50 protein-coding genes, 1 tRNA gene and 1 pseudogene are annotated in these 52815 nt (G+C 67.6%); 23 read left to right on the top strand and 29 right to left on the bottom strand.

All coding sequences use genetic code 11. The features are described 5' to 3' along the window. Together CV103_RS10435 and CV103_RS10430 are read left to right on the top strand one after the other, a co-directional pair. A pseudogene (locus CV103_RS10435) lies at positions 1–184 on the top strand (phosphogluconate dehydratase); the annotation flags it as partial. Between the two features lie 2 nt (positions 185–186). After that, positions 187–1155: a glucokinase gene (locus CV103_RS10430; RefSeq protein ID WP_070933538.1), complete on the top strand. Its 969-nt coding sequence runs from the start codon at positions 187–189 to the stop codon at positions 1153–1155. A gap of 33 nt (positions 1156–1188) precedes the next feature. On the opposite strand, the gene CV103_RS10425 is transcribed toward CV103_RS10430, so the two are convergent. The 10 genes from CV103_RS10425 to CV103_RS10380 all read right to left on the bottom strand — a co-directional run bounded on the left by CV103_RS10425 (position 1189) and on the right by CV103_RS10380 (position 11837). Continuing rightward, positions 1189–3384 carry a TonB-dependent receptor gene (locus CV103_RS10425; protein WP_107394871.1) on the bottom strand — a complete coding sequence of 732 codons (2196 nt, stop codon included), beginning with the start codon at positions 3382–3384 and terminating at the stop codon, positions 1189–1191. 38 nt (positions 3385–3422) lie between these two features. Then, positions 3423–4022, bottom strand: a complete 600-nt coding sequence (locus tag CV103_RS10420) for a TetR/AcrR family transcriptional regulator (protein WP_107394870.1) — start codon at positions 4020–4022, stop codon at positions 3423–3425. Between the two features lie 145 nt (positions 4023–4167). After that, positions 4168–4917, bottom strand: coding sequence for a tyrosine-protein phosphatase (locus CV103_RS10415; RefSeq protein ID WP_170112609.1), 750 nt, complete (start codon positions 4915–4917; stop codon positions 4168–4170). Beyond that, positions 4914–6218 (bottom strand): phosphotransferase family protein, encoded by a 1305-nt coding sequence (locus CV103_RS10410; RefSeq protein ID WP_107394869.1) that lies wholly within the window; start codon positions 6216–6218, stop codon positions 4914–4916. The genes CV103_RS10415 and CV103_RS10410 overlap by 4 nt, the downstream gene beginning before the upstream one ends. After that, the gene (locus CV103_RS10405) at positions 6215–7162 is read right to left on the bottom strand and encodes a DUF7065 domain-containing protein (protein WP_107394868.1); all 948 of its coding nucleotides are present in this window, start codon (positions 7160–7162) and stop codon (positions 6215–6217) included. The genes CV103_RS10410 and CV103_RS10405 overlap by 4 nt, the downstream gene beginning before the upstream one ends. Positions 7163–7429: 267 nt before the next feature. After that, complete coding sequence (locus CV103_RS10400; RefSeq protein ID WP_107394867.1) at positions 7430–8212, bottom strand: hypothetical protein; 783 nt, start codon at positions 8210–8212, stop codon at positions 7430–7432. 64 nt (positions 8213–8276) lie between these two features. Then, complete coding sequence (locus tag CV103_RS10395) at positions 8277–9287, bottom strand: aldo/keto reductase (protein ID WP_107394866.1); 1011 nt, start codon at positions 9285–9287, stop codon at positions 8277–8279. A 16-nt stretch (positions 9288–9303) separates the two neighbouring features. Continuing rightward, positions 9304–10347: a DUF481 domain-containing protein gene (locus CV103_RS10390; protein ID WP_107394865.1), complete on the bottom strand. Its 1044-nt coding sequence runs from the start codon at positions 10345–10347 to the stop codon at positions 9304–9306. A 39-nt stretch (positions 10348–10386) separates the two neighbouring features. Beyond that, positions 10387–10860, bottom strand: a complete 474-nt coding sequence (locus CV103_RS10385) for an RNA pyrophosphohydrolase (RefSeq protein ID WP_107394864.1) — start codon at positions 10858–10860, stop codon at positions 10387–10389. Next, positions 10857–11837 carry an alpha/beta hydrolase gene (locus tag CV103_RS10380; RefSeq protein WP_107394863.1) on the bottom strand — a complete coding sequence of 327 codons (981 nt, stop codon included), beginning with the start codon at positions 11835–11837 and terminating at the stop codon, positions 10857–10859. Before CV103_RS10380 ends, CV103_RS10385 begins: the two co-directional genes overlap by 4 nt. Positions 11838–12305: 468 nt before the next feature. On the opposite strand from CV103_RS10380, the gene CV103_RS10375 reads away from it, so the two are divergent. From CV103_RS10375 to CV103_RS10340, 8 genes are all read left to right on the top strand, one after another. Then, a complete protein-coding gene (locus tag CV103_RS10375; RefSeq protein ID WP_107394879.1) occupies positions 12306–14180 on the top strand; it encodes a 2-oxoacid:acceptor oxidoreductase subunit alpha in 1875 nt (624 codons plus the stop codon). Continuing rightward, positions 14177–15211 carry a 2-oxoacid:ferredoxin oxidoreductase subunit beta gene (locus tag CV103_RS10370; protein ID WP_107394862.1) on the top strand — a complete coding sequence of 345 codons (1035 nt, stop codon included), beginning with the start codon at positions 14177–14179 and terminating at the stop codon, positions 15209–15211. The genes CV103_RS10375 and CV103_RS10370 overlap by 4 nt, the downstream gene beginning before the upstream one ends. A 144-nt stretch (positions 15212–15355) precedes the next feature. Next, positions 15356–16015, top strand: coding sequence for a hydrolase (locus tag CV103_RS10365; RefSeq protein ID WP_015460029.1), 660 nt, complete (start codon positions 15356–15358; stop codon positions 16013–16015). A 64-nt stretch (positions 16016–16079) separates the two neighbouring features. Beyond that, positions 16080–16364, top strand: coding sequence for a XapX domain-containing protein (locus CV103_RS10360; protein ID WP_107394861.1), 285 nt, complete (start codon positions 16080–16082; stop codon positions 16362–16364). Positions 16365–16391: 27 nt separating this feature from the next. Then, positions 16392–16907 carry a hypothetical protein gene (locus CV103_RS10355; protein WP_107394860.1) on the top strand — a complete coding sequence of 172 codons (516 nt, stop codon included), beginning with the start codon at positions 16392–16394 and terminating at the stop codon, positions 16905–16907. Between the two features lie 110 nt (positions 16908–17017). After that, positions 17018–18865 carry an amidohydrolase gene (locus CV103_RS10350; protein ID WP_107394878.1) on the top strand — a complete coding sequence of 616 codons (1848 nt, stop codon included), beginning with the start codon at positions 17018–17020 and terminating at the stop codon, positions 18863–18865. Next, a complete protein-coding gene (locus CV103_RS10345; RefSeq protein ID WP_107394877.1) occupies positions 18865–19284 on the top strand; it encodes a DoxX family protein in 420 nt (139 codons plus the stop codon). The genes CV103_RS10350 and CV103_RS10345 overlap by 1 nt, the downstream gene beginning before the upstream one ends. Beyond that, positions 19281–20858, top strand: coding sequence for an MFS transporter (locus CV103_RS10340; RefSeq protein WP_107394859.1), 1578 nt, complete (start codon positions 19281–19283; stop codon positions 20856–20858). The genes CV103_RS10345 and CV103_RS10340 overlap by 4 nt, the downstream gene beginning before the upstream one ends. Before the next feature lie 151 nt (positions 20859–21009). Here the strand turns inward: CV103_RS10340 and CV103_RS10335 are convergent, their stop codons facing one another. The 3 genes from CV103_RS10335 to CV103_RS10325 form a co-directional block, all read right to left on the bottom strand. Further along, entirely contained in the window at positions 21010–22932 is a 1923-nt protein-coding gene (locus CV103_RS10335) for a M61 family metallopeptidase (RefSeq protein WP_211314377.1), read from the bottom strand. Between the two features lie 31 nt (positions 22933–22963). After that, entirely contained in the window at positions 22964–25024 is a 2061-nt protein-coding gene (locus CV103_RS10330) for an amidohydrolase family protein (RefSeq protein ID WP_245896762.1), read from the bottom strand. 78 nt (positions 25025–25102) lie between these two features. Next, on the bottom strand, positions 25103–25735 hold the full coding sequence (locus tag CV103_RS10325; RefSeq protein WP_070933549.1) for a murein L,D-transpeptidase catalytic domain family protein: 633 nt from the start codon (positions 25733–25735) through the stop codon (positions 25103–25105). A gap of 80 nt (positions 25736–25815) precedes the next feature. On the opposite strand from CV103_RS10325, the gene CV103_RS10320 reads away from it, so the two are divergent. The 3 genes from CV103_RS10320 (at position 25816) to CV103_RS10310 (ending at position 27823) form a co-directional block, all read left to right on the top strand. Next, positions 25816–26136 (top strand): YnfA family protein, encoded by a 321-nt coding sequence (locus CV103_RS10320; protein WP_107394874.1) that lies wholly within the window; start codon positions 25816–25818, stop codon positions 26134–26136. Positions 26137–26224: 88 nt separating this feature from the next. Further along, a complete protein-coding gene (locus tag CV103_RS10315) occupies positions 26225–27238 on the top strand; it encodes a L,D-transpeptidase (RefSeq protein ID WP_015460039.1) in 1014 nt (337 codons plus the stop codon). Positions 27239–27328: 90 nt separating this feature from the next. Then, a complete protein-coding gene (locus CV103_RS10310) occupies positions 27329–27823 on the top strand; it encodes a hypothetical protein (RefSeq protein WP_107394858.1) in 495 nt (164 codons plus the stop codon). A gap of 39 nt (positions 27824–27862) precedes the next feature. On the opposite strand, the gene CV103_RS10305 is transcribed toward CV103_RS10310, so the two are convergent. The 8 genes from CV103_RS10305 to dinB form a co-directional block, all read right to left on the bottom strand. Next, the gene (locus tag CV103_RS10305) at positions 27863–28984 is read right to left on the bottom strand and encodes an NADH:flavin oxidoreductase/NADH oxidase (protein WP_015460041.1); all 1122 of its coding nucleotides are present in this window, start codon (positions 28982–28984) and stop codon (positions 27863–27865) included. 190 nt (positions 28985–29174) lie between these two features. Continuing rightward, a complete protein-coding gene (gene rnk, locus CV103_RS10300) occupies positions 29175–29588 on the bottom strand; it encodes a nucleoside diphosphate kinase regulator (protein WP_107394857.1) in 414 nt (137 codons plus the stop codon). 252 nt (positions 29589–29840) lie between these two features. Then, entirely contained in the window at positions 29841–30560 is a 720-nt protein-coding gene (locus CV103_RS10295) for an ABC transporter ATP-binding protein (RefSeq protein WP_245896760.1), read from the bottom strand. Then, positions 30553–31221, bottom strand: coding sequence for a molybdate ABC transporter permease subunit (gene modB, locus CV103_RS10290; protein WP_015460044.1), 669 nt, complete (start codon positions 31219–31221; stop codon positions 30553–30555). The genes CV103_RS10295 and modB overlap by 8 nt, the downstream gene beginning before the upstream one ends. Beyond that, on the bottom strand, positions 31222–32037 hold the full coding sequence (gene modA, locus CV103_RS10285) for a molybdate ABC transporter substrate-binding protein (RefSeq protein WP_107394855.1): 816 nt from the start codon (positions 32035–32037) through the stop codon (positions 31222–31224). It lies immediately after the preceding gene. 84 nt (positions 32038–32121) lie between these two features. Further along, a complete protein-coding gene (gene alkB / locus CV103_RS10280; protein WP_211314376.1) occupies positions 32122–32787 on the bottom strand; it encodes a DNA oxidative demethylase AlkB in 666 nt (221 codons plus the stop codon). Further along, positions 32774–33478 carry a 2OG-Fe(II) oxygenase gene (locus CV103_RS10275; protein ID WP_015460047.1) on the bottom strand — a complete coding sequence of 235 codons (705 nt, stop codon included), beginning with the start codon at positions 33476–33478 and terminating at the stop codon, positions 32774–32776. Before CV103_RS10275 ends, alkB begins: the two co-directional genes overlap by 14 nt. 64 nt (positions 33479–33542) lie before the next feature. Beyond that, positions 33543–34634 carry a DNA polymerase IV gene (gene dinB, locus CV103_RS10270; protein ID WP_015460048.1) on the bottom strand — a complete coding sequence of 364 codons (1092 nt, stop codon included), beginning with the start codon at positions 34632–34634 and terminating at the stop codon, positions 33543–33545. A 217-nt stretch (positions 34635–34851) separates the two neighbouring features. On the opposite strand from dinB, the gene CV103_RS10265 reads away from it, so the two are divergent. The 3 genes from CV103_RS10265 to CV103_RS10255 all read left to right on the top strand — a co-directional run bounded on the left by CV103_RS10265 (position 34852) and on the right by CV103_RS10255 (position 36979). After that, positions 34852–35256: a DUF805 domain-containing protein gene (locus CV103_RS10265; protein ID WP_015460049.1), complete on the top strand. Its 405-nt coding sequence runs from the start codon at positions 34852–34854 to the stop codon at positions 35254–35256. 301 nt (positions 35257–35557) lie between these two features. Continuing rightward, the gene (locus CV103_RS10260; protein ID WP_015460050.1) at positions 35558–35821 is read left to right on the top strand and encodes a hypothetical protein; all 264 of its coding nucleotides are present in this window, start codon (positions 35558–35560) and stop codon (positions 35819–35821) included. A gap of 105 nt (positions 35822–35926) precedes the next feature. Beyond that, on the top strand, positions 35927–36979 hold the full coding sequence (locus CV103_RS10255; RefSeq protein ID WP_015460051.1) for a ribonucleotide-diphosphate reductase subunit beta: 1053 nt from the start codon (positions 35927–35929) through the stop codon (positions 36977–36979). A 44-nt stretch (positions 36980–37023) separates the two neighbouring features. Here CV103_RS10255 and phhA read toward each other — a convergent pair whose 3' ends face one another. Then, a complete protein-coding gene (gene phhA, locus CV103_RS10250) occupies positions 37024–37887 on the bottom strand; it encodes a phenylalanine 4-monooxygenase (protein WP_107394854.1) in 864 nt (287 codons plus the stop codon). A gap of 129 nt (positions 37888–38016) precedes the next feature. On the opposite strand from phhA, the gene CV103_RS10245 reads away from it, so the two are divergent. Beyond that, positions 38017–38667 carry a glutathione S-transferase family protein gene (locus CV103_RS10245; protein ID WP_051128854.1) on the top strand — a complete coding sequence of 217 codons (651 nt, stop codon included), beginning with the start codon at positions 38017–38019 and terminating at the stop codon, positions 38665–38667. Positions 38668–38689: 22 nt separating this feature from the next. Here the strand turns inward: CV103_RS10245 and CV103_RS10240 are convergent, their stop codons facing one another. The 4 genes from CV103_RS10240 to CV103_RS10220 form a co-directional block, all read right to left on the bottom strand. Beyond that, complete coding sequence (locus CV103_RS10240; protein ID WP_015460054.1) at positions 38690–39130, bottom strand: DUF2834 domain-containing protein; 441 nt, start codon at positions 39128–39130, stop codon at positions 38690–38692. 310 nt (positions 39131–39440) lie between these two features. Beyond that, positions 39441–41576 carry an NAD-dependent DNA ligase LigA gene (gene ligA, locus CV103_RS10235; RefSeq protein ID WP_107394852.1) on the bottom strand — a complete coding sequence of 712 codons (2136 nt, stop codon included), beginning with the start codon at positions 41574–41576 and terminating at the stop codon, positions 39441–39443. A gap of 490 nt (positions 41577–42066) precedes the next feature. Beyond that, a complete protein-coding gene (locus CV103_RS10225) occupies positions 42067–42831 on the bottom strand; it encodes a LytR/AlgR family response regulator transcription factor (RefSeq protein ID WP_015460057.1) in 765 nt (254 codons plus the stop codon). A 72-nt stretch (positions 42832–42903) separates the two neighbouring features. After that, positions 42904–44100 (bottom strand): sensor histidine kinase, encoded by a 1197-nt coding sequence (locus tag CV103_RS10220; protein WP_015460058.1) that lies wholly within the window; start codon positions 44098–44100, stop codon positions 42904–42906. Between the two features lie 231 nt (positions 44101–44331). Between CV103_RS10220 and CV103_RS10215 the strand changes: the two genes are divergently transcribed. Beyond that, the gene (locus tag CV103_RS10215) at positions 44332–45633 is read left to right on the top strand and encodes a L,D-transpeptidase family protein (protein WP_107394850.1); all 1302 of its coding nucleotides are present in this window, start codon (positions 44332–44334) and stop codon (positions 45631–45633) included. Between the two features lie 110 nt (positions 45634–45743). Here CV103_RS10215 and CV103_RS10210 read toward each other — a convergent pair whose 3' ends face one another. After that, complete coding sequence (locus CV103_RS10210; RefSeq protein ID WP_107394849.1) at positions 45744–47192, bottom strand: DEAD/DEAH box helicase; 1449 nt, start codon at positions 47190–47192, stop codon at positions 45744–45746. Positions 47193–47303: 111 nt separating this feature from the next. Further along, positions 47304–47750, bottom strand: coding sequence for a hypothetical protein (locus tag CV103_RS10205; protein ID WP_015460061.1), 447 nt, complete (start codon positions 47748–47750; stop codon positions 47304–47306). Positions 47751–47855: 105 nt separating this feature from the next. On the opposite strand from CV103_RS10205, the gene CV103_RS10200 reads away from it, so the two are divergent. Further along, the gene (locus CV103_RS10200) at positions 47856–49304 is read left to right on the top strand and encodes an FAD-binding oxidoreductase (RefSeq protein WP_107394848.1); all 1449 of its coding nucleotides are present in this window, start codon (positions 47856–47858) and stop codon (positions 49302–49304) included. Between the two features lie 118 nt (positions 49305–49422). Further along, entirely contained in the window at positions 49423–50199 is a 777-nt protein-coding gene (locus tag CV103_RS10195; RefSeq protein ID WP_107394847.1) for a SapC family protein, read from the top strand. A gap of 272 nt (positions 50200–50471) precedes the next feature. On the opposite strand, the gene CV103_RS10190 is transcribed toward CV103_RS10195, so the two are convergent. After that, a complete protein-coding gene (locus tag CV103_RS10190) occupies positions 50472–51353 on the bottom strand; it encodes an N-formylglutamate amidohydrolase (RefSeq protein ID WP_107394846.1) in 882 nt (293 codons plus the stop codon). A gap of 139 nt (positions 51354–51492) precedes the next feature. On the opposite strand from CV103_RS10190, the gene cpdR reads away from it, so the two are divergent. The 3 genes from cpdR to CV103_RS10175 all read left to right on the top strand — a co-directional run bounded on the left by cpdR (position 51493) and on the right by CV103_RS10175 (position 52769). Further along, complete coding sequence (cpdR, locus tag CV103_RS10185; protein ID WP_015460065.1) at positions 51493–51867, top strand: cell cycle two-component system response regulator CpdR; 375 nt, start codon at positions 51493–51495, stop codon at positions 51865–51867. A gap of 73 nt (positions 51868–51940) precedes the next feature. Further along, positions 51941–52015: transfer RNA gene (locus CV103_RS10180), tRNA-Val, on the top strand. 109 nt (positions 52016–52124) lie between these two features. After that, positions 52125–52769 carry a site-specific integrase gene (locus tag CV103_RS10175; protein ID WP_146163410.1) on the top strand — a complete coding sequence of 215 codons (645 nt, stop codon included), beginning with the start codon at positions 52125–52127 and terminating at the stop codon, positions 52767–52769. The last annotated feature ends 46 nt before the right edge of the window (positions 52770–52815 follow it).

The following is a 52815-nucleotide window of genomic DNA, read 5'->3' as shown; positions in this document are numbered from 1 at the left end:
CGTCTGCGCCGCCACCGGCACGCTGCAGGCGCTGGTCGACGAGGCCGAATGGGCATCCCGCCCCGAAGCCGCCCCGCCCCGTGCCCAGCCAGGCACCGGCCGCGAACTCTTCGCCTTCATGCGCCACTCCGCCGACGGCGCCGAACAAGGCGCCTCCGCCATGCTTCACGAGGCCGGACTTTAAACATGCGTATCGTTGCTGTTGACGTTGGGGGCACCCACGCGCGTTTCGCCATCGCGCACCTTCGGGATGACGGGCGCCCCGTGCTGGAGGAAGTGCGCAAATATAAGACGGCCAACCATGCCAGCCTGGCCGATGCCTGGGCCGCCTTCGGCCGCGACAGCGGCGGCGATCTGCCTCGGGCCGCCTGCATCGCCATCGCCGGGCCGGTGGATGGGGAGCTGATCCGCTTCACCAACAATGGCTGGACGCTCCAGCCCGCCACGCTGGGCCGCGATCTCGGGCTGGCCGGCGATCCGCTGCTGATCAACGATTTCGCCGCCATGGCCGCCGCCGTCGCCGTGCTGGAGGATGAGGAGCTCGTCCATATCGGCGGGCCGGAAGGGCCGATGCCGGAAAATGGCGTCACCACCGTGATCGGGCCGGGCACGGGGCTGGGCGTGGCGCAGCTTCTGCGCTGGCAGGGCCGGCGGATCGTGCTGGCGACGGAGGGCGGCCATCTCGATTTCGCGGCGCTCGACGATTTCGAGGAGAAGTTGCTCCGTCGCCTCCGCCAGCGCCATCGCCGCGTTTCCACCGAGCGTGTCGTCTCCGGCCCCGGCCTGGGCGAGATCCACGAGACCCTGGCCTTCGTCGGCGCCCATTCGATCGTGCCGGGCGACGATGCGACACTATGGGCGGCCGCCATCGAAGGCACGGACAAGCTGGCCGCGCAGGCGCTCGATCATTTCATCATGGCCTTCGGATCGGTCGCGGGCGATCTGGCGCTCGCCCATGGCGCCAATGCCGTGGTCGTCACCGGCGGCCTCGCCAACCGCATCCGCGATCGGCTGGCCGGGCCGCTGTTCAACGATCGCTTCCGGGCGAAGGGGCGGTTCGCGCAGCGCATGGCCGAATTCCCCATCCGCCTTGCCGTCCACCCCGATCCCGGCCTGCTGGGCGCCGCCGCCGCCTATCAGGAGGCGAACCGGTAGATATCGCCGGCGGCGGGCGCCGCAGCGCCCGGCTCAGAAATGCAGCCGGGCTTCCACGCCCGCCGTCAGCGGCTCGCCATAGGCCTTCATGTTGGTGGACCAGGGGAAGCTGCCGACGGCATCGATCACATAGGCCTTGTCGGTCAGGTTCCGGCCCCACAGCGCCAGATCGACATTGGCGGAGCCGAGCGGCAGCCGCTTCACCTCCAGCCGCGCGTTCAGCAGGCCATAGGCGCCGATGCGCGCGCCCGGCCGCTCGATATAGGGCGCGGTGGTGACGACCTTGTCCTGCCAGGCATAGTTCAGGATCAGGTGCAGCGGCGCATCGCCGCCGACATAGGCCAGCCGCTGGTCCGCCGTGATGCTGAAGCTGTTCTTCGGCGCGTTGGGGAATTTGAACAGGTCGGTCACGTCCGCGCCGGTCTGCGGATCGATCACCTCGGTATATTTTGCGTTGAGATAGGCATAGCTCAGGTCCAGCCGCAGGCTTTCCATGGGCAGCAGGCTGATATCGGCTTCCATGCCGTAGATGCGCGCGCGGCCGGCATTGAAGCTGGCGACAAACTGCGGCGCGCCCAGCACCGCCAGATCGATCAATATGTCCTTGTAGCGGGAATAGAAGAAGGCGCTGTTGAACTGCAGGCGCCTGTCCCAGCCCTGCCATTTGATCCCGGCTTCGTAGGAGGTGAGGTTTTCCTCGTCGAACCCGCGCTCGAAATCCGCCTTCGTCGCGGCCCCTGTGCCGAAGCCGCCGGCGCGATAGCCGGTGACGATCTTGGCATAGAGGTTGAGGTCGTCGATCGGCTGCCAGGAGATGTTGGCCGAAGGGTTGAACTTGGAGAAATGCCGGTCGCCCTGGCCGATGAAGGCGAAGGGCGGCAACCCCGTATCGGGATCGGGGAGCGTGAAATCCACATTGTCCTTGGTCGCGCGGCGCTGATCCCAGGAATATCGGCCGCCCACCGTCAGCTTCAGCCGGTCGTCGAACGCCCAGGTCGCATTGGCGAACAGCGCCTGCGCCCTGTTCCTGGCGTAGATGTAGCGGTTGCTGATGACGAAGGCGCCGGCGTCATAATCCTCGGTCTGGTCCGCCTGCTCGGAGAAGACGTAGCCGCCGAGGATATATTCCAGCCGGTCGCCGAACGCCGTGCCCAGCAGCTGCAGCTCCTGGCTGAATTGGTGGTGGTCGGTATCCTGCCGGTTGGTGCGGAACAGGGTCGCCACCGGATTGCCGGAGAAATCGGCATAGACGCTGGCGTTGAAATCGCGATAGCCGGTGATCGATTTCACCGTCAGCCCATCCGATGGCTTCCATGTCAGCGTGAAGGCAAGGCCGTCGGTGCGCAGCCGGCTCTGTTCCACCGGTGCCGCGAGCGTCGCCCGCTTCACCCGCTTGGTCGCCACCGGGATGAAGCTGTCATAATAAAAGGGCGGGCCTGCCGCCACGTCCTCGGCCTGATAGTAAAAGGGCGTGTTATGCTCCAGCGAATGGTCGTAGGCGAAGAAGGCGTCCACATTGTCCGACAGGTCGGCCGCCGCCACGAAGCGCACGCCCCAGCGATCATTCTCGCCGAAATCGCGGCCCGCGCCCACATTCTTCACCAGCCCGTCCCGTTCCGCGTAGAGCGCGGTTATGCTGGTGGCGATGCCGCCGAATTCGGGCAGGTCGATCCGCCCCAGCGCCCGGATATAATCCTTGGTGCCGTAACCGAATTCGGCCGTGGCCTTCAGCTCGCCGCTCGGCCGGCGGGTGACGATGTTGATCGCGCCGCCGGTGGTGTTGCGGCCGTATAGCGTGCCCTGCGGCCCGCGCAGCACCTCGACCCGCTCGGCATCGCCGAAGTCGAAGGCGAGGCCGGTGGAGCGCGCGATATAGACGCCGTCGACATAGACGCCCACCGCCGGGTCCTGCGTCACCTGCGCATCGTTGTTGCCGATGCCGCGGATGAACAGGCGGGTGGAAAAGGGCGTCGTCGGATGCTGGCTCAGGCGCAGCGCCGGCACGGTGAAGCCGATATCGGTGAAGCGATCGACATTGAGGTCGGTCAGCCGTTCCGATCCCATCGATACGATGGAGATCGGCACCTCCTGCAGATTCTCCTCCCGCTTCTGCGCGGTGACGACGATATCGGCGAGGCCGCCCGGCGGCGGCGCTTCTTCCTGCGCCTGGGCGATGGCGCAGAATGAGGATGAACAGCCCAGCAAAGCCGCGATAACCCGGATCTTCATTTTTCCCCTCCCTTTTGCCCGGAGGGTCTGGCGCCCCCTCAGGCTGCGATCGATTTCAATATTTCGGCCAGCATCGCTTTCTGGTCGTCCGGCCCCAGCTCGCCGCCATTGGCCAGCGCCGCCACGGCGATGCCGGATACGGCGGCCGAGAGCCGCTGATAGGTGAGCGCAGGGTCCAGATCGGCACGGATCTCCCCCTTTTCCTGACAGGCGCGGACATCGGTGACGCCGCGCTCGGCAAGCTCGCGGCCATGCTCGGCCAGATAGGCCTGCATGTCGGGATCGTTGTGCGCATAGACGTAGAGCGACAGGCGCACGCGCCATTCGTCCGCGCGCTGCTCGTCCGTGGGCAGCACGGCATAGAGGCGGCGGCTGAGCGTGGCGAAGGGATCGTCCGCCTGCGGATCGCCCGGCCGGGGCCGCTCGCGTTCCGCCCGCTCGCCGGAGATCCAGCGCAGCGCGCCGAACATGAGCGAGGCCTTGTCCGGGAAATAATGCTGCACATTGCCCTTGGATCGCCCGCTGAGCGCCGCGACGTTGCGCTGGGACAGGGTTTCCAGCCCGTGGCTGGCGATCCAGCGGACGGCGGCCGCCGCGATGATCCGGCGCTGTTCGTCATGGTCGACAATCTTGGGCATCCGGCACCTCCCCGATTCGACGGGCGGGCTGCGCCGTCGATCCGCTCCTAAACGGCTGATCGGGGGTGATGAAAGACGCCATGTGATTTTTATCATCCATTCGGACGATAAAGTCAATATTTCAATCCAGATGGACGAAAAAGATTCAGGCGGGCGGTAACAGGCGGTTCTGCAGCCGATCGATCGCGGCGCCGTCCAGGCCGCTGCGTTCGAAAAAGACGGGCAGGGGGGCGATGGCGTCGAACGCGGCCTCAAGATAGGCGGGGTCCGCCGCCAGCATGGCATCGACGATCGGGCCGGCCGGCATGTCGAAGGTCGCAAGCCGGGTGCTCATGTCCCACACGCGCTGGCGGGCCGGCCCGCTCAGCATCGCATTGGTGATGGCATAGTCCGCATGGATGGCGGCGCTGTCCGCCCCGATCGCCGCCAGCAGCAGCGCGGAGACGATTCCCGTCCGGTCCTTGCCGGCGGTGCAGAACAGCACGGCCGGCAGCGCATCCTCCCCCGCCAGCAAATGGAGGATGCCGGCGATATCCCGCCCATATGCCTGGACCAGATGGCGATAGGCATTGCCGATCCGTTGCGCGGCGGCGGTATTGTCGATGGCGCCGGCGCCGGTCCCGGCGCCCTGGCCGGGATGAAGCGGGACGGAGACGAGCCGCATCGCGGCCGGGGGCCGGACCGGCATCGCCTCGATTTCCATGGGGCCGCGCAGATCGATGAGGGTGCGGATGCCGATCCGCTCCATCGCTGTCCAGGCATGGCCGTCCAGGCTGGCCAGCTCGCCCGATCGATAGAGCAGGCCGGGCGCGATCAACCCTTCGCCCAGCGGCCGGAAATTGGGGGCGTGGGCCCGGATGGCGGCGAGAAGCGCGTCGGCCTCCGGCTGCGTCACAGTTTCACGCGCCCGCCATGGAGCGGCCCCAGCATGTCCTTCATCAGCGTCTCGCGCCACAGCGCCTCGGCGAGGAATTCCTGCAGCGTCGTGGCGATGTCGCCCTCGGCGATCCGGTCGGCATAGAGCGCGCGCAGCTCATCGCGGTCGCCGCGCGGGCCGGCCGTATCGTCGGCGAGCGCCGCGCGCAGATAGCCGATCAGGCCGATCGCCCCGTCCAGCCGATATTGCACATAGGGATCGTCGATCGCCGGCCGCACGATCGTGCCCAGCACGTCGCGCAGATAATCGAATTCGAAGCCGATCGCGGGACGCGGCCCGGATGCGGGTGGCGTCTCGTCCAGCGTCAGCCCCTCGGCGCGGGCGATCAGCCGGATCAGCGATATCTGGGACAGGCGAAAATATCCATTGGTCAGGCCGAAATCCATGCCGGTATGGCGGCTTTCCAGCGCCAGCGCGATCGGCACGCTGAACCGCGCCATCACCAGGATGGTGGGATAGAGCAGCTCGTCCATCGTCCAGTCTCGGCCCGATGCCGCGCGATAGAGCGACAGCAGCCGCTCCGCGCTCGCCATCGGCTGCACCAGCGATCGGGCCAGCACGCAGCCCAGATCCTCCAGCGGATGGCCGAGATGCGTCATCTCCCAGTCGACCAGCCCGGTCACGCGCTCAGCATCGAACAGGAAGTTGCCGGGGCCGGCATCGCCCTGCACCAGCACGGCGGGACGGTCGTCCGCCGGCAGGCGGTGGCGCAGCCAGCGGAAGGCGAACAGGGTCAGCGGATCGGGATCGGCGACATTGGCGTCGAGCAGCTCCTCCCACATGTCCAGTTCCCGGCGGATCGCCTCGCCGATCGTCAGGCCCGGCGGCAGGTGATTCAGCGCGAGGGAGGCGATGTCCACCGCATGGCATTCCACCAGTGCCTCGGCGAAGGATCGTTCGATGCGGTCGCGATGGGCCTCGTCGGCGATCTCCGCCCAGCGCGCCTCGCCCGGCAGGCAGTGCATCGCCATCGCGGTCGCGCCTTCGTGCCAGCCGATCGTGCGCGGCGCACGGGCGCGCCCGTCCAGCCGGGTCAGCAGCTCATGCTCGCGGCGCAGGTCGAAGGGGGTGCGCGGGGCCGATCCCAGGTCGATCTTCAGGAAGGCGGCGCCGGGCGCGCCATCCAGGTCCACCCGGCAGCTCGTGCGGAAGGCGCCGCCGCTCACCCGCTGGATCGCGGTAATGCCGCTGCCGGTCGTCGCCTCGATCCACGCGCGCAGGCTGGCGTCGAGGGCCTCTTCATCGACGACGCCGGTCACGCCGCGGCTCCCCGTTCGCGGGCGAAGGCGCGATATCCGTCCGGGTGCCAGGTATCCTGCAGCTCGCCATAGGCCGTGGCCTCGCCGAAATTCCATTCGGCGAAGCTGGACCAGTTGAACATGCCCCGCTGCACCTGCACCGCCATGCGGGTGATCGCGCGGCCGCGCGCCTCCAGCCGGCGGCCCCGCCGGTCCGTGGCTTCGATGACGCAGCTTTCAGGTGAAAGATCGTCGCCGCGCGTGATCCGGGCGCTGCCTTCGGCCAGCAGCGAATGCGCGCCGTCGCGGATCAGATAGCCCGAAAGCAGGGAGAAGCTCTCAGGATCGGCGCCGGCATGCGTCACCATCAGGAAGGCGTCGTCCGCGGATGCGGTGGCGTGGAAATAGCCGATATGCATGCCGGTCACGTCGTCGCGGCGCGGCCCCCAGCTCCGGTCGCGCACGCAATGGCAATCCACCGCCAGCGTCTCGCCGCCGGTGCGCACCCAGCCCGTATAGCGGCCCGGCTGATCGATATGGCCCTTGAAGATGCTCTCTTCGGTGGTCGATGCGCTGGTGGCCTCCACGGCCGCCGTGGCTTCGAAGCGGACGTCGAAGGCCAGGCCCGGATGATCGTATCGGATGCGATAGGCGCGGCCGCCCTCGATCACGTCGATGGTCACGCCCTGCGGCATGGCGATCCGGCCGCCCTCGGCCATCGCATCCCAGCCGTCGAAGCGCCGGCTCCAGAGATAGTCGTGGTGCAGCATCGTCCAGGGCAGGGAGCCGCGATCGTCCCAGGCGAACACGCCGCCGCCGCATATCCCAAGGTTCGGGCGGAACCAGGGATAGATGTAAACCGATAGCCGTCGCTCGGGCACGTAGAAGGCGAACCACCAGGATTCGAACCAGCTATCGTCCGTGCCCGACGGGTGGAGCCTGTCCTCTTCGCCCAGAATCGCCACCGCACCCTCCTTTTATCGTCCGTATGGACTAAAAAACATGAGGCGCGAAGGCAAGGGCCAACTTGGCGCGGGCCCGCCCGGCCCGGCGGGATCGCCCACGGCCACGCATTATGCGGCTTCGGAGGGGATTTAACGGTAATTAACTGTCAATCCGTCCTGATCATATTATTATGTGGACTCAAGCAAGAATACCCTCAGGCAAGAATACCCGCAGGGTCGCATCGGGAGGTCGTCGGGTCGGCGGCCTCCCTTTCCCTTTCCGGCCGATCAGTTCGCGCCGCGCTCGGTAAAATCGATCCTGATCCGCACCCAGGCGCCCACCATCGGCCGCCCGCCGATCCGTGGCGGCAGCACGCGGAATTGCCAGGCCGCCTGGCGGATCGCGCGGGCCAGGCCCGAGCCCGGCGGCGCATCCGCGATCTCGCGGCAATCCTCTACGCGATAATTGGGCGCCGTCCGGCAGGCGATCAGGCCCGTGCCCACGCGCGGCGCATTGGCGGGCAGATAATAATTGAGCTCCGCATTGGTCGGCGGGCGATACCATTCGGCATTGTAGAGCCGCTCGCCATTGGGGCCGGAACCCGGCCCGTCGGAGCTGCTGTCCTGCCCGGCACCGCTGCCGGCCGTGCTGGCATCGGCGGTGGCGCGGCCCTCGGTGTGCGACGGCAGCTTGGATATGTCAGACGCCGCGAACTCCTCGGGCGTCAGGATCAGCATCTTGAGCGGGCCGAGCGCCTGGGCCGGCGGCGGCTGGGTGGGCGTCGGCACGGGCACCGCCCTGGGCGCCCGCGATCGTTGCGATGCCGCCTCGGCCGATCTCTTCTTCTCGGCCGCCTTCGACGGCGTGGAGGAGGTGGATGTATCCGGCAGCAATTCCACCGTCAGCGGCTTCGTGGGCTCGGTCGGCTCCGACGGCGGCATGGCCGCGATGCGGATCAGCATCACAACCAGCAGCACGTTGGCCGCGATCGCCACGAAAAGGGCGCCGGCCCGGCGGTGGAGCGGCGCCTCGTTTCGATAGGATGAAGGCTGATAGGACGCCGGGGGCATTGGCCGTTCGCCTACAGGAGCCGGATGCCAGCCGCAATCGGGCCTGTCGCCGTGACCGCGCGCCTCAGGCGTCCTCGAATTCCTCGGGCAGCAGCTCGGTATCCACCTGCGCCTGCATCGCCGGCGGATAGCGGCGGCCGGCGACCGCGCCGGGGGTGAAGATGGCATCCACCGCCGCCAGCGCGGCGGGATCGATGGCGATGCCCGCTGCGGCCACATCCTCCTCCAGATGGGCGATGCTGCGGGTGCCGGGTATGGGCACGATATTCTCGCCGCGCGCCAGCACCCAGCCGATCGCAAGCTGGGCGGGCGTGCGTCCGGCCGCTTGCGCCACGGCGCGGAACCGATCGAACAGCGCCAGATTGTGCGAAAGCTGCGGTTCCAGGAACCGGGGCATCACCGCCCGGATGTCGCTGCCCGAATAGCGATCGTCGCGGACCGCCCCTGCCAGGAAGCCGCGCGCGACCGGCGAGAAGGCGACGAAGCCGATCCCCAGTTCGCGGCACGCATCCAGCACCGCCACTTCGGGGTTGCGCACCCAGGGCGAATATTCGGTCTGGATCGCGGCGATCGGATGGACGGCATGCGCCCGGCGGATGGTGGCGGCGGACATTTCCGAAAGGCCGATCGCACCGATCTTGCCGGCTTCCTTCGCGCGGACCAGGGCGCCGACCGAATCCTCGATCGGCACGTTCCGGTCCAGCCGGTGGAGATAATAAAGGTCGATATGGTCGGTGCCGAGCCGGGCCAGCGCCCCATCCAGCGTGGATGCGACCGCTTCCGGCCGCCCGTCCAGCCCGCGCTTGCCGTCATGGACGCCCAGCCCGCACTTGCTGGCCAGCGTGAATTCGTGTCGGCGATGCATCACCGCCTTGCCGATCAGCCGTTCGTTCGCGCCGTCGCCATAGATGGCGGCGGTGTCGAGGAAGGTCACGCCCAGGTCCAGCGCCCGGTTCAGCAGCCGCGCCGCATCCTCCTCCGCCGGAAAAGGTTCGTAGCCGTGGCTCAGGTTCATGCAGCCCAGGCCGATGGCGGAAACGGTGAAGGGGCCGATGCGGCGTGTGGGAAGCGTCATGGGCGGGGGTCCATCCTCAGAAGCTGTAGACCAATGTGGCGCGGGTCAGCGTGTCCACGGGATCGCGGCCCGCCGGCGCATCGCGTTCATATTGCACGTTATAGGATATCCGCGTCTTCAGCGGGCCGAACAGCTTGGTGTCCAGAGCCAACGTGGTGCTGGCGTTGGTGTTGCCCGCTTCCATGAACAGGGCCGCATCCTGCGTCAGGCTGGCGGTCGGCGCGATCTGCCAGCGCAGCGCCACGGATGCGCGGCCCGCCACGGTCGTCTTGTCAGGCTCCTCGATATAGTTGCTGTATCGCACCGCCGGGCCGCCTTCCAGGTCCACCTTCAGCTTGGGGCCGGTGAACAGCGTGTAGCCGATCCCGCCGCCCAGCGTGTAGCGGCTGTCATAGCCGAGGAACCGGTCATGCTCATATTGGGCAAGGCCATAGGCGTAGAGCCTGTCATCGAACTTGAAATTCGGCTGGTAGGCGGCGATCACGCGTTCGGTGGTGGTGACGTTGTTGGTTTCCTGCACGTCGGCGCGCGCGTTGAAGCGATGGCGCACCTGCAGCCCCTCGCGCTCGCCCTTGGCGGCGAGGTAGAGGCCCAGCGATCGGGTGTTGCCGGTGGACCGGGCGGCGCCGATCTCCACTTCGCCCCCCCAATTATCGAAGAAGCTGGCGGATTTGATCCGTTCCTGCCGCTGCCGTTCGGCCAGCGCCTTCTTGTCGGCCTGATCCTTGTCGAAACCGTCCTTCAGCCCTTCGGCCTGGCGCGCCCCCCACGGGGTGGCCTGCTTGGCGAGCTTCGTCACCGTCGTCACCGCCTGGGCGTCGCCGCTGGCGATCGCCGCGTCCAGCATGGCGCGCACCGCTGGCGGAAGCTCGGTCGGGCGGGCGACGTCGATCCGGGGCAGGGGCAGGGGCCGCTGGGGCGCCGGCGGGATATCCAGGATCGGCGCCAGCGGCTCGGGCGCCGGCTCCATGGGATCGGCGGCCATCACGGGCGGGTGGGGCGCGATCAGCGGTGGCTGGCCGGCCTGGGCAAGCAATACAAAAGCGAGAACAGGGGTCATCGCGGTCCTTCCATCGGGCCGTGAAGCGTCACGATAATGTCAAAGGTGGTCGGCGAATTCTTCTAGCACATCTTCATAGAGACGGCGCTTGAACGGCACGATGATGCGCGGCAGCTCGGCCGGTTCCGCCCACCGCCAGCCGCGAAATTCGGGTTCGGCGGTTTCCAGGTTCACGTCGGCGTCGGTGCCGAGGAAACGCGCGAGGAACCAGTGCTGGCGCTGGCCACGATATTTGCCCTTCCACACCTTGCCCACCAGATCCTCCGGCAGGTCGTAGAACAGGGTGCGCCGGGCGCGGGCGATCACCCGCACCAGATCGGGGCGGATGCCGGTTTCCTCCTCCAACTCGCGCAGCATGCCGGCCTCGGGGTCCTCGCCCTCCTCCAGCCCGCCCTGCGGCATCTGCCAGGCCTCGGCGGCATTATCGATCCTGAGCGCCACGAACACCTTATTGTCCCCGTTCAGCAGCATCACCGCCGCCGCATCGCGATAGGGGAGGTCGTTTTCCTTCACGCCGCTTTCTCCAGCATCGCGCGCCCTGCTTCCGCCTCGGCGACGATCGCCGCCAGCGCCGCGAGGCAGCCGGCGAGGTCGTCTTGCGAGGAAGGGATGGCCCTGCGCATGTTCATGAACCCGTGGATATTGCCCCTGGCCTCGCGATAGACGGTCGGCACACCCGCCTGCACCAGCGCCGCCGCATAGGCCCGGCCGGAATCGCGCAGCGGATCGAGCCCCGCCGTCACCACCAGCGTCGGTGGCGTGCCGGCATGGTCGGCCTTGATCGGGGAGGCGCGCCAGTGCGCCAGATCGGCGCCATAGCTTTCGTGGAACCAGGTCAGCAGCGCGGAATCCAGATAATAGCCGTCGCTGAAGTCGCGGTAGGAATAATATCGGCCGCCGGGGTCCGCCGCCGGATAGATCGGCCACTGCGCCAGCACCGGCACGGCGGCGGGCGCGTCGCGCAGCGCCAGCGTGGTCACGATCGTCAGCGTGCCGCCGGCGCTGTCGCCGGCTAGCACCAGCCCGGTGGCGATCCGGCCGGTTTCGGGCGGGTTGGCGGCGATCCACCGGGCGGCCGCCTCGGCATCGTCGGGGGCGGCGGGCCAGGGATGCTCGGGCGCCAGCCGGTAATCCACCGCGATCACCGGCATGTCGAGCGCGCGGGCGATCTCCGCGCACAGCGGATCATGGCTGTCCAGGCTTCCCAGCACGAAGCCGCCGCCGTGGAAGAAGATCATCAGCGGTCCCGGCGCGCGCGTCGCCCGCGCGTCATACAGGCGGGCGGGGATATCCGCGCCATGCGGGCCGGGGATGGCGAAATCCCGCTTCACCGCCAGTTCGCCCACGGGCAGGTCGATCAGGTCGCGCCCCGTCTTCATCAGCTCGCGCGCGTCGGCCGGCGCCATCTCGTGCAGCCTGGGGATGGGGGCGGTGGCGATATAGTCCAGCATCGCCCGCACGTCGGGCCGCACCGGCGGCCGCTCGGGCACGCGGTCCGCTTTCGCCGGGCGACGGGCGGGGGGAACGGATGGCCCTGTCATGCGCGCGCTATCTCCTTCGGCTGGCTGGTTTCGCCCGGTTTAGCGGCGGCGGCGGCCCCGGTCGAGCCGGTCGGCGCCTTTGCCGCGCCCGCCCTGGACTGCCCCGCCTGAACCCCGGATGAGCCATGTTGATGGCTTTATCGCAGGATTCCGTCTTCTTTTGCTACTTTACCGGCTCCGTTCCCGCGTTCAGCGTGCGTCTTAAGAGCATAAGGGGCCATGGCAACCGGCGCTGGCAAGCGGGTGCGACGGGGACTATGGTGAAAGACAGGAGAGAGGTGGCGCCGCCCCGCATCGGGGCTATGATGGCGCCTGCGTGCCGCTGCGACATGCGTGGCGGCCTTGGATATTTTCGCGTCGAAGGCCCGGATGACCGGGAACGAGGAAGGCAACGACAAATATCGAGGTGACCTGGGCATGGCGACTGCCGTTCACGAACTTACCCCCAAGGAAGCAAACGCCCATCCGCCGGCCGAAGCGATCGTGGTTCGCTTTGCGGGGGACAGCGGCGACGGGATGCAGCTGACGGGTGGTCAGTTCACCTTGTCGACCGCGCTGGCGGGGAACGATCTCGCGACGTTCCCGGATTTCCCGGCGGAGATACGGGCGCCGCAGGGCACGTTGTTCGGGGTGTCGGCCTTCCAGATCAATTTCGGATCGACGGCGATCGAGACGGCGGGCGACGCGCCGGACGTGCTGATCGCGATGAACCCGGCTGCGCTCAAGAGCAATGTCGGCGCGCTCAAGCCCGGCGGCCTGATCATCGCCGACGAGGGCGAGTTCGGTGTCCGCAACCTCGCCAAGGCCGGTTACGAGGCATCGCCGCTGGAAGACGGCAGCCTCGCCCGCTGGCAGGTGCTCAGCTTCAACATCTCGCAGCTCACCCTCGATGCCGTGAAGCCCTTCGGCCTCGGCAACAAGGAGGCGCTGCGCTGCAAGAACATGTGGACGCTGGGCCTCGCGCTCTGGATGTTCGATCGCGATCGCGAGCCGCTGATCCAGTGGCTGAAGGAGAAGTTCGCCAAGGCGCCGACGCTGGCGGAGGCGAACATCGCCGCGCTCAATGCCGGCCACGCCTTTGGCGAGACGGCGGAGATTTCCGGCCCGCTCAAGCAGCACCATATCGCCGCGGCTCCGGCCGAACCCGGCCTCTACCGCACGATCACCGGCGCGGAATCGATCTCGCTGGGCCTCGTCGCGGGCGCGCAGCTCGCGGGCGTGAAGATGTTCTTCGGCGGCTATCCGATCACGCCGGCCTCCGCGATCCTGCACCATCTGTCGCGGTTGAAGGAATATGAGGTCACGACCTTCCAGGCGGAGGACGAGATCGCGGCCATCGCGGCGGCGATCGGCGCATCCTATGCCGGCCAGCTCGGCGTCACCTCCTCCTCCGGCCCCGGCATCGCGCTGAAGGGCGAGGCGATGGGCCTGGCGGTGATGACGGAGCTGCCGCTGGTCATCGTCAACTCGCAGCGCGGCGGCCCTTCCACCGGGCTTCCCACCAAGACGGAGCAGTCCGATCTCTATCAGGCGGTCTATGGCCGCAACGGCGATGCGCCGCTGCCGGTGATCGCCGCGCGCTCGCCCGCCGACGCCTTCGATTGCGCGATCGAGGCGGTGCGCATCGCCACCCAGTTCATGACGCCGGTGATCCTGCTGACCGACGGCTATATCGCCAATGCGGCGGAGCCGTGGAAGGTGCCGGACATGAGCGGCTACGCGCCCTTCCCGGTGCAGTATCTGGAAAGCGTGCCCGAAGGCGGCTTCAAGCCCTATGGCCGGGACGAAAAGCTCGCCCGCCCGTGGGTGAAGCCCGGCACGCCCGGCCTGATCCACCGCATCGGCGGGATCGAGAAGGCGGTCGACACCGGCCATATCGATTATGCCCCCGCCAACCACCAGGCGATGACGGACCTGCGCAGGGCCAAGGTGGACGGCGTCGCCGATCATATTCCCGAACAGGAGGTCACGCTGGGCGAGGCGAAGGGCCGGCTGGTGCTGGTCGGCTGGGGTTCCACCTTCGGGCCGATCCATCAGGCGGTGCGGCGCCAGCGGGCCAAGGGCCGGGACGTCCACCACGTCCATATCCGCCATATCTGGCCGCTGCCGCGCAACCTGGGCGATCTGCTCAAGGGATATGACAAGATCATCGTGCCGGAGATGAACACCGGCCAGCTCAAGACGGTGCTGCGCGACCAGTATCTGGTCGATGCCCGCCCGCTCAATAAGGTATCCGGCCAGCCCTTCCGCATCGCCGAGATCGAAGCCGCCATCGAGGAGGCGCTCGCATGAACGAGATGACCAGTATCCCCACCAGCCCCAAGGATTGGGAAACCGATCAGGAAGTGCGCTGGTGCCCCGGCTGCGGCGACTATGCGATCCTGAAGGCGGTGCAGCGGACCATGCCGGAACTGGGCGTGCGGCCGGAAAATACCGTGTTCGTGTCCGGCATCGGCTGCTCGTCGCGCTTCCCTTATTATATGGAGACCTACGGCTTCCACACCATCCACGGCCGCGCGCCGGCGGTGGCGACGGGCGTGAAGCTGGCGAACCCGGAACTCGACGTGTGGATCATCACCGGCGACGGCGATGCGCTGTCGATCGGCGGCAATCACACGATGCACCTGCTGCGGCGCAATCTCGACTGCCAGGTCCTGCTGTTCAACAACGAGATATATGGCCTCACCAAGGGCCAATATTCGCCGACCAGCCGGGTGGGCACGCGATCGCCCTCGACGCCGTTCGGATCGGTGGACCGGCCGGCCAGCCCCTGCAGCTTCGCGCTGGGATCGGGCGCGCGCTTCGTGGCGCGGGGCATCGATACCCACAAGAACCTGCCCGCCGTGCTCAAGGCCGCGCATGCCCACAAGGGCGCGAGCTTCGTGGAAATCTACCAGAACTGCATCGTCTATAATGACGGCGTGTTCGATCCCTTCACCGAGAAGAAGGCCGCGCCCGAAAGCCAGATCTGGGTGGAACATGGCGAACCCGTGCTGTTCGCCGGCGGCGCGAAGGGGCTGGCGATGGACGGCGAGGCGCTGCGCCTGCGCATCGTGGATGTCGTGGATGGGGACTGGAAGGGCGCGGGCGTGATCGTCCACGATCAGACCAATCACGGCCTGGCCCAGATGTTGATCGATTTCGCGCCGGGCGAAGGCGGCCCGGTGGTGCTGGGCGTGATCTACAACCACCCGCGCCCCACCTTCGAACGGGCGGTGGTGGAGCAGAACGCCGCCGCCGCCGCCGGCAAGGCGCGCGATCTCCAGAAGCTGATCTCCAAGGGCCAGACCTGGCAGGTGGAAAAGCAGCCCCATACAATGTGATCGGACGCGCGGGGCGGCGCGCGCGCGGCGCGCTCGTCCGCCGCCGCCGCGCTCCTTGCGCGATGTCGATTCCATACAAGAAGCATCGTTGCGCACATGGCATGATCGCCGGGCCTAAATCCTCATCCGCCAAGGATTTGCCTCATGCCGATCACCGCCACGCCCACCCCGGGGAAGACCTTGCTCTCCCCGGGCGATCACACGTTGATCCTGATCGATCACCAGTCGCAGATGGCCTTCGCCACCCATTCGATCGACGCGACGACGCTGCGCACCAACACTGCGCTGGTCGCCCATGCGGCCGCCGGCTTCAAGGTTTCCACGATTCTCACCACCGTCGCCGAGAAGAGCTTTTCCGGCCCGATCTTCGATGAGATCAAGGAGGCGCTGCCCGACGTGGAAGTGACGGATCGCACCTCGATGAACACGTGGGAGGATGCGAACGTCATCAAGCGGGTCAATGCGATCGGCAAGGACCGGCTGGTGTTCGGCGGGCTGTGGACCTCGGTGTGCATCGTCGGCCCGACCCTGTCGGCGATCGACCAGGGTTATGAGGTCTATGTGATCTCCGACGCCTGTGGCGACGTTTCCGACGAAGCGCACGAACGCGCGATGGAACGGATGATCCAGGCCGGCGTGCGGCCGATGACGTCGCTGCAATATCTGCTCGAGCTGCAGCGCGATTGGGCGCGGACCGGAACCTACGACATGACCACCGGCATCGCCCGCAAATATGGCGGCGCCTACGGCCTCGGCATCATCTACGCCAAGACGATGTTCGGCGCTTCCGAAGGCGGGCACTGAAACCGGGGCGGGGCGGCCTTTCCCGTGCCGGAAGGCCGCCCGGTCCATATCGGGGGTCGCGCCCATGAAACCCTATCTGATCTCGCTCGCCGTCGGCCTTGTCGTGGGCATATTATACGGCGCGCTCAACGTGCGATCGCCCGCGCCGCCGGTCATTGCCCTGATCGGGCTGTTCGGCATGCTCCTAGGCGAGCAGATCGTGCCCATCGCCAAACGGCTGATCGCGGGCCGCCCGGTCGCCTCCTATGTGCGGACGAGCTGTGCCGAACAGGTGCTGGGGACGATGCCGGGCGGCGGGGACGATGAGGCGCGCGATCCCCCGCATGATCCACCGCACGGGGCCGCCTGAACGAACCGCATATCAGGGAAGGATCGGATGATGACCTATCTTCAGGCGATCACGATTTTCCACACCGCCATCAGCTTCGTCGCCATCGCGGCCGGCTTCGTCGCGGTCGCCGGCCTCTTTCGCGGCGGCGCCTATCGCGCATGGACCAGCCTGTTCCTGGTGACGGCCATCGCCACCAGCGTCACCGGCTTCTTCTTTCCGTTCAACGGCGTCACGCCCGCGATAGTCACCGGCGTGGTGGCGCTCATCGTCCTGGCCTTCGTTCTCCTCGCCTATCGCCGCTTCCGCCTCGTCGGCGCATGGCGCTGGATCTACGCCGCCGGCATGGTCGCCAGCCTCTACCTGCTGGTGTTCGTCGGCGTGGTGCAGGCGTTTCTCAAGGTGCCGTCGCTCCACAGCCTCGCGCCCACGGGGGCGGAACGTCCCTTCCAGCTCACCCAGCTCGCCGTGCTCCTGCTCTTCGTCCTGATCGGGCTGATGGCGGCGATCCGCTATCGGCCGGTGCCGGTTGCCGTGCCGGTGCGGCGGGAGCCTTCGAGGTGAGCGATCTCGACCGCCGCACGACGCTGGCGGGCGGCGCCGCCGCGCTTCTCGCATCATCGCTTCACGGTGCGCCCCTGGCTGCCCGTTCCCGCGCTTCCGGGAGGAAAACCATGTCCGACCTTATCGTCACCAATGCGAAGATCACCACCCTGGATCGCGCCAACCCGCAGGCGGATACCGTGCTGATCCGGGACGGGCGCTTCGCCGCCGTGGGCAGTGCCGCGGATGTGCGCGCGGCTGCGGCACCGGACGCGGCGGTGATCGATGCCGGCGGGCGCCGGGCGATACCCGGCCTGATCGACAGCCACATGCACATCATCCGTGGCGGGCTGAATTACAATTTGGAGCTGCGCTGGGACGGCGTGCCGAGCCTGGCCGAGGCGATGCGGATGCTGAAGCGGCAGGTGGACAATACGCCCGCCCCCCAATGGGTGCGCGTGGTCGGCGGCTTCACCGAGCATCAGTTCGCCGAAAAGCGGCTGCCGACGATCGACGAGCTGAACGCCGTCGCCCCGGATACGCCGGTGTTCATCCTCCACCTTTACGATCGCGCGCTGCTCAACGCGGCGGCGCTCAGGGTGGTGGGCTATACCAGGGATACGCCCAACCCACCGGGGGGCGAGATCGTGCACGACGCCGCCGGCAATCCGACGGGGCTGCTGCTGGCCCAGCCCAATGCGACGATCCTCTACGCGACGCTGGCCAAGGGGCCGAAGCTGCCGCCCGAATATCAGGTCAACTCCACCCGCCATTTCATGCGCGAGATGAACCGGCTGGGGGTGACCGGCGTGATCGACGCGGGCGGCGGATACCAGAATTACCCGGAAGATTATGCGATCATCGAGAAGCTGCATGCGGACGGCGAGCTGACGCTGCGCATCAGCTACAACCTCTTCACCCAGAAGCCGAAGGAGGAGCTGGCCGATTTCGCGGGCTGGGCGAAAACGGTGAAGCCGGGGCAGGGGGACGACAGCTATCGCCATAACGGCGCCGGCGAGATGCTGGTCTATTCGGCCGCGGATTTCGAGGATTTCCGCGTCGCCCGGCCGGATATGCCGCCCAATATGGAAGGCGACCTGGAGCCCGTCATCCGTCTGCTGGTCGAAAATCGCTGGCCGTGGCGGCTCCACGCCACTTACGATGAGACGATCAGCCGCGCACTCGATGTGTTCGAGAAGGTCCATCGCGACATTCCGTTCGACGGCCTCCACTGGTTCTTCGACCATGCCGAGACGATCAGCGACCGCAATATCGATCGCATCGCGGCGCTTGGCGGCGGCATCGCCGTGCAGCACCGCATGGCCTATCAGGGCGAATATTTCGTCGAGCGCTACGGCGCCAGGGCGGCGGAGCGGACGCCGCCGATCAGGCGGATGATGGCGGCGGGCCTGCCGGTGGGCGGCGGCACCGATGCGACGCGGGTGGCGAGCTACAATCCGTGGGTCTCGCTTTCCTGGCTGGTGACGTCGAAGACGGTGGGCGGGCTCCGGCTCTATCCGCCCGCCAACCGGCTCGACCGCGAAACCGCGCTCCGGCTGTGGACGGAAGCGAATAGCTGGTTCTCCAACGAGCAGGGCAAAAAGGGGCAGGTGAAGGCCGGTCAGCTCGCCGATCTCGTGCTGCTGAGCGATGATTATTTCAGCGTGCCGGAGGATGGGATCGCCCATATCGAATCCGTCCTGACATTGCTGGGGGGCGAGGTGGTGCACGGCGCCGGCGAATATCGCGATCTCGCGCCGCCCCTGCCGAAGCCGATGCCGGACTGGTCGCCGGTCGCCACCTTCGGCGGCTATTATCGCCGTCCCGAACAGGCGGCGAAGCTGGCGTCGGCCTGCGGTTGCGCCAGCACCTGCAATGTCCATGGCCATGATCATGCCGCTGCCCTCGCCGCCGATATCCCCACAGCGGATGTCCAGACCTTCTGGGGCACGCTCGGCTGCGGTTGCTGGGCGGTCTGATGGCGGCGCCCGCTCCCATCGCCGGGCTGCTCGCCAGCCGCTGGTTCACCACGCTCGCCTGCACGCTGCTCACCTTGCCTTACTGGATGAGCGGCATCGCCAAGCTGTTCGATCTGCCCGGCGCGCTGGGCGAAGCGCGCCATTTCGGGCTGAAGCCGGCCGGGCTGGTCGTCGCGGCCACCATCCTCGTCCAGGTCGGCGCGTCCCTGCTGCTGGTCGCCGGGCGCTGGGTGTGGCTCGCGGCCGGCGCGCTCGGCGTGTTCACGGTCATCGCCACCCTGATCGGCCATCCCTTCTGGACGGTCGCCGATCCCGTCGCCCGCTTCCACGATCGCAACAGCTTTTTAGAACATATCGGCCTGGTCGGCGGCTTCATGCTGGCCGCGATCCTCGCCGAACGCGGGCGCGCGGCACGATGAGCGGGCAGGCCAGGGAGGAAGGCGGCCGGCCGCTCGGCTATCCCATGTTCCGGGCGCTGTGGATCGCCACGGTCGTCTCCAATGTCGGCACGTGGATGCACGATGTCGGCGCCGGCTGGCTGATGACGTCGCTGTCGGCGGAGCCGCTGATGGTCGCCCTCGTCCAGGCCGCGACGACGCTGCCGATGTTCCTCTTCGCGCTGCCGGGCGGGGCGCTCGCCGATATCGTCGATCGCCGCCGCCTGCTGATCTGCGCCCAGCTATGGATGCTGATCGCGGCCGGGCTGCTCGCGGCGATCACCTTCGCGGGGCTCACCACGCCCGCCCTGCTGCTCGCCTTCACCTTTGCGCTCGCGACCGGGGCGGCGCTCAGCGCGCCTGCTTTCCAGGCGATCGTGCCCGAACTGGTGCCGCGCCCCGCGCTTGCCGATGCCGTCGCGCTCAACAGCCTGGGGGTGAACATCGCCCGCGCCATCGGCCCGGCGCTGGGCGGGGTCATCATCGCCATGGCCGGGCCGCCGGCGGTGTTCGCGCTCAATGCCGTGTCGGTGCTGGGCGTGCTGGGGGTGTTGTTCGCATGGAAACGGGAAGCCCAGGCCGCGACGCTGCCCGCCGAACGTTTCTTCGGCGCGCTCCGGGCGGGCGGGCGCTATGCCCGCCAGTCGCCGGAGTTGCAGACGGTGCTGGTCCGCTGCCTGGGTTTCTTTCCCTTCGCCAGCGCGCTCTGGGCCTTCCTGCCGATCATCGCCCGGCGCGAGCTGGGGCTTGGCCCGACCGGCTATGGCGGCCTGCTGGGCTTCATGGGCGCGGGCGCGATCGCGGGCGCGCTGCTGCTGCCGCGCCTGCGCCGGCTGATCCCATCCAACCAGCTGACGGTGCTGGCGGCGATCCTGTTCGCCATCGCCATGCTCGGGCTGGCGAAGACGGGCAGCTTCGCGGTCGGTTGCCTGGTGATGGCGATCGCCGGTCTCGCCTGGATCGCCATGCTCTCCGCGCTCAATGTCGCGGCGCAGATGGCGGTGCCGGCCTGGGTGAAGGCCCGCGCGCTCGCCGTCTATCTCGTGGTCTTCCAGGGAGCGATGGCGGCAGGCAGCACCTTCTGGGGCTGGCTGGCGGGGCGCATCGGCATTCCGCTCGCGCTGGTCATCGCCGCTGCCGGGCTGGTGGTGGCGCTGCTGCTGGCGCTGCGCTGGCGGATCGGAGGCGAGAGCCGCGATCTCGCGCCCTCCTCGCACTGGCCGGCGCCAATCGTCGCCGAGGACCCCGCGCCCGATCGCGGGCCGGTGATGGTGACGGTGGAATATCGGATCGATCCGGCGCGCAAGGCTGAATTCGTGCGGGCCATGCAGGAGATGCGCCGCATTCGCCGGCGGGACGGGGCGCTCAACTGGTGCCTGAACGAGGATGCGGCCCAGCCCGGCACCATGCTCGAAAGCTTCGTCCTCGAAAGCTGGCTGGAACATCTCCGCCAGCATGAACGGGTGACACAGGCGGACCGGCTCGATCAGGCGGCCGTCAACCAGTTCCACATCGGCACAGACCCGCCGCTCGTCCGCCACCTGCTGGCGCCATGAGGCGGGAAGGCGCCGCCCACGGGTGAAAGGCCATGGCGCGGCGACTGGGCCTGAAAGAAGCTTGCTTCCGGTAAAGGGCGTGGGCGGGGCCGTCCATCGAACGCCCCGCCAGCTGCCGCAGCCTTCCCCGAGGGGAAGGAACTGACGACGCTTACTTCCGCGCGGTCAGCAGCAGGTCCAGCGTGCCCGTGCCGCTGCCCGCCTTTTCCAGCTTCGGATAGCGCAGGCCGCCATTCCATTCGATGGCGATGTCGCGGAAACGGTCGCCGGACTGGACGAGCAGGCGGATCGGTTCCTTGCCGCCCTTGGCCGCGCGGATCGCTTCTTTCAGGCGGTCGTCGGAATAGGCCATGCCGTCCACCGCCAGGATCTTGCTGCCGATGGCGAGGCCGGCGTTGAAGGCCGGGCCGTCCCAGATCACCTGGGTGATCTCGCCGCCCTTGCTGGTCAGCCCGATCGAATAGCTGAGGTCGATCGCCTTCGACGTGCGTTCCTGGTCCTTGATGAAGGGCGTCGGCTCGTCGACATAGGCGAGGCGATAGCCGCCGTTGACAAAGCCGTTGAGCGGCGCGCCCTTGGCCTTCTCACCCAGCCGGGTCGTCAGGAAGGCATCCCAGTCATAGGGCACGATCGAATTCAGCGCCGCCACCACGTCCTTGAACTCGAACGTGTCGATGCCCCAGTCGCCATCCTTCTGGCCGAAGAAGGCGCGGGCGAAATCGTCCATCGACTTGCGGCCGCCCGATTGCGCGCGCAGCAGGCTGTCCACCTCCAGCCACACCAGCATGCCTTCGTTGTAATAATCCTCGGATCGCTGGAAGCTCACCCAGCCCTTGGGCGAACGCGCGGTGATGACCGGATCGTTGGTGGTGTCCTGCAGCGCCCGCCAGTCGCGGCCGCGGCGGATATCCAGGTTGGCAGCGATGGCGGCCAGCGCGTCCAGCGTCTCCTGCTTGGTGAACAGGCCCGAACGCGCGCCCAGCACATAGCCCCAGAACTGCGTCTGCCCTTCATAGACCCACAGCAGGTCGTCGTTCATCGGCGTGTTGAAATCGGGCGTCCAGTTGCCGGCAGGCCGGCGGAACTTGCCGTTCCAGCTATGGGTGAATTCATGGGGCAGCAGGTTGCGGCGGCCGGGGCCCTTGTTCCATTCCGTGAAATATTCCGGGTTCACGCCGTTTTCGGAGCTGCGATGATGCTCCAGGCCGATGCCGCCCATCTTGTCGGTCAGCGCCAGCAGGAATTCGTAATTGTCATAATGCTGGGCGCCGAACAGCTTCACCGCCTGATCCACCAGCTTGCGGTGCGCCTCGATCTGCTCGGGCTTGGCTTCCAGGAATTTGGCCTCGTCCGCGACGATGTTCAGCCGCACGCGCGGCGAAAGCCGTTCCTGGCGGAAATATTTGCCGGCGAAGACCGGGGAGTCGACCAGCGTCTCATAATCCGTCGTCTCGTAGCGGTAGGTCGATCCCGTCGCGGTGGAAGGCAGGCCGGATGCGGCCTTCCAGCCATCGGGATAGGTCACGGTCGCCGAAATCGGGATGCGGCGGGTGAAATAGCCGGCGGGGTAGAGCGAAACCTGCTCCCACTGGATGTTCATCATCGCCGGGGTGATGGTGATGCGGCCCTGGGGCTTGTCCGTGGCGCCCAGGAACTCGAAGCTCACGTCCAGCTGGCTCGTGCCCTGGGGCACGTCGATGTGGAAGGCGTAGACGTCCAGATTGTCGCGCCGCCAGGGCAGCACCTTGCCGCCGGCCATGATCTTCAGGCCGGCCAGCTTCTCGATCTCGCCGCGCGGGCCGTGCTTGCCGGGCAGCCATTTCGGGAAAAGCAGCGTCATCGGCCCGGCTTCCGCCACGGGGATTGCCTGCTTCACGCGCAATATGGCGCGATCGATATCGGTCGCGTCCACGTTCAGCACCATCGTGCCCGGATAGGCCACGTCCTTGGGCGCGGGGATGGTGTCGGTCAGGTAAGCCGGCTCGGGTGCGCTCCGCTCGATCGCGGCGGCGGGGGCAACAAGGGCGGTGGTCGCCGCCAGCACCAGCGGCAGCATCTTCAGCTTGGAATACATGTCTTGGCTAAGTCCCGATATTATCGATGGATCAGCGGTCGACCGCGGGCGTCGCGGCCGCCGGCGTCACCTTGGGGGCAGGAGCGAAGGGCTTGATGCCGAACTTGGGATAGACCTCGCTCGGATAGTAGAACACGCCATCCTTCACCACCATGCCGATGGTCTTGATCGCCTTCAGGTCTTTGGTCGGATCGCCGGGGATCAGGAAGAAATCGGCCAGCTTGCCCTTTTCGATCGATCCCAGCCGCTGGTCCTGCCCAAGATAATGGGCCATGTCCCAGGTGGCGCGCCTGACGATCTGGGCCGGCGTCATGCCCGCGCGCTGGAACAGCTCCAGCTCGCGATGATAGGTGAAGGCGCCGCCCGTGTCGGTGCCGGGGATCAGCATCACGCCGCGATCGTTCAATATTCTCACGGTGGCAATGATCTTCTCGAACGCCGCGCGATAGGCCTTGTCGTCGCCCGGCGCGGAGGTATCGACCCACGCCTTGCGCGTGCTGCGCTGGTAGCCGATCGGCATGTGATCGATATAGTCGACGGCGCCCGGCGGCACCTGGCCGTCGCGGTTGAGCGTCAACTGCTCGTGGATGCCCAGCGTCACGTCGATCGGCAGCTTCTTGCTGGTGATCAGGCCGATGGTGTGCTGCACCGGCGCGCTGTTGAGATCGAGCGTCTCCAGCCGCTTCAGCGCCGTCAGCCGCAGCAGCGATCGCGTATCCTCGCCCGGCTTCAGCACCCAGCCCAGCATGAACTGGTTGATGTGGGTCATCTCGTCATAGCCGGCTTCCATCATCGCATCGGCGGTGGAGAAAGCGGGGACATGCCCGGCGACGCGCAGGCCCAGACGATGCGCCTCGGCCACGACGGCGGGCACCCAATCCGGGTTCATGCTGTTATAGACCTTGATCTGCCAGAAACCGCGCGCGGCATACCAGCGCACCGCATCCACGGCCTGCGCCTCATTCTCCACCACGATGCCGTTATTGGCGCTGAACTTGGTGCGCCCTTCCAGGAAGCCGCTGCGCACTACGCGCGGGCCGGCGATCACGCCGCCTTCGATCCGGTCGATCAGCTTGTCCAGCACGGCATTGTCGTTGCCCATGTCGCGGACGGAGGTGATGCCGGCGATCAGGTTCAGCAGCGCATCGTCCTGGCCGATATGGGCATGCATTTCGTACATGCCGGCCACCAGCGTGCCGCCGGCGCCGTCGATCGTCACCTCGCCGGGAGTGGCGGGGCTATCGGCCGGCTCGACGGCGGCGATCTCGCGCCCGTTCACCACCACGGCCACCGGCGCGGTCAGGGTCAGCGTCTTGGGATCGTAGAGGCGGACATTGGTGATGCGCACCGGCGCGCCATAATGGTGCGCCACCTCCTTCTGCATCGCGACATAGCGATCGGTGGACCATTTGGCGGCCAGCCCGCGCAGGCGCTTCTCCTCGCCTTCATATCCTTCGCGGATGATGATGAATTCGGGCGTGACATAGCCGAACATGCCGCCGTCGCCGTCGATCAGCACGGTATCGGGGTTGAGGTCGATCCCGCCCACCTCATAAGCGGTGACGGCGACGGTGCCCGCCGTGCCGGCGATCTGCAGCGCCTCGCCCTTCTCCAGCCGCAGCGTGCCGCCCGGCAGCGCCGGCATGGCATGGTCCGCATCCTTCAGCAGCGCGCGGGCATAGAGGCCGAGCGCCCAGGGGCTCGCGCCCTGCGCCACATAGATGCCGGGCTCCTTCAGCGTCGCCTTGCCGGTGCCGGTGGAATCGGTCCAGGTCGCGCGGTTGCCGTTCAGCGCGAAGCTCTCGCTCACCTTGCTGCCGAAGGTGGTGGTGCCGTTCACCGTCCAGGCGACGGGCAGGCCGGCGGCGTTGGTGCGCACGGTTTCGGCCATGGTCGGCCCGCGGCCATTATTCTTATAATCGAAATCGATCTTCGTGGTGTCGCCATCGGTGTCGGCATTGAGGTGGCCGACATTACGGCCGCCGAAGATCACGGTGAACCGCTCCGTCGCGGCCGACGCCGCCGATGGAGTCAGGATGGAGGGGGCGAAAGCGGCGGAAAGGCACAGGGCCATGCGGATGGATCGTTTCATGGGCCGTTGATAGACCATGAAGAGCGCCGGAAATAAAGGGCTGGGGGCCGTTAAAAGTCCGCGCGTTACCGATACTTCTTACGCGCCCGCATAGAGCAGCCGCCCCCGGCCGAGCGCCGCCAGCACCGCATCGATATCGGCGGGCGATACCACGAAGCAGCCGTTGCTGCGGCCCAGCTTGCCCTGCCGCGCCAGCACATCGGGGCCGACATAGGGGGCGGAATGGAGCACGATCGCCCGATCCATCGCATTGTCGTTGGTGGGATCGAGCCCGATCAGCCGGCGCGACAGGCCGTGATCGCCCTGATAGGCCTCCCCGATCAGATAGGCCCCGCGCGAACTGGCCTCCGAGCCCTCCATGTTGGAAAACATCCTGAGCCGCCCTTCGAAGGCCGGATCGGAACCCCTTCCATGCGCCACCAGGAAGGATCGGCTGGTGCCGGCGAGCAGGTTGACGATGTGGAAGCGCGGCACGTTCGACGGCTGGCCGTAATCGACCACGCCGATCACGTCGCGGGACCATATCCGCCGTTCGTGCCGGGCCAGCGCCGCCATCACCTCGGCGCGCAGCTCCAGCCGGATGTTCCTGCCGATGCTCCACAGGCCCGGCACGTTCTGGGCGAGCGCGCGGGAAGGCGCAGCCGCCAGCGCCGCGAGGCCGCAGGCGGCGCCCAGCACTTCGCGGCGCGAAAGCGGCAAGGCGGCATCCATGGCGCCATCCTAGCGCGAATTCGCCCGTCCCGGAATTCCGGCCGTTGCGCGACCCGCCCCGCGATGGCAGGTCGGTCGCCATGGCCTTCCTGATCTACATCGGCGCCGCGCTGGCGGAAATCGGCGGCTGCTTCGCCTTCTGGGCCTGGCTGCGCATGGATCGCCCCGCCTGGTGGCTCGTCCCCGGCATCGCCTCGCTCTGCCTGTTCGCCTGGCTGCTTACGCTGGTGGAGGCCGATCATGCCGGCCGCGCCTATGCGGCCTATGGCGGCATCTACATCGTCTCGGCGATCGGCTGGATGTGGCTGGTGGAAGGCGCGCGGCCGGATCGGTGGGATCTGCTCGGCGGATTCGTCTGCCTCGCGGGCGCGGCGGTGATTCTGGGTGGCCCGCGCGCCTGATCCGGCCCTTGGGAAACCGGCTAAGCAGTAGCGTCCGGGCCGGATATTTGCCATGCTCGGGGCCGGGCAGGCAACGGAACGGACGGTAATGATCCAGATCGATCGGCGCGGCGCATTCTCATGGTTGGCGGGCGGGACGGTGATGCTCGGCACGCTGCCGGGTGTCGCGCGCGCCATGCAGGCCGCCCTATCCGGCAGCAGCGTGGAGGAGGCCGTCGCCAAGCTGCGCCCCGGCCAGTTCATCTGGGCGCCCGATGTCGCGCCCGACGGCCCGGTGATGATCATCGTCAGCCTCGAAAAACAGCGCGCCTACGTCTATCGCAACGGCGTGCTGATCGGCGTTTCCACCGTATCGACCGGCAAGAAGGGGCATGAAACGCCCACCGGCGTGTTCACCGTCCTCCAGAAGGCTAAGGACCATAAGTCCAACCTCTACAACAATGCGCCGATGCCCTTCATGCAGCGGCTGACCTGGGACGGCATCGCCATGCACGCCGGCAGCCTGCCGGGCTATCCCGCCTCGCATGGCTGCATCCGCCTGCCCATGGCCTTCGCCCGCCAGCTCTACGGCGTCACCTCGCTCGGCCTCACCGTCGTCATCACCCGGAACGGGGAGGTGCCGCGCGTGGCCCCCACGCCCGATGCCCTGCGCGCCGATGGCGGGACGGTGGCGACGGACGGCGACAGCGGCAAATGGGAGCCCAATCTCGCCCCCACCGGCCCGATCTCGATCGTCATCAGCGCCAAGGACCTCAAGCTCATCGTGCTGCGCGACGGCGTGGAGATCGGCCGCACCCCGATCACCATCGACGGGCCTGTCGCCGAGACGACGGCCTATACGCTCCGCGCGATCGAGGGCGATCAGTATCACTGGCTGCAATTGCCGCTGCCGGGGCAGACGGTGTCGCCCAATCAGGAGCTGCTGCCCGAGGAGCGCAAGCGCCTGCACGTCCCCGAAGGCTTCCGCGCCCGTCTCGCTGCCATCCTCGCGCCCGGCACTACCGTCGTCCTCACGCCGGACAGCCTGAAATCGAGCGGATCGGGCAAGAAGCTCACCGTCATCAAGGGCGAGGACATCAAGGATCCGGGCGACCGTTATTGAAGCATGAGTTCGGGAATATAGCATAAGGCGGCCACGCCCCTGGGGAGCGAGGGGTGGCCTGCATGTCCATTCAAATCATTGGGGAATTTCATGAACAGGATCCTGTCGACATGCGCCTGCGCGCTGGTTGGGCTGGCGCTGGCGCCTGCGGCCCAGGCGTCGGTCTATTCCGACGATCTCGACCGTTGCGTGGTCAGGCAGACCTCCACGGAGGACAAGGCGGCGATGATCCGCTGGATATTCTCGGCGCTGTCGGGGAATCCCTCGCTGAAATCGATGGTGAACGTCACCGATCGGGAACTGGCCGAAAGCGATGTGAAGATGGCCGCGACGGTGGAGCGTCTGCTGCTCGCCGATTGCCGGAAGGAAGCGGTGCAGGCGGTGAAATATGATGGCCCTCACGCCATCGAGACCAGCTTCGGGCTGCTGGGCCAGATCGCGATGCGGGAATTGATGGCGGAGGAAAATACGGCCCAGCAAGTCGGCAAGTTCGCCGAGCATCTCGACGAGGATAAATGGGCCGCCTTCAATGCGGAGGCCGACATTCCAAAGGCTTCCGCCGCCGCGCCGGCAAAATCCAGATAAAGACGGGCGACGAAGCGAGGGGGCCGGAACGGCCGGCCCTCAATTCTCCGCGCTGCCGGCGATATCGAAGAGGGACCGATATTGCCGGGGCTGGGATCGCAGATACTGGTGGGGAGCATGCACCCGCGCGCCCAGTTGGGCGGCCGCATGCCACGGCCAGCGGGGATCGTAGAGGATCGTCCGCGCAAGCGCGATGAGATCGGCGTCGCCCGTGCCGACGATCGCCTCGGCCTGCTCGGGATCGGTGATCAGCCCCACCGCCACGACCGGCATGGAAACCGCCTGCTTGACCGCACGGGCCAGCGGCACCTGATAGCTCGGCCCCACCGGGATCTGCTGGCGCGGGTCCAGCCCGCCGCTCGATACGTGGATGGCGGCGCAGCCGCGCGCTTCCAGCGCCTGGGCGAAGGCGATGGTCTGCTCCGCATCCCAGCCGCCAGCCACCCAATCGGTGCCCGATACCCGCATCGTCACCGGCCGGTCGGCGGGGAAGGCCTGCCGCACGGCATCGAACACCTCAAGCGGGAAGCGCATCCGGTTTTCCAGGCTGCCGCCATATTCGTCCTCCCGCCGGTTGGACAGCGGCGAGAGGAACTGGTGGAGCAGATAGCCGTGCGCGCCATGGATCTGGATCGCATCGATGCCGATGCGGGTCGCCCGGCGCGCGGCATCGGCGAAGGCGTCGCGCACCCGTGCCAGACCAGCTTTGTCCAGCGCCAGCGGGGCATTTTCGTCGTCGGCGAAGGGATAAGGCGACGGCGCCACCGTCTGCCAGCCATTGGCGTTGCCGGGCGCGATCTGCCCACCGCCCAGCCAGGGCAGGTCGGTCGATGCCTTGCGCCCGGCATGGGCGAGCTGGATGGCGATCGGCATGTCGGAATGGCGGCGGACGCTCGCCAGCGTCTCCGCCATCGCCTGCTCGGTCGCGTCGTCCCACAGCCCGACGTCGGCATAGCTGATCCGGCCTTCAGGCAGCACCGCCGTCGCCTCGATCGTCAGCAGCGCCGCGCCCGAAAGGGCGAGATGGCCGAGGTGGATCAGGTGCCAGTCCGTCATGCGGCCGTCGACCGCCGAATATTGGCACATCGGTGCGATGACGATGCGGTTGGCCAGTTTCAGCCCGCCAATGTCGATCGGCTCGAAAAGTCTGGGCGCGTTCATGTGTTGCTTCCCTGCCGCGATTCCACGGAAATGGTAGCAGCCTCGCGGGAATGTCGCGAATGCTGGATTTCCGGTCCTCCTCCCGCACCCGGCGCGGGGTCGCGGCCGCCATCATCGTCCGCCCGAGCCTGTTCGCCTGGCCCGCCGGCCGGGCGGAAGCCGCGCCGCATCCAGCCGCGGCGGCCCCGTGTCACGGCGCTGGCCGCTCTATGCGCACGATCTTCAGCCGCCGTTCGCGGCCGTCGCGGTCCGGCCACAGGATGGAGCTGCCGGCCCGCATGCCGATCAGCCCGGCGCCGACATGGGTGAGGATCGATATCTTGCCGGCCTCGATATCGGCTTCCTGCGGATAGACCAGCTCCACCGTCCGGCTCGCGCCGCTGCCCTCGTCGATGAAGCTGATGCGCGAATGCATGGCCGCGGTGTCGGGCGGCAAGCTGGCCGCGTCGCATATCTCGGCGCGGTCCAGCTCCGCCATCAGCAGGCGGGCCAGCTCCGGCTGGCTATGCTCGGCGCGTATCGCGATGCCGGCGATGGCGTCATATTCGCTGTCGATGATGTGCAGGGGCGGCCGGGTGGACGGCGGGATATCGGTCTTGGTCACGGGCGGAGCCTTTTCGGGAATGGGAACGGGACGGCCACGCCCACGGACGGGCGGCCGCTTTTCGGTTTCGAAAATGAAAGTCCCGGGCCTGGGCCGGACGCGCGCCTGCTGTCAGACCCGGGCTAGATGCGCGCCGGAAGCTGCCCCGAATGATGGCGATGTCGCCGTTGCCGCGCCGTTATCATGCCCGCATTGATGCGGGAGGGTGGGGGGCAAGTCAATGATGGGGGAAGGGGTGCCGCCAGCGGGGGATCATCCTTCCAGGTCCAGCGCCGCGCGCACCCGTTCCGATGCCGGTGCCGCCAGCACGTCCGCCGGCCGGCCCTGTTGGAGCATTGCGCCCTGGTCGATCACCACCAGCCGGTCGGCCAGCGCCGTCGCTTCGTCGAGGTCGTGGGTGACGAGGATGATCGGGGCCCGCACCCGGCCGCGCAGCTCGGCCAGTTCCTCGCGCAGGCGCCGGCGGGTGCGGCGGTCGACGGCGGAGAAGGGTTCGTCCAGCAGCAGCGCCTCGGGCTCGCGGGCGAGCGCGCGGGCGAGCGCCACGCGCTGCTGCTGGCCGCCGGAAAGCTCGGCCGGCCGCCGCTGCTCCAGCCCGTCGAGATGGACGAGCGCCAGCAGCTCGGCCGCCCGCCGCAATCTTTCCCCGCGCGGCCGGCCTTCGATGGCGGCGGCCACGTTGCCGATCGCGGTCAGGTGCGGGAACAAGGCATAGGATTGGAACACCAGCCCCACCCGGCGGCGATGCGGCGGCAGGCGGATGCCGGCGGCGCTGTCCAGCCAGGTTTCGCCCCGGCAGGCGATGCGGCCGGCGGCGGCGCGGTCCAGCCCGGCGATCGCGCGCAGGATCGTCGTCTTGCCGGCGCCCGAGGGGCCGATCAGCGCGACCAGCTCGCCGGGCGCGCAGGTGAAATCCACCGCGATCGGCACCGGCCGCGCCATGGCCAGAGATACGCCGAGCCCCTCAGCCACGGCGCCGCCCGATCCGGCCGGAGAGGCCGTGGACGATCAGGATGGCGATGATGGAGATCAGGAGGAGCAGGAGGGACATGGCGCCCGCCGCCTGATTGTCGAACGCCTGAACCCGATCGTAGATGGCCAGTGCCGCCGTGCGCGTTTCGCCGGGGATCGAACCGCCCACCATCAGCACCACGCCGAATTCGCCCAGCGTATGGGCGAAGGTGAGCACGAAGGCGGAAAGCACGCCCGGCCATGCCAGCGGCAGCTCGATCCGCCAGAAGGTCGCCCAGGGGGTGAGCCCGCTTACCCAGGCCGCCTCGCGGATGTCGGCGGGAAGCGCCTCGAAGGCGCGCTGCATCGGCTGGACGGCGAAGGGGATGTTGATCAGCACCGATGCCGCCAGCAGGCCGTGGAAGCTGAAGGCCAGGCCGTGGCCGAACAGGTCGGTCCACAGCTTCCCCAGCGGCGAGGCGCCGCCGAAGGCCACCAGCAGATAATAGCCCAGCACCGTGGGCGGCAGCACCAGCGGCAGGGCGACGGCGGCCTCGAACAGCGGGCGGGAGCGGCGGGCATGGAAGGCCAGCGCCCGCGACGCGACGAGGCCGATCGGCAGCAGCAGCGCCGCCGTCCACCCGGCCAGCTTCAGCGACAGGGCGAAGGCGGTCCAGTCCACTCAGCGCGGCTTGCTTTGGCCCGTCCGGGGCAGGGTGAAGCCGTAATGATCGAGCAGCTTGTGCGCCTCCGGGCTCTGCATGAAGGCGTAGAAGGCGCGCGCCGTCTCGCCCGCGCCCTTCATCAGCACGGCGCGCTGCCGCAGCGGCTTGTGCCATTCGGCTGGGATCAGGGCGAAGCGGCCGGCCGCCTGCACCTGCGGCGTCATCGCCAGCGAAAGCGGGATGATGCCGCCGTCTGCCGATCCGCTGGTGGCGAACTGGGTGGCCTGCGCCACATTCTCGCCCAGCACCAGCCGGGGCTGGATCGCATCCCACAGCTTCGCCGTGGTCAGCGCCTCGCGCGCGGCGCGGCCATAGGGGGCATGTTCGGGATTGGCGATGGCGAACTTCTTCAGCCGCCCGTCGCGGATCGCGGCGGCGAGATCGGCGAGCCTGCCGTCGGCCTTCACCGGCGATCCCCTGGGCGTGAACAGGCCGATCCGGCCGGTGGCGTAGAGCGTGCCGCCATCCACCGTCCGCCCCGCCTCCGCCAGCCGCGCGACATAGCTTTCGTCGGCGGAAAGGAAGAGCTGGAAGGGAGCGCCGTTCAATATCTGCTGGGTCAGATTGCCCGATGCGCCGAAGGTCAGCTTCACCGTCCGGCCCGTCTTCCTGCGGAACAGATCGGCGATCTGGGGCAGGGCGGCGTTGAGGTCCGCCGCCGCCGCGATCGCGGGCTCGTCGGCCGGCGCGGCGATCGCCGCCGGGGCCAGGGACCCCGCAAGGGCGAATGCCCCGGCCAGCGCCAATATCGCCCGGCGCCCAAAGGATTGCATGGCCGGCCTCCCCAATCTGAACATGCCCCGCATCATAAGGACCATTATATACAGCCAGCTATAGCGCGATAGCATGGCCGGGCATCAGAAAACCTTGCGGAACGTCAGGTTGTAGCGCGCCCGGCCGGTCAGTGGATGCGCGCCGTCCGCCACCGGCTCCACGCCATGGAAGGCGAACCGCGCCGGCCCGCCCCATACCGCCACATCGCCGTGGACGATCCTGATCCGGCGCGGCCTGTCGCTCCTTTTCTCGCCGCCCCACAGGAAGGTGGCGGGCAATCCCAGCGAGACGGAGACGATCGGCGCCGCCCGGTCCCGCTCGTCGCGATCCTGATGCAGCGACAGCCGCGCGCCGGGCTCGTATCGGTTGATCAGGCAGGCATCCGGCGCGAACCCGGCAAAGCCCGCCGCCGCGGCGGCCCGGATGGCGAGATCGGTGAAGATATCCGGCATGGCCGGCCAGTGCCGCCCGCTTTCCGGGTCGATCGGATCGTAGCGATAGCCCCGCCGATCGCTGACCCAGCCGACGCCGCCGCAATTGCTCATCGCCACCGACATCCGCCGGCCGCCGGGCGTGACGAGGTGACGCGGCGGGGCGTCCGCCAGCACGCCCTCGATCGCGGCAAGCAGATCCCGGTCCATGTCGCGGGCGAATCCGCCCAGCACCATCGCGCCGGGGCTTAGCGCCTGATCGCGCGGCTCGGCGTCGAACAGGTCGGTGCCGGCCGACATCTCCTCAGGCCGCGTCATGCAGGATGATCCCCAGCATGTGCCGCCGGCCGCTGCGAACGCTGCTGACGCCGTGGCGCATCGTGACGCGATAGTCGCCCCGGCCGCCCGCGATCGGCCGCTGGTTCACCGCGAAGACCACCGCATCGCCCTGCGCCAGCGGCACCACCTCGACCCGCGATTGCATGCGCGGCCGCTGCTCGGTCAGCACGAACTCACCGCCGGTGAAGTCCGCGCCCGGCGCCGAAAGCAGGATCGCCGCCTGCAGCGGAAACACATGTTCGCCATAGAGGTCCTGATGCAGGCAATTATGATCGCCCGGCCCATAGCGCAGCATCAGCGGCGTGGGCCGCGCCTGCCCCGCGGCGTGGCAGTGGGCGAGGAAATCGCGATGCTCCTCCGGGAAGCGCGCCGCCAGCCCCATCCGTTCCTGCCAGCGATTGGCGATGGGCGCGAGCAGGCGATAGAAGGCTGCGCGCAGCGTTTCGACCAGCGGGGGCAGGGGATAAGCGAAATAGCGATATTCGCCCCGGCCGAAGCCGTGCCGCGCCATCGTCACCGTGCTGCGGAAGCCGGCCGGCCGGTCATACAGCCCCGCCATGTCCGCGCAGCCGGCTGGATCGAGCAGGCCGGGCAGCAATGCCCAGCCGCCGCCGTCCAGCCCGGCGGCGATCGCCTGCCTGTCGATGGCCTCGATCCGATGCCTTGTCATGTCCCGTCGTTCCATCGGCCTTCCCTGGCGGGAACGCGGCAGGCCCGCATCCCGCCGCTTGCGATCAAAGCACGAAGGCGAGCTGCGCCTGGGCGGCCGACTGCTCATCCTCGAAATTGGAGAGGGTGACGCCCAGCAGCCGCACGCTCTTCACCAGCGGGAAGATGGTGCGGACCAGATCGACGCTGACGGCATGCAGCATCGCCTGGCTGTCGATCGTGGCGGGAAGGGTGCGGCTGCGGGTGATCTGCTGGAAATCGGCATATTTCACCTTCACCGTCACCGTCCGTGCGGCGGCCCGCGTGCGTTCGCACCAGCCCCACACCTCGTCCGCCATGGCGCGGACGCCATTTTCCACCGCCTCCGCCGTGGCGAGATCCTCGAAATAGGTGGTTTCCGATCCGCTGGATTTGCGCGGCCGGTCTGGCGTCACCGGCCGATCGTCGATCCCGCGCGCGATCGCATGATACCAGGCGCCCGACTTGCCGAAATGCCGGCGGAGCCATTCCGCGTCCTTCGCCCGCAGGTCCGCGCCGGTATGGATGCCGAAACGGTTGAGCTTTTCGGCTGTGCGCGGGCCGATGCCGTGGAAGCGGCCGACCTCCAGCCCGGCGACGAAGGCCTCGCCCTGCGCCGGGGTGATGACGCACTGGCCGTTGGGCTTGTTCTGGTCCGAAGCCAGCTTGGCGAGGAACTTGTTGTAGGAGATGCCGGCCGATGCGGTGAGCCCGGTTTCCGCCAGGATGCGGGCGCGGATGGCTTCCGCCGTGGCGGTGGCGGAAGGCAGCTGCTGGCGGTTGGCCGTCACGTCCAGATAGGCTTCGTCCAGCGAAAGCGGCTCCACCAAATCGCTATATTCGGCGAAAATCTCCCGAATTTGCCGCGAAACGGCCTTGTAGACATCGAAGCGCGGGCGGACGAACACCAGCTCCGGGCATTTGCGCGTCGCCGTGACCGAAGGCATCGCCGATCGCACGCCATAGCGCCGCGCCTCATAGCTGGCGGCCGCCACCACGCCCCGCGCGCTGGAACCGCCCACCGCCACCGGCCTGCCGCGCAGTTCCGGGGAATCGCGCTGTTCCACCGAGGCGTAGAAGGCGTCCATGTCGATGTGGATGATCTTGCGCGTCACTGCTGGCCGTTCCGGCTGGCCCATGGCTTCCCTTTTGGAACATCATAGGAACAAAGGGCCTTCGAGTCACCCCGACAAAGGGCTTTCGTCGAAGGAAATGGCATTTTCGTCGTATGCCCTTGCGCGTTCGCAGTCCCGAAATGCGTGCTCGTCGCGCGGGCGTGGCCGCCTTTCCGGCGATGCGGCACGAGGCATGATGGCCCGAATAACGGGCAAAGGTCGCCAAAACAGGGGGTTGGGAATGGAGTGGATGCTGCTGCCGCTCAAACGTTATGCCGATTTCAACGGTCGTTCGAGCCGCAGGGAATTCTGGATGTTCGCCGCCCTCCACGCCCTTGTCGCCTTGCTCTTCTATGTTCCGCTGTCGGGCATTTTCTTCCGGGGGATGGCCGGCGTCCTGCCGGCTACGCTCGGGGTGATTGTGCCGCTGCTGGGCCTCTATGTGGCGGTGATGTTCGTGCCGGGGCTGGCCGTGCAGGTCCGTCGCTTCCACGATCTGGGGCGTCCGGGCTGGATGGTGCTGATCGGTTTCGTGCCCGTCGTCGGCGTCTTCGCCATCCTCTATTTCATGTGCCTGCCGGGGACGAGCGGACCCAATCGTTACGGTGCCGATCCCGTGGCGGAAGACGTGGCGATCCGGCCTTGAAGCCGGCTTCCCGCATGTCGCGGCTTCACCCATAAATTGTGCCCGGTTAGCCGCCGGGCCACAAGCTGTTGCGAGACTATCCCCAGATTTGTCGATCACGGCCCACTTTCCGGGTAGCCATGCCGGGGCCGATTGAATAGGCTGCCTTCATGTTCGGAAAGGGTGCCGCAGCGTTCGATCCGGTTAGCCGTTCGGCGTCGGATCAGGCGGCCCGGAACTGGCGGGGCCGATCTATGGATAAGGGTGCGGGGATGCCCGCGATTGTCGGGAATATGGGCACAGGCCGGAAGGCGAATCAGCGATGACCGCGCCGGGCTGGACCCTGATCGTGCCGATCGCCGTGTTCAACATCGTGATCGGCCTGTGGACGCTGCGTGACGCCGCGCGCCACAATCACTATATAAAGAGCCGCATCGGCGCGAACGACCCGCTGTTCGAGGAACATAGCCGCCACCCCGATTTTCCGGGGCTGAAGGAAGTGAGCTCCGCCCGCGCCAAGGGCATCATCCTGCTGCTGTCCGGCGTGGTGCTGCTGATGCTGCTCTATCTGCCCTGGGCCGGATGACGGCGGCCCACGAATTCCGCGCCGAGGCGCCGGCCATTGCCGGTCCCTCGGCGGACCAAGCCATTACCGCCCGGCCCGGCCGGGACTGACGAAGGGACGAAGACCATGCCTCTCCTCCAGGCCTCCCGCACCTACAAGCCCTTCGAATATCCGTGGGCGTTCGAATATTGGAAGCGCCAGCAGCAGCTCCACTGGCTGCCGGAGGAGGTGCCGCTGGGCGAGGATTGCCGCGACTGGGCGCAGAAGCTCGACCAGTCGGAACGCAACCTGCTGACGCAGATCTTTCGCTTCTTCACCCAGGCCGATGTCGAGGTGCAGGATTGCTACCACGACAAATATGGCCGCGTGTTCAAGCCGACCGAGATCAAGATGATGCTGACCGCGTTCAGCAACATGGAGACGGTGCACATCGCCGCCTACAGCCATCTGCTCGATACGATCGGCATGCCGGAAACCGAATATTCGGCCTTCCTCCAATATAAGGAGATGAAAGACAAGCACGACTATCTGTCCCAGTTCGGCGTCGACACGGACGAGGACATCGCCCGCACGCTGGCCATGTTCGGCGGCTTCACCGAAGGGCTGCAGCTCTTCGCCAGCTTCGCGATGCTGATGAACTTCCCGCGCTTCAACAAGATGAAGGGCATGGGCCAGATCGTGTCGTGGAGCGTGCGCGACGAAAGCCTGCACTGCGACGGCATCATCCGCCTGTTCCACGCCTTCGTGAAGGAACGGAACTGCCTGACGCCGGCGGTGCGCGACGACATTCTCGACCAGTGCCAGAAGACGGTGCGGCTGGAGGACGCCTTCATCGACCTGGTGTTCGAAATGGGGCCGGTGCCCGGCATGACGCCCAAGGACATCAAGAAATATGTCCGCTACATCGCCGACTGGCGGCTGGGGCAGCTCGGCTTCAAGCCGATCTACATGATCGACGAGCATCCGCTGCCGTGGCTCGCCCCGCTGCTGAACGGCGTGGAGCACGCCAATTTCTTCGAAACCCGCGCCACCGAATATTCCAAGGCCGCGACGCGCGGCAATTGGGGCGAGGTGTGGGACGCCTTCGATCGCCGCAAGGCCGCGCATAACGGGCCGGCCGCCAATGAGGATGCCGGCGGCGAGGATATGTTCAGCCGCGCCGGGGTGGCCGCGGAATAAGGGATGGAAAGGGCCGGCGGCGGTTCGACCGCCGGCCTTCCGTTTCAGCCGCGCGGGCGGCTCCGCGCATAGGCCTGGGTGCCCTGCGTCAGCACCCTGTCCTCGGCCAGCACCGTTTCGGGATCGAGATCCTCAATCCCCTCCAGCTCGGCATAGAGCGGGGCGAAATCCGTCTCCAGCGTGCAGCGCAGCAGCTCCTCGAAGCTCGGGATGACGAAATAGGTCTGCTGATAATCGTCGATGCGGTAGCGGGTGCGCATCACGCGCCGGAGATCGAAGGCGATGCGGTTGGGGCTGGGATCGTCGAGCGCGAACAGGCTTTCGCCCCGGCTGGATACGATGCCCGATCCGTAGATGCGGAGCGCGCCTTCCTCCTCCACCAGCCCGAATTCCACCGTATACCAATAGAGCCGCGCCAGCTTGTGCAGCGCGCCGAAGCCCAGCGATCTGAGGCCACCCTGGCCATAAGCCTGCATATAATCGGCGAAAACCGGATCGGCGAGCATCGGCACATGGCCGAACACGTCGTGAAACACGTCCGGTTCCTGGAGATAATCGAGCTGGTCGGCGCGGCGGATGAAATTGCCGGCGACGAAACGGCGGTTGGCGAGATGGTCGAAGAATATGTCGTCGGGCACCAGCCCTGGCACGGCGACCACGCGCCAGCCGGTGGCGGCCATCAATCGTTCGGAAAGCTCCTCGAAATTGGGGATGCCCGGGCGCGACAGCCTGAGCACGTCCAGCCCCCGCAGCCACGCCTTGGAGGCGCGTCCGGGCAGCAATCTTGCCTGGCGTTCGAACAGCGTGTCCCACACCGCATGTTCCTGCGGCGTGAAGCGTTCCCAGTTCTGATCAATCGTCCAGTCGGCGGCGGCGCCCTCCGGCGGGCGTTCCAGCGTTAGTTCCATGGGCCCGAGTGTAGCAGCCTCGGGCGGCGAGGGGAAATGGCGGCCCGGATCATGGGGGTGGCCTTCATGGCGGCATGACGGGCGCCGCCGGGCGGGCTTATGATGGGGCTCGCCTGGCGGGAGGCCCTGATGATAACGGTCCACCATCTCGAAAATTCGCGATCCCACCGCATCCTCTGGCTGATGGAGGAACTGGGGCTCGATTATGCGATCGAACGCTACAAGCGGCGCGACCGGCTGTTTTCTCCGCCGGAATATGAACGGCTGCACGGGCTCGGCAAGGCGCCGGTCATCACCGACGGGGGCAGGGTGGTCGCCGAATCGGGGGCGATCATCGAATATGTGATCGAGGTGCACGGCGGCGGGCGGCTGCGGCCGCCGGTCGGCAGCGACGATTGGGTGCGCTATCTCCAATGGATGCATCTGATCGAGGGATCGGTGATGCTGCCCTATATCATGGGCATCTACCTCGAGATGCTGGGGCCGGCCGGCGCGCCGATCCATGAACGCATCCATGGCGAGATCGATCGCCATTTCGGCTTCATGGAGCGGGAGCTTTCCGGCCGGGACCATGTGGTGGGCGATGCGCTGACGGGCGCGGACATCCAGGCCGCCTTCGTGATGGAGGCGGCGTCGCTGCGCGGCATGCTCGATCCCTATCCCGCGCTCCGCCGCTATCTGGCGCTGATGCAGGCCCGCCCGGCCTACCGGCGGGCGCTGGAGAAAGGCGGGGCGCACGACCTGGACGATCTGCGCAAAGGCTGGCAGGGCCGGGACTGAACCCCGGCCCCGCGCACCCGCGTCAGGCTTCGGCCTTCCAGCGCAACTGCCGTTCCTTCAGCGCCAGGAACAGGGCCATGGCGAAGGCGAAGCTGGTGACGGCGCTCATCGGGAACCAGATCCAGTTCCATTTCATGCCGGCGCGCCGCCCGTCCACGATCGTCCAGGGGATGAACAGCACGGCATTGGCGAACAGCAGGTCCTGCCCGCCAGAGGCGGACGCCGGATTGACGAACAGCAGCCGCACCCAATTGGCCCAGGTCGCCTCGTCGCCATATTCGCGCATGAAGCGGAAGTTGAAATACCAGCCGACCAGCAGGGCCGCGATCGCGATCAGGTAATAAAAGCCCTCCAGCGCGGAAACGCCGCCCGCCCGGCGCGAAAGGAGGTGGCGGTTGGGATAGATGGTAAGCGCAATCGCCACGAGGCCGATCGCGACGTAGAACAGCTCCTTCATCGTCATGGCATGTCTCCCCCCGGCCGGTTCGGACGACCGGCCTTATCCGAGGCTATGGGAGAAAACGGGGCAGCGCCAGCACGGGCGTAGGGCGGGGGCGGACGTCGATGCGGGCGCTTAGAAGGCAGCCCTTCGAATTTGGCCCCCATCAGGGGCACCGCCCCATCGCCACCTGAACGTGTTTCAGGCGCCATCTCTCCAAACCGAGCTTGGTGTGCGTCGATGGATGGATGCTGAAACAAGTTCAGCATGACGGATGGGGGCCGCCGGCCTTTTGCTTATCCGCCTTCCAAAGGGCGCGGCATTGCGCCGCGACCTATCCCGCCGCCGCCACGATCGCCTGCCATTCGGCCTCGTCGATCACGCGGATGCCGAGTTCGGCGGCTTTCTTGAGCTTTGAGCCCGCGCCGGGGCCGGCCACCACCAGATCGGTCTTGCTGGAAACCGATCCCGCCGTCTTCGCGCCCAGTGCCTCGGCCTGGGCCTTGGCTTCGTCGCGCGACATGGTTTCGAGGCTGCCGGTGAACACCACCGTCTTGCCGCTGACCTCCGAGGCGCGGGTCTGGTGGATCACGGGCTCGATCGTCACCTGCGCCAGCAGATCGGCCAGCACCTCCTGATTGTGGGGCTCGTCGAAGAAATCGACCAGCGCCTGCGCCACCTCCGGCCCGACGCCGGCCGTCTCGACGATGGCGGCAAGTTCCTTGGCGGTGCGGGCGCGGAACTTCTCGTCGGTCTCGCCCACCGCCTGCACCAGCTCCGCGCGGCGGGCGCGGGCGGCGTCGATCATCGCGGTCAGCGCATCCCAGGTGGAATAGCGCCGGGCCAGATCGCGCGCCGTCACCTCGCCGACATGGCGGATGCCCAGCGCGAAGAGGAGGCGATCGAGCGGCGGCGTCCGGCGCGCATCGATCGCGCGGATCAGATTGTCCACCGAGGTTTCGGCCCAGCGCTCGCGCGCGATAAGCGCCTCGCGCCTTTCGTGGAGGCGGTAGATGTCGGCAGGCGAATGGATCAGGCCGTCCCGGAAGAAGGCCTCGATATGGGTGAGGCCCAGCCCCTCGATGTCCAGCGCATGGCGGCTCACGAAATGGCGCAGCCGCTCGACGCGCTGGGCGGGGCAGATGAGGCCGCCGGTGCAGCGCCAGTCGACCTCGCCTTCCTCGCGCGCCAAAGCCGATCCGCATTCGGCGCATTGGGTGGGGAAGTGCCATGGCGCGCGCGGCTCCTCGCGCGTCAGGTTGGCGACGATCTGGGGGATCACGTCGCCGGCGCGCTGCACCACCACCCGGTCGCCGGGGCGCACGCCCAGCCGCTCGATCTCGTCGGCATTGTGGAGCGTGGCGTTGGTGACGACCACGCCGCCCACCGTCACCGGCTCCAGCCGGGCGACAGGCGTGATCTTGCCGGTGCGGCCCACCTGCGTGTCGATCGCGCGCAGCGTCGTCTGCGCCTGTTCGGCGGGGAATTTGTGGGCGATGGCCCAGCGCGGCGCGCGGGCGACGAAGCCCAGCCGTTCCTGCAGGTCGAGCCGATCGACCTTGTAGACCACCCCGTCGATGTCGAAGGGCAGATCGGCGCGTTCCGCCTCGATCGCGCGATAATGGGCGAGCATCGCCGCCACGCTATCGACCAGCACGAGCGCGTCGGAAACCGGCAGGCCCCAGCCGGCGATCGCGCGCATCACGCCATATTGGCTGTCGGCGGGCAGGGCCGAGACCTCGCCCCAGCCATGGGCCAGGAAGCGCAGCGGCCGGGCGGCGGTGACGGCGGCATCCTTCTGGCGGAGCGATCCGGCGGCGGCGTTGCGCGGGTTGGCGAACTGGCGGGCCTTTTCCGGGTCGGGCGCCTCGGCCAGCAGGCGGGCGTTGAGCGCCCGGAAATCGGCCTTGGCCATATAGACTTCGCCCCGCACCTCGAACAGGTCGGGCGCGCCGGCCGGCAGGCGGTGCGGGATATCGGCGATGGTGAGCACGTTGGGGGTCACATCCTCGCCCACCTGGCCGTCGCCGCGCGTGGCGGCCTGGACGAGGCGGCCGTTTTCGTAGCGGATCGAGCAGGAAAGACCGTCGATCTTCGGTTCGGCCGTCATCGCCACGGGAACGTCGTCCGCCAGCCGCAGGAAGCGGCGGATACGTTCGACGAACTCGGCCACGTCCTCGTCGGCGAAGGCATTGTCGAGGCTCAGCATCGCTTTGGCATGCGTCACCTTGGCGAGCGGCCCGCTCGGCGTGGAACCCACCGCGCGCGAGGGCGAATCGGCCCGCACCAGATGCGGGAAGGCCGCCTCGATCGTGTTATTCTCGCGCACCAGCGCGTCGAATTCGGCGTCGGAAATCTCGGGCGCGTCATTGTCGTGATAGAGCGCATTGTGGCGGGCGATCTCGGCAGCCAGCCATGCCAGCCGCTCGGCAGCGGCGAGCGCATCGGTCGGGAACGGGGGCGTCGTCATGGCCCTGCGCTAGAACATTTCGGGAGTCGGAGGGAGCCGGTTTTTGGGCGCCGGCATGGGCGCGCGCGGCTTCGTCGATGAAAGCGTCGATTTCGTCGTTTCGCCGGAACATCCATCGCGCCGCCGCGCGGGGCGGTCGCGGGTGCGGGGCGATGCGGCGCGCGCCTGCCTATGGCTGCCCCCGCGCCGGACGGGAAACGATCGGCATGGCGGCGATCCCGCGGGGAAGCGGGGGCCGGGCCGGAAACAGGCCATGCCCAAGCCGCGACGGGCGCGTGCCCGAAAACCGGAATCACATGGGAAGGACATAGAATGACCAGCAATCATGTTCGCACCGCGGCCACCTGGTTCGCCGCCCTGTTCACGACCAGCCTGTTCGTGACGGCCGCGACATCCTTCGCGCAGGGGCCGCTGCACCAGATGCTCTGATGCGATATGCGCCGCCCGGCGCCGGCGTGGGGCCGGCCCCGGGCGCGCGAACCCTGTCCCCTCAGTTCAGGCCGAGCGCGGAATCCACGACCTGCGAATAGCTTGGCCCCACCTGCACCTCGGCCCCGTCCTCCAGCACCAGCGCGATCGAACGGTTGGCGCGGCGCACCTCCATCACCCTTTCCGGCCGCACGAAGGCCGAACGGTGGACGCGGATCAGGCCGCTGCCGGCCAGCTTCTCCTCCAGCGCGCTCATCGTCGTCCGCAGCATGTGGCTGCGCATCTCGGTATGCAGCAGCACATAATCGCGCGCGGCCTCGATCCAGTTGATCGTCTCCAGCGGCACGCGGCGCTGGCCGTGGCGCTCGGGAATCCAGAAGGCGGCGTCGTCCCGCGATTCCGCCGCGCTGGAACGGAGCGTCTGCACCTGCTCCTCCAGCACGTCCACGCGCTCCGCCTGTTCCCTCAGCACGCGCCGCCGCCGCGCGCGCTCCACCGCCTGGCGCAGGCGATCGAAGCGGATCGGCTTCAGCACATAATCGGCGGCATCCACGTCGAAGGCATCGGGGGCATAATGTTCGTGCGCGGTGACGAACACGATCTCCGGCCGCGGATCGACATCGATGTCGGCGGCCGTGCGCAGCCCGTTGCGGCCGGGCATCTGGATATCGAGGATGACGAGATCCGGCTTCAGCGTGACGATCGCTTCCAGCGCTTCCTCGCCGGTCATCGCCTGGCCGACGACTTCGGCGCCGTCGACATTGGCGAACAGCGCCTTCAGGCGATCGAGGGCAAGCACCTCATCATCGACCAGCAGCACGCGCATTATACCGTCCACCCCCAACACATCGCCCCCACACGCCGATTCCGCCCATATCAGAAATGCGGCTTCCCCGCATCAGCGCGGAAGGGGCAATCCCTGTTGGCGGTGCAGCAGGGCGGCCACGACATCCTTGTCGATCGGCAGGCAGATGCGGGCCAGGAAGCCCGCGCCCACCGGCTCCGCCACCAGGCTCGCCCGTTCCCCGTAAAGCGCCGCCAGCCGCCGCCGCACGTTGCGCAGGCCGACGCCGGTGGCCGTCGATTTCACCGAAGGCAGGCCCGCGCCGCCATCATTGGTGATGACGATGCAGAGGTCGCCTTCGTCCACCACCGCGTCGATCGCGATCGTCACCGGCTGGGCGGAGCGGGCCACGCCATATTTCACCGCATTTTCCACCAGCGGCTGGATAAGGAGGCCCGGCACATGGACGGCGCGGGCTTCCGGCGTGCAGCTAATCTCCACGCGCAGCCGCTCGCCGAAGCGGACGGCCTCGATCGAGAGATAATCGGCCATCAGGTCCAGCTCTTCCTCCAGCGGGACCAGCTCGGTCGGGTTGCAGGCGAGCGAGGCGCGCAGGAAGCTGGAGAGCTTGTCGGTCATCTCCTCCGCATCCTCGTTCCGGCGCGTCACGATCAGCGAGGAGATGGCGTTCAGCGTGTTGAACAGGAAATGCGGGTTGAGCTGGAGCCGCAGCGCCTCCAGCTCCGCCTGCCGCGCGGCGGTCTCAGCGGCGGCGAGCTGGCGTTCGCGGGTCAGCGAACGGCGGCGGGAGAAGGAGAACTGGAACAGCGCGACATTGACCGAGAAGACGCAGAGATAGTTGAGCAGCGATTGCGAGGCGCGCTTGAAATCGACCGGGATCGCCAGCCAGTTGCCGCCGAGGTTGCGGGCGCCCCAATCCGTGAACTTCAGATCGAAGATGGTGCTGGCCAGCGCCATGCCGATCGTGGCGGCGACCATCAGCACTAGACGCGGGCCGCCCTGCCAGTCCGCCGTGCCGCGAAACAATATGAACAGGAGCAGCCCGAGGCCGATCGAAAGGCAGACGGTGGAGGAATCGATCGCCACGCCCACCCAGTCCCCCGGATGGCGCGCGATGATGCCCGGCATGAAGACGAGCAGCATGAACAGCCATAGTCCGATCGTGAGCGGCACGGCATCGGCCCATCGCGCATCGGATTTCGCGGCTGGCATGAACGTGGTGACCCCCCGGTGGGTATGCGAGCCGTTCTGCCCCAAAATCACGCTTTCGTCACGCAGTGCGAGTTCCATGCCGGGGGTTTTTGGCAGTCCGGCAGCAACTGGCCACATCAGCGGGACGAAATTGACGGTCCGCGCGACGAATCTGCGCTCCTGCGGCCCCTGGCCATCATGGTCGCGCGGGCGGGAGCCCTCGCCGCAGCGGCCGTGCGATCGGCGGCGCCGGGGTTAGGACTATCGCCATGCATCGCCCTCGCGGTGCATCGGCGCGGATGTATCGCGCCGCCAGTTGCGGAGCGTATCATGGAAACGAGCAGGACGGTGGGTGGCCGTCTGCGCCGTTCCGGCCGGCTTGTTCGCTGGCTGGCGGCGGCGGGCGCCACCGCAATGACGACGCTGGCCCTGGCGGGCGAGCCGATGACGATGGGCGCCGGCCCGGCCGAGGCATCGACCGCCGCGCCGGCGGCGATGGCGGCGGCCCCCGCCCCCGCCCCCGCCCCCGCGGAACGGTGGCAGCCCGCCGATGTCGCGGCCTTGCTGGAGGAAATCGACGCGGCGCCGGGCGAAGGGCTGGATGCCGCGCCCTATGGCGGCGACGCGATAAGGCGGGAAATGGCGAGCGGGCAGGGCGGTGCGGTGCTGGATGCGCTCGCGGATGCCGCCGCGCTCAGGCTTGCCGGGGACTATCTCAACGGCCGGATCACCGATCGGGCCGGGTTCGACTGGCATATCGAGCGGACGGATGCCGATCCCGCCCGCCTGCAGGCCGGCCTGCGCCAGGCGCTCGCCGCCGGGCAGGTGCGGCCGTGGCTGCGGTCGCTGCTGCCGGCCGATCCGCGCTATGCCGCGCTGCGCGAGGCGCTGGCGGCGACGCCGCCTGCGGATGCCGGCCGGCGCGACCGGCTGGCGGCCAACATGGAACGCTGGCGCTGGCTGCCGCGCGATCTCGGCGCCGATCACATCTATGTGAACGTGCCGAGCTACACGCTCGACCTCGTCGACGATGGGAAGCCGGTGTCGAGCTACACCGTCGTCGTCGGGGCGCCGGCCACGCCCACGCCGCAGATCGCGATGGCGGCAAGCTCCGTCGTGGTGAACCCCTGGTGGAACGTGCCGGCCAGCATCATCCGCTCCTCGCGGCTGCGGCCGGGGGCGGTCAATCCGGCGAGGGGTTATGAATTCTATCCGGTCGGCGGCGGGCGTTATGCGGTGCGCCAGCGGCCGGGGCCGGGCAATGCGCTGGGCCGCATCAAGATCGACATGCCCAATGCCCATGCGATCTACCTGCACGACACCCCGGCCAAGGCCTATTTCGACAAGCCTTCCCGGGCGTTCAGCCATGGCTGCATCCGGGTGAAGGATATCGATCGGCTGGCCGAGGAGATGGTGCGCCTGGATCATGGTCGCACCGCCGATATCGAGCGGGGCCTCGCCGGGCGGACGACCACGACTGTGAAGCTCGACACAGCCCGGCCGGTCTGGCTGGTCTATTTCACGGCCCAGGCCGGGCCGGACGGCAAGGTCGCCATGCTGGAGGATCCCTATAATCGAGACTCCCGATTGATCGCACGCCTCAACGGTCCGATGCGGCTCGCATCGCGCTGACAGGGCGTCCTCGATCAAACCCCCGAAGCATGTGGGGACGGGCCTGTCGAAAGCCTTTCAGGAGGCGGACGGCAGGCCCGGCTTTTTTTGGGGAACGCGAAACGCGCGGATCAGGATCGCGTGCCGAAACCGAAATCGAGGAAGCTCGGGATCGGCCCGTTCCAGCCTTCGCCGGGGCTATCGTCCGCCGGGCGGCGTTCGCGACGCGGGGCAGCGGCAGCCGCCCTGGCCGGACGTTCCTCGCGGCGGGGCTTTTCCTCGCGCCGGGGCTGATCCTCGGCCTTGGCGCGCTTCGGTTCGGCATCGGCGCGCTTCGGTTCGGTATCGGCGCGCTTCGGTTCGGTATCGGCCCGCTTCGCTTCGGCCTCGGCCGGCTTCGCCTTGGCGCCACGGGCGCGGCGGGCGGGCTTTTCCTCGGCGGCGGCAGCGGGCGCCCTGGCGGGTTTCGCCTCGCCGATCCTCGGGATCTTCTGCTGGGCCAGCTTCTCGATATTCTCGACCGCCTCGGCATCGTCGGGCGTGACGAGGGTGAAGGCCTTGCCGGTGGCACCGGCACGGCCGGTGCGGCCGATGCGGTGGACATAATCATCGGGGTGCCAGGGCACGTCGAAATTGAAGACGTGGCTCACGCCCTTGATATCGAGCCCGCGCGCGGCGACGTCCGACGCGACGAGGATGTTGATCTCGCCATTCTTGAACCGGTCCAGCTCGCGCAGCCGCTCGCTCTGGTCCATGTCGCCATGGATCTGGCTGGCGTGGAAGCCGTGGCGCTGCAGGCTGGTGGTCAGCTCGCGCACGGTCGTCTTGCGGTTGCAGAAGATGATCGCGGTGCGCACGTCGTCGGCGCTCAGCAGGTTGCGCAGCACCTCGCGCTTGGCGCGGGGCTGGCATTCGACGAGCTTCTGCTCGATCGATGCGTTGGCGGTGCCGACGCGGGCCACCTCGATCCGCTTCGGATTGTTGAGGAAGCGATCGGCCAGCTTCTTGATCGGCGCCGGCATCGTCGCGGAGAATAGCAGGGTCTGCCGCTGGGCCGGCAGCTTGGTGCAGATTTCCTCGATATCGGGGATGAACCCCATGTCGAGCATCCGGTCCGCCTCGTCGATCACCAGCAGGCTGCATCCGGTCAGCAAGATCTTGCCGCGCTGGAACAGGTCCATCAGCCGGCCGGGCGTCGCGATCAGCACGTCCACGCCCTTTTCCAGCGCCGCCACCTGATCGCCCATGTTCACGCCGCCGATCAGCAGCGCCATGGAGAGCTTGTGATACTTGCCGTACTTCTCGAAATTCTCGGCCACCTGGGCGGCCAGCTCGCGCGTCGGCTCCAGGATCAGCGATCGCGGCATCCGCGCCCGGCTGCGGCCATGGGCGAGGATGTCGATCATCGGCAGCACGAAGCTGGCCGTCTTGCCGGTGCCCGTCTGGGCGATGCCGATGAGGTCCTTCATCATCAGCACGGGCGGGATCGCCTGGGCCTGGATGGGAGTCGGCTCGTCATAGCCGGCTTCGGCCACGGCGCGCAGGAGTTCGTCAGAAAGGCCGAGATCGGCGAAAGTCATAAGCGACCTGGAAATGTGGCGGTGTGCGAGAACGACGCCGCTCCTTCCGGGGCGCTTGGGCGGAAGGGCGCGATTTGTCAAGCGGAACGGGCGATTCGGCCGCTCGAAGAGCTACTTCTTCTTGCCTTCGACCGGCGTGAGGGTGCGGAAACGGCGAATCTGGCATTCGCCGCCGGATCGGGCGTGGATGCTGTCCCGCCCCGCGCAGATGCGCCGATCCTCGGTGGGGCGGATGTAGAAGCCGTTATAATAATCGAGCGCGGGGCATTCGTCCTCGAACTCCGCCCGCACGCGGCCGCCGCCGCGCAGGATGATGTCGACGCTGTCCTCCTCCACCGCGGTGGCGCCCGCCACTTCCGACATGGGCAGGCATTTCGGGCCCTTGCCTTCCTTCCATTCGATCGGGGCGATGGCCTGGCGGCCGCGGGTGGGCACGCGGATGATCACGCTTTCCCGAATCGTAAGCTGGGCGAATCGCGCCGTCACGGCGGCGGATTCGGGTGGGGGCGCCGCGCCGCTCGACAGCAGCAGCGCGGACAGCAATTCCGCCCCGATCATGAATTCGCCCGCATAATGGCTGGCATCGATTCCCCGTCGCGGTTGAACAAGAGCTTAATTGGATGTCGTTTCCGTTGGGCGAAGCCGCCGCTATAGCGTTCGACGATGGTTTCGTCTCCACCCGACCCCGCATTCCTGGAATGCCTGGCGAACCGGCTGGGGCCGCGCGGCTTCACCGCCGATCCCGCCGATATCGATCCCTGGACGATCGATTGGCGCGGCCGCGTGCGGGGAAGCGCGGTGGCGCTGCTGTCGCCCGCCGACACCGCGGAAGCCGCCGATATCGTGGCGATGTGCGCGGCCGCCGGCGTGCCGCTGGTGCCGCAGGGGGGCAATACGTCGATGGTCGCGGGCGCCACGCCGCCGGCCAATGGATCGGCGCTCATCCTGTCCACCCGGCGCATGCGAGCGATCCGTTCGATCTCGGCGGCCGATGGCGTGGCGGTGGTGGAGGCGGGCGTGGTGCTCGCCGATCTCCACGATGCCGCCGCCGTTCACGGCCTGCGCTTCCCCTTGTCGCTCGCGGCCAAGGGATCGGCCACGATCGGCGGCCTCGTCTCCACCAATGCCGGCGGCACGCAGGTGCTCCGCTTCGGGCCGATGCGGTCGCTGGTGCTGGGGATCGAGGCGGTCCTGCCCGATGGATCGCGCTTCGACGGGCTTTCCGCGCTCCGCAAGGATAATCGCGGCTATGATTTGCGCCAGCTTCTCACCGGGGCGGAAGGCACGCTGGGGATCGTGACGGCCGCCAGCCTCAGGCTCGTGCCCGCTATCGGCCGGCGGGCCGTCGCCTGGGCCGGGCTGGATTCGCCGCAGGCCGCGCTGGCGCTGCTGCGGCGGCTGGAAGCGGCGACGGGGGAAGCGGTCGAAAGTTTCGAGCTGGTGCCGGACGACGCGCTGGACCTTGTGATCCGCCACATCCCCGGCAGCCGGGCTCCGCTTGGCGGCGCCCATCGCTGGCATGCCCTGATCGAGGCGACCGCGCCGCAGGGGGCCGCCGATCCCGCCGATGCCCTGGGCCAGGTGCTGGGCCAGGCCATGGCCGATGGCGGGGTGGGGGATGCCACGATCGCGGCCAGCGAGGCGCAGGCCGAGGCCTTGTGGCGGCTGCGCGAATCCATCTCGGATGCCGAGCGGGCGGACGGCATGGCGGCGAAACACGACATATCCGTTCCCGTTTCGGCGATGCCTGACTTCATCCTTTCGGCGCGCGTGGCGGTGGAGGCGGCCTTCCCCGGCACCCGCGTCATCGCCTTCGGCCATCTTGGCGACGGCAACGTCCACTTCAACGTCCGCGCCCCGGCCGGCATCCCGGCCACGGGGGCGGAGGGGATGGCCTGGCTCGCGGAAACCGGCGCCGCCGTCAGCCGGATGGTCAACGACCTCACCGTCGCGGCCGGCGGATCGATCTCCGCCGAACATGGCATCGGCCAGACCAAGCTCGCCGAATATGCCCGCCTCGCCGATCCCGCCCGGCTGGCGGCGCAGCAGGCGATCAAGGCCGCGCTCGATCCCCGCTGGCTGATGAATCCGGGCAAGTTGGTGCCAAGGTAAAAGCAGCCGAAGATCCAGGCGGAACTTGCCTCCCGGCGCGAGGGGCCATAGACGAACCGGCTCACAGGTCCGGGAATCCTTCCCGGGCCGCAAAGACAGGTTCGGGAGACCTCATTACATGGCGAGCGCACCGCCGAGCGGCCTGCCGCTTTTCTACAACCAGCTCCAGCCGCTTTCGAGCAGCCTCCACGCCGATTATGTCCTGCGCCAGCGGGATAGCGTGCCGTTCCTGGCCGGCGTCCATGCGGTGCCGCTGACGGTGGAGGAATTCGGCCTCGCCCAGCGCCACTATCCGATCGTCTTCTCGTCCGGTCCCAATCCGGTTCCGCTCGCGCTGATGGGCCTGAACGAAGGCGTGAACATGTTCGTCGGCGAAGACGGCAAGCTGGCGGGCGATGCCTATATCCCCGCTTATGTCCGCCGTTACCCGTTCATGCTCGCCAAGCTGCAGCCGAACAGCGAGGAGCTTTCGCTCTGCTTCGATCCCACGTCCGACACGGTGGGCCAGGGCGGCGAGGGCGCGGCGCTGTTCGCCGACGGCCAGCCTTCGGATACGACCAAGGGCATCCTGGGTTTCTGCGAGCAGTTCGAGCAGGCCGGCCAGCGCACCGCCGCCTTCATGCAGGAACTGGTAGATCTGAAGCTGCTGATCGACGGCGAAGTCTCGATCCAGCCGGAAGGCGCGCCGCAGCCCTTCATCTATCGCGGGTTCCAGATGATCGCGGAGGACAAGCTGCGCGAACTGCGCGGCGATCAGGCTCGCAAGCTGATCCAGTCCGGCCTGCTGGCGCTGGTCTATGCCCACCTTTTCTCGCTTTCGCTGATCCGCGATCTGTTCGCGCGCCAGCTCCAGGCTGGCAAGGTTCCGGCCCAGCAGCCGCAGCTGCAGGTCTGATCGTCATCCCATCCCGGATCGGCGGGTTCGATCCGGGCTTTCCCGCCGGGTGAGCGGGAATGAGCGGCGTCCGGTTTGCACCGGACGCCGCACTGCCGAAAAACTTGGTTGCAGATATTGAAATCGGGGGTGGCGAGGCATATCTTCCCATCAGTGCGCGGGCGTGTCCCCCTTTCGCGACCGCGCATGAGCGCGTCTTTTGACGCGCTTCCTCCCTGAACCTTGGCCACCTCGTGCCGCAATGCACGAGGTGGTTTTTTATGTGCCGCAGGTCATTCGGCGGCGCGGGCGAGGGGGGCGGAAAGCTCCTCCACCATCGCGGCCACCATTTCGGCGATCAGCGCGCGCATGCGGGGGAGGCCCTCGCCGGGGCCGCGCAGGTCGGGCGCGAGATAGGTGGAACGGTCCACCTCGATCTGGATGGCATGGATGCCGCGGGCGGGATGGGCCTGGCGGTCCAGCGTATGGCCGCCGGCATAGGGGCTGTTGCGCGCGCAAGGAAAACCATGCTCCTCCGCGATGCGGGTCAGGCGATCCATCAGGAAAGGCGGCGCGGTGCGGCCGTGGCGGTCGCCCAGCACGATCCGCGGGGGCTGGCCGCCGCCATGGGCCGGAAGCTGCGGCATGGAATGGCAATCGATCAGCAGCGCCACGCCAAAGCGGCGACGGGCTTCCTCCAGCGTGGAGGCAATGGCCGCGTGCCAGGGGCGATGATCCCTAAGGATGCGGGCCTCCAGCTCCTCCGCGTCCAGCCGCCGCGCCCATATCTCGCTCACGCCCGCCATCCGCCGGGGCACCAGGCCCAGCCCGCCCCTGACCTTGGTGCTCAGGATCACGTCATGCGCACGGGGCCGGGGATCGATCATGGTGGGGTCGATTTCCCGCTCGTCGCGGTTGAGGTCGATCCAGCAGCGCGGGCGGCGCGCGATGAAGGCGGTTGCGCCTGCGGCGACGGCCTCGTCGACGAGGAGGTCGGCATATCTGTCCTCCAGCGCCTCGAGCCTCGCCTGCGGCACGCGCGACATTTCCAGCAGCTCCGGCGGATAATCCCGCCCCGCATGAGGAACCGAAATCAGCACCGGGCAGGCCGGGGCAGTGGGGCCGAGACGGATGAAGCCTTCGGCTGTCTCAACGGATGAAATCGGCGGGCGCATGATGTGCAAACCTAAGCGGGCCGCCACCTGCGCGCAATCCGGGGCGTCGGTCTGGCCGTTGCGGACTGGAAAATTTTAACTGGCCGGCGCATAAGCAGCCACAGGCGCGGGCGGCGGGTCTGCCGCCTTGGGGACCGTGATGATTCGAATCCTGCTGGCCGAAGACGACGATTCGATGCGCGAATATCTTGCGCGCGCGCTCGATCGCTCCGGCTACAAGGTAACCGCGGTCGATCGCGGCACGGCGGCGCTGCCGCTGCTGGAAAGCCAGACGTTCGATCTGCTGCTCACCGATATCGTGATGCCGGAAATGGACGGGATCGAGCTTGCCCAGCGCGCGGCGGTGATCGCGCCCGCGATGCGGGTGATGTTCATCACCGGCTTCGCGGCGGTGGCGCTCAAGGGCGGAGCCGCGCCGCCCACCGCGAAGGTCCTGTCCAAGCCGTTCCACCTGCGCGACCTCGTGATGGAGGTCGACCGCATGTTCGAAGTGGGCAGCGCGACGGAAATCTGAGGATAAGGCGCAAAATTTTCGCAAACCGGCTTGCGCAGCCCCCGGCCCTTCGCTAGGGGGAGCGCCTCACGGCGGGCGTGTAGCTCAGTGGTAGAGCACTGTGTTGACATCGCAGGGGTCGCAAGTTCAATCCTTGCCACGCCCACCATGATAAGGCCTTGGAAATCTTCGGGTTTCTGAGGCCTTATTTGTTTCTATCCGGCCTGACCAACGCCGTTTCGCCGCTCCTGACACAATTTCAACACAGGAGCCGCCACATGGCGACTATTACGAAACGGAAGTCGGGTTGGTCTGTTCAGATTCGCCGCAAGGGATATCAACCCGAATATTGCACCCTCCCCACCAAAGCTGCTGCGGAAAAGTGGGCAAGGGAACGCGAATCTGAAATTGACAGGGGTGATGCTCCGGTCGATAGGAAAACGCTTCTGGCGACCACCCTAGGCGACCTGATGCGCCGCTACATGGATGAGATTACCCCGACTAAGAAAAGCGCCCACAGCGAGCAGTTGCGGATGACCAAGATGCTCTCCGCCCCGATGTGCGAGCTATCCCTGTTGGAGCTTTCGTCGGCACCGATATCGGCCTACCGGGATCAAAGATTGCTGACGGTGAAACCCGCTACCATCGCCCGCGAACTGTCGCTCATTCATAATGTGATCGACGTTGCGCGACGGGATTGGGGTTATCATCTACCAACCAATTCTATTGCCTTGGTTCGCAAGCCTCGCATTCAAAATGCTCGCGACCGTCGCCTACGTCCGGGCGAGCTAAAGCGATTGGAGGCAGCGCTTGCGGAAACCCGCAATCCCTTTATCCGTCCCCTGATCCTACTGGCTGTGGAAACAGCCCTCAGGCGCAGCGAACTGCTCAAGCTAGGGCCGGGACTCATAACCACCATGTGATGGCGGCGGCGAGGTGGATGCTGCCGAGGAAGACATCGGCGCGGCG

The organism is Edaphosphingomonas fennica (assembly GCF_003034225.1).
GTDB classification, from domain to species: Bacteria; Pseudomonadota; Alphaproteobacteria; order Sphingomonadales; family Sphingomonadaceae; genus Sphingomonas_E; species Sphingomonas_E fennica.
The sequence above is the reverse complement of the archived record's forward strand: the minus strand, read 5'-3'. Positions and strand labels throughout refer to the sequence as shown.

What these genes read in the sequence shown, in the direction of transcription:
- CV103_RS10430 (WP_070933538.1), top strand. Translation starts at nt 187, where the DNA reads ATGCGTATCGTTGCTGTTGACGTTGGGGGCACCCACGCGCGTTTCGCC.
- CV103_RS10425 (WP_107394871.1), bottom strand. Translation starts at nt 3,384, where the DNA reads ATGAAGATCCGGGTTATCGCGGCTTTGCTGGGCTGTTCATCCTCATTC.
- CV103_RS10420 (WP_107394870.1), bottom strand. Translation starts at nt 4,022, where the DNA reads ATGCCCAAGATTGTCGACCATGACGAACAGCGCCGGATCATCGCGGCG.
- CV103_RS10400 (WP_107394867.1), bottom strand. Translation starts at nt 8,212, where the DNA reads ATGCCCCCGGCGTCCTATCAGCCTTCATCCTATCGAAACGAGGCGCCG.
- CV103_RS10395 (WP_107394866.1), bottom strand. Translation starts at nt 9,287, where the DNA reads ATGACGCTTCCCACACGCCGCATCGGCCCCTTCACCGTTTCCGCCATC.
- CV103_RS10390 (WP_107394865.1), bottom strand. Translation starts at nt 10,347, where the DNA reads ATGACCCCTGTTCTCGCTTTTGTATTGCTTGCCCAGGCCGGCCAGCCA.
- CV103_RS10375 (WP_107394879.1), top strand. Translation starts at nt 12,306, where the DNA reads ATGGCGACTGCCGTTCACGAACTTACCCCCAAGGAAGCAAACGCCCAT.
- CV103_RS10370 (WP_107394862.1), top strand. Translation starts at nt 14,177, where the DNA reads ATGAACGAGATGACCAGTATCCCCACCAGCCCCAAGGATTGGGAAACC.
- CV103_RS10365 (WP_015460029.1), top strand. Translation starts at nt 15,356, where the DNA reads ATGCCGATCACCGCCACGCCCACCCCGGGGAAGACCTTGCTCTCCCCG.
- CV103_RS10360 (WP_107394861.1), top strand. Translation starts at nt 16,080, where the DNA reads ATGAAACCCTATCTGATCTCGCTCGCCGTCGGCCTTGTCGTGGGCATA.
- CV103_RS10355 (WP_107394860.1), top strand. Translation starts at nt 16,392, where the DNA reads ATGATGACCTATCTTCAGGCGATCACGATTTTCCACACCGCCATCAGC.
- CV103_RS10350 (WP_107394878.1), top strand. Translation starts at nt 17,018, where the DNA reads ATGTCCGACCTTATCGTCACCAATGCGAAGATCACCACCCTGGATCGC.
- CV103_RS10345 (WP_107394877.1), top strand. Translation starts at nt 18,865, where the DNA reads ATGGCGGCGCCCGCTCCCATCGCCGGGCTGCTCGCCAGCCGCTGGTTC.
- CV103_RS10340 (WP_107394859.1), top strand. Translation starts at nt 19,281, where the DNA reads ATGAGCGGGCAGGCCAGGGAGGAAGGCGGCCGGCCGCTCGGCTATCCC.
- CV103_RS10335 (WP_211314377.1), bottom strand. Translation starts at nt 22,932, where the DNA reads ATGTATTCCAAGCTGAAGATGCTGCCGCTGGTGCTGGCGGCGACCACC.
- CV103_RS10330 (WP_245896762.1), bottom strand. Translation starts at nt 25,024, where the DNA reads ATGAAACGATCCATCCGCATGGCCCTGTGCCTTTCCGCCGCTTTCGCC.
- CV103_RS10325 (WP_070933549.1), bottom strand. Translation starts at nt 25,735, where the DNA reads ATGGATGCCGCCTTGCCGCTTTCGCGCCGCGAAGTGCTGGGCGCCGCC.
- CV103_RS10320 (WP_107394874.1), top strand. Translation starts at nt 25,816, where the DNA reads ATGGCCTTCCTGATCTACATCGGCGCCGCGCTGGCGGAAATCGGCGGC.
- CV103_RS10315 (WP_015460039.1), top strand. Translation starts at nt 26,225, where the DNA reads ATGATCCAGATCGATCGGCGCGGCGCATTCTCATGGTTGGCGGGCGGG.
- CV103_RS10310 (WP_107394858.1), top strand. Translation starts at nt 27,329, where the DNA reads ATGAACAGGATCCTGTCGACATGCGCCTGCGCGCTGGTTGGGCTGGCG.
- CV103_RS10305 (WP_015460041.1), bottom strand. Translation starts at nt 28,984, where the DNA reads ATGAACGCGCCCAGACTTTTCGAGCCGATCGACATTGGCGGGCTGAAA.
- modA (WP_107394855.1), bottom strand. Translation starts at nt 32,037, where the DNA reads ATGCAATCCTTTGGGCGCCGGGCGATATTGGCGCTGGCCGGGGCATTC.
- alkB (WP_211314376.1), bottom strand. Translation starts at nt 32,787, where the DNA reads ATGACGCGGCCTGAGGAGATGTCGGCCGGCACCGACCTGTTCGACGCC.
- CV103_RS10275 (WP_015460047.1), bottom strand. Translation starts at nt 33,478, where the DNA reads ATGACAAGGCATCGGATCGAGGCCATCGACAGGCAGGCGATCGCCGCC.
- dinB (WP_015460048.1), bottom strand. Translation starts at nt 34,634, where the DNA reads ATGGGCCAGCCGGAACGGCCAGCAGTGACGCGCAAGATCATCCACATC.
- CV103_RS10265 (WP_015460049.1), top strand. Translation starts at nt 34,852, where the DNA reads ATGGAGTGGATGCTGCTGCCGCTCAAACGTTATGCCGATTTCAACGGT.
- CV103_RS10260 (WP_015460050.1), top strand. Translation starts at nt 35,558, where the DNA reads ATGACCGCGCCGGGCTGGACCCTGATCGTGCCGATCGCCGTGTTCAAC.
- CV103_RS10255 (WP_015460051.1), top strand. Translation starts at nt 35,927, where the DNA reads ATGCCTCTCCTCCAGGCCTCCCGCACCTACAAGCCCTTCGAATATCCG.
- phhA (WP_107394854.1), bottom strand. Translation starts at nt 37,887, where the DNA reads ATGGAACTAACGCTGGAACGCCCGCCGGAGGGCGCCGCCGCCGACTGG.
- CV103_RS10245 (WP_051128854.1), top strand. Translation starts at nt 38,017, where the DNA reads ATGATAACGGTCCACCATCTCGAAAATTCGCGATCCCACCGCATCCTC.
- CV103_RS10240 (WP_015460054.1), bottom strand. Translation starts at nt 39,130, where the DNA reads ATGACGATGAAGGAGCTGTTCTACGTCGCGATCGGCCTCGTGGCGATT.
- ligA (WP_107394852.1), bottom strand. Translation starts at nt 41,576, where the DNA reads ATGACGACGCCCCCGTTCCCGACCGATGCGCTCGCCGCTGCCGAGCGG.
- CV103_RS10225 (WP_015460057.1), bottom strand. Translation starts at nt 42,831, where the DNA reads ATGCGCGTGCTGCTGGTCGATGATGAGGTGCTTGCCCTCGATCGCCTG.
- CV103_RS10220 (WP_015460058.1), bottom strand. Translation starts at nt 44,100, where the DNA reads ATGGAACTCGCACTGCGTGACGAAAGCGTGATTTTGGGGCAGAACGGC.
- CV103_RS10215 (WP_107394850.1), top strand. Translation starts at nt 44,332, where the DNA reads ATGGAAACGAGCAGGACGGTGGGTGGCCGTCTGCGCCGTTCCGGCCGG.
- CV103_RS10210 (WP_107394849.1), bottom strand. Translation starts at nt 47,192, where the DNA reads ATGACTTTCGCCGATCTCGGCCTTTCTGACGAACTCCTGCGCGCCGTG.
- CV103_RS10205 (WP_015460061.1), bottom strand. Translation starts at nt 47,750, where the DNA reads ATGATCGGGGCGGAATTGCTGTCCGCGCTGCTGCTGTCGAGCGGCGCG.
- CV103_RS10200 (WP_107394848.1), top strand. Translation starts at nt 47,856, where the DNA reads ATGGTTTCGTCTCCACCCGACCCCGCATTCCTGGAATGCCTGGCGAAC.
- CV103_RS10195 (WP_107394847.1), top strand. Translation starts at nt 49,423, where the DNA reads ATGGCGAGCGCACCGCCGAGCGGCCTGCCGCTTTTCTACAACCAGCTC.
- CV103_RS10190 (WP_107394846.1), bottom strand. Translation starts at nt 51,353, where the DNA reads ATGCGCCCGCCGATTTCATCCGTTGAGACAGCCGAAGGCTTCATCCGT.
- cpdR (WP_015460065.1), top strand. Translation starts at nt 51,493, where the DNA reads ATGATTCGAATCCTGCTGGCCGAAGACGACGATTCGATGCGCGAATAT.
- CV103_RS10175 (WP_146163410.1), top strand. Translation starts at nt 52,125, where the DNA reads ATGGCGACTATTACGAAACGGAAGTCGGGTTGGTCTGTTCAGATTCGC.